This window comes from Butyrivibrio proteoclasticus (assembly GCF_900115735.1).
Lineage (GTDB): Bacteria > Bacillota > Clostridia > Lachnospirales > Lachnospiraceae > Butyrivibrio > Butyrivibrio proteoclasticus_B.
Genome location: NZ_FOXO01000007.1, coordinates 115,343 through 171,216, shown reverse-complemented (window position 1 = coordinate 171,216; position 55,874 = coordinate 115,343). Strand labels below are relative to the sequence as shown.

Genomic DNA, 55,874 nt, shown 5'->3' with positions numbered 1-55,874 from the left:
TGACGCGGTGAGGCCTGACTCTTTCTGATTCTGTCATAAGTCTCATAAAGATCAGAAAGATTCATCTCCTCCACAAATGCACTAACCAGGCGTACCGGATCATCAGATGGAATAGATATTTCTATGTCTAGCGGAAGTTTGATTTGATGATACAAGGAAGATACTGTATAATCTCCTTGTAAGATTTGGTTTAGTCGCATAAACATATTTTACAGCAAAAACCAGGCTTTTCGAAGCCTGGTTTTTGTGTTTTGGGCATAAAAAGGGAGCTGAGCACTAATTACTTAGTGCGACAGCCCCGCCTCGATTTTTGAAAAATCAAGAATATCATTTACAATTCCCAAAAGAGAGTTGCCTGCACTTTTTACATTCTGGGCGTACTCCTCTATCTGTGGATCATTGGTCTCTCTGATTATCATCTCATTCATTCCGAGAACAGCGTTTATAGGTGTCCTTATTTCGTGAGACATATTTGACAGGAAACTGCTTTTTGCTTCACTTGACTGTTTGGCAACCTCAAGCTCAGTCTTTAATTTTTGCTCTTCCTCAATCCTTCCGATATAGTCTTCAATGGAATGAACCATAGTCCGCGACGACTCAAAAACCACACCTATTTCATCCCTTGTGCCGGCTTTAATCTTATCGATCTTTTTCCCTACTTTAAGCTTTTCATCATCATCTGCATTGGCAAATTCGTACATAAAATCAGAGAGTACACCAAGGGGCGCACCTATAGACATCTTCGTATAAAAATTTGCAAAGCCTCCAAGTGGAACGCCTACACAAAGCATCAAAAGAACCATTTTTATATCATAATTGACGACAGATGTATCAAAGTTAAACTCAAGCATTTCAATTCCTTTGGCAAAGTCATCGCTCGTTATGTCAGTATCCTTACCAAGATTTTCTTCAATGGCAACATCCATTGCGTCCTTATTGTTCTTAAGGCTATTGATCATAACGTCTTTCATGTCAGGAAAAAGAGCTATCATAAACGCCGCAGCAGATATTCCCAAAAATACTTCAATCCCGATTATTATTGTTGTTATTTTTACGCTTACCCTTGTTTTTCTAAGGCTCCTCTTAATATCTTTATTCTTCTGATAGGCATCTGTATAGCCTGTGGCAATCGGAAAAGGCAACTTGCAAATATCAGGAGATTTTGTAAAAAAGAAATGGAGAATAAAGCCGACTGCAAATATAAGCGCTGCATCCCTTGATACATATACTGTAAGATTCTTTAGAGCCGAAATATCATATTCTTCATTTTGAATCACAGTCAAACAGATCACTTCGGTAAATGAGGTTGCTAAAAGCGTATATAAGCACGCCAAAAGAGTCTTTTTCCCTGTCTTAAACCAAAAATACTGTCCGAACAAAGCAAAACACGTGGTGGCTACCAGGTAAATTGCCATGAAATAGACAGTATCCATGCTGATAAAAAATGTTGTTAAAAAAGACAGAAAAAAAGCTGCATATGCAATGAGATACCCGTAAAGTCCTCCAAGAAGCAGATATGGCAGCAGAAAAAAAGTAGCAAAAACGATCCCCCATCTGTGAAATATCATATTATCTGCATGCAGTGAACAGTATATGCACAGCCTTGTCAAAAAAAGCCATACCACAACAGAAATAAATCTCACCAAAAACCTTAACCACTTTTTATCAATATCTTTGATTTTCTGAATCTGTTTCATAAGCATTTCCTATCTCATAAATACTTTATTGCCTTGTTGCCTTCATCGCTTTTTTATCCTTCAAAGCAAAACAGACACTACAAGAATAACGAAGAAAATGATTAACTTTTCAACAAGGCCATGTCGTCTAATCATGACACAATTGTACTATATAGCGTTAATTATTTCTTCGTTTTTTATTGATTTTTTATAATTCCAATTTCCTATGATATAAAAAAGAAGATTCCTGCGCAACCAATCAGGTTGACAGGAATCCCCGCTTTAATTATTTAATTATTTACTTATGCCATCAGCATGCGGAACATTTCGATAACCTGCTCCTTAGTAGCTTCTCTTGGATTTCCAGGATAACATGCATCGTTAAGTGCATCTGTAGCAAGCTGATCAAGGTCTTCTTCTTTGATCTTATCAAGTGTCTTTGGAATACCAACGTCCTCAGAAAGCTTCTTAACAGCTGCGATAGCTGCATCACGGTACTCTTCCTGACTCATATTGTCTACGCCTTCTACGCCCATAGCTCTTGCAACTTCACGAAGTCTCTCGCCTGTGTACTCACGGTTGAATTCCATTGAAATTGGAAGGAACATAGCACAAGCAACACCGTGTGGTGTGTCATAATGTGCAGAAAGTGTATGAGCCATAGCGTGGTCGATGCCAAGTCCAACGTTAGAGAAGCCCATTCCTGCAATGTACTGGCCAAGAGCCATTCCTTCACGACCTTCTTTTGTATTCTCAACAGCTCCACGAAGATTCTTGGAAATAAGTCTGATAGCTTCAAGGTGGAACATATCTGTCATTTCCCATGCAGCTCTTGTTGTGTAACCTTCGATAGCGTGAGTAAGAGCGTCCATACCTGTAGCAGCTGTAAGTCCCTTAGGCATTGAAGACATCATCTCAGGATCAACGATTGCTACGATTGGCATGTCATGTGTATCTACACAAACGAATTTTCTTTCTTTTTCTACATCTGTGATAACGTAATTGATTGTAACCTCTGCTGCTGTTCCAGCTGTAGTAGGAATAGCGATGATAGGTACACAAGGATTCTTTGTAGGAGCTACGCCCTCAAGTGAACGTACATCAGCAAACTCAGGATTTGTGATGATGATACCGATAGCCTTTGATGTATCCATAGATGAGCCACCGCCAACAGCCACGATACAGTCAGCACCTGACTTTTTGAAAGCTTCTACACCATTTTTAACATTTTCGATTGTAGGATTAGGCTTAATATCTGAATAAATCTCAAATGGAATTCCAGCTTTATCCAAAAGGTCTGTTACCTTTCCGGTAACTCCGAATTTGATAAGGTCAGGATCAGATGCTACAAAAGCTTTTTTAAAGCCATGAGCATTGATCTCATTTACAACCTCGCTGATTGCTCCAGCCCCATGATAAGATGTTCCGTTAAGTGATATTCTGTTTGCCATTTTCTACCTTCCTCCATTTACATATTTTATGCGTTTTTTGCATGTAACCCAATTAAAATTTTACCATAAACAGCCTTTCAAACATGAGCTAATTTGCCCATTTTCTTTGCATTTTCAATCATTTCTTACTCCCGATATATCAGGTGAATCAAAAAGATGTACACCAATATTTTTCAGCCATTATAATCCAATGGCACCTTTGAAAAATCCATGTCAGATGCATAATAATAGCTCGTGTAGCCCGTCTGGTTATAGCAGTTATTCTGCCAGGCTATACTTACTCTGTACATTGCATCATCCATAGGTGTATAGAGCTTATGCCTTGTAATATCTGTATTTGTATAAATTCTGAGTGCACTGCTATCCTCAAGCCTTAGTACAATCTCTTCTCTGAAATCCCCGAAAAGGTCTGCTATAAGACATGGATTGCCCTTGGTTCCGTTATTGGTTAGTGTCCCCTTTGGATCAAGCATTACTCCGTGGGTGATGTCATTTATCACTCCACTGTGGCTGCCTTTTAAATAATCCGCACCGTCAATGACCTGAGTTGAAAGATCTGCCGCCCATCGGATGGCCTGATTGGTGGAAGGAGCTTTAAGTGGAAGCTCTTGTCCCTTGCAGTCATATACATCATTTACCCAGCACTGAAGTCCTCTGACATTAGGGGCTATATCCCCGATCATACATCTTCCAAGGTCTTTGGTTGCAAAAACGCCAAACTTTCCTGTATCATTGCCATCTTTATCCGTGCCATGTATCACTTCACCTGTAGCAGCATCTCTAAGCGCATAGCCATAAGGAGCAGCCTCAGCACCTTCAAATACATTAAATATCTGAAAGCCCTCTCTGTCAGGATCAATATGAGCAACGTGCATGGAATCTCCATGACCCATCTTGGCATAAGTTCCATCAGGCAAATAATCATAGCTTGAATATAGAACACTTCCGTCATGATCTATGCAGGCAGCACCATAAATGATTTCCTGCTTGCCATCCCCGTCCACATCAGCTACAGACAGGCTGTGATTTCCCTGTCCGGCCAGGATTCCATAAACAGGGTCAGTTCCCTTACCGGCATGAGGATTGTCATTAAAAGGATTGCTCATAGGTACATGGCCACTGTCCACTTTCCAGATTTCCACAAAATCCTTGCCATCAAAATTGTAGGCAGCAAGAGTTGTTCTGGTATAATATCCCCTGCACATGATAAGGCTTGGTCTCTTACCATCAAGAAAGGCCACACCTGCCAGGAATCTGTCCACTCTGTTGCAGGGTTCAATCCTCTTCATTGAATAATCCCCCCACATAAGTCCGTCATCGCCACGCACGAAAGGATAGTCTATAGTAGAAAGTTCACGACCGTCACCTGCAAACATGGTCAGGTATTCGGGACCTTCATATATAAATCCCTCAAATTTCCTGAGCTCATTTTTAGGACTTCTCGATGGAGCATACACATCAAGAAAATAGTCAGTAAGCTCATCTGCATCCTCATCGCTCAAAGGATAGTCATATCTTTTCTCGATTCCAAAGCACTCCTCCAAAGTATCAGGCCAGTTTCCCGCCTTAACTTCAGGATGCTCTTTCCAGGATAAAAAGACATTCTTCATGTGCTCTTTGTAATCATCAGCAGAGCACACATAGTTATCTTCATTGGAATATCCCTTCAAAAGGTCTTTTTCAGGAATCGTAATATAGTTCTCTGAAATCACTTCTCCACCTTCGCCAAAGCATATCATCTTTGTTCCCGGCGCAGTCTTTACCGCCATTTCAGCCCTGCTATCGCCATCAAAATCATATACCATGAACTGAGTGTAGTGGGCACCTGCTCTGATATTGGGCCCCATATCAAGTCTCCAGAAAAGATGCCCCGACAGACTATAACAATCGATGATACATCTTCCTGTATAGCCCTTTATTGAAACGTCCTGAGAATTGGTCGGATCCCACTTTACAATGTACTCGTACTCTCCATCACCGTTGACATCACCGATGCTCATATCATTTAAAGTGTACTCAAATGTTTCTCCAGCTGGCGTTACTCCGCCTTCAGGCTTTTTAACCGGAATATCAAGGTAGTTTTCTCCGCTTCCCCAAACTGAAACTTCAGGACTCCTGCCTGCAGCAAAAAAGTTCTTGTCAAAAGCCTTATTCCCGGATATCATGCTGCTTTCATCGACCTCGACGGCATATTTTGATTTATCATTTCCCTCTTTATCCAGGTAATTTGTGGAATCCGTAACTGTAGCTATCTTCTTTCCATCCCTGTATATCTTAAAGTCAACTCCAACAAGCCCAGTTAAATTACTTCCAAATGCTTCTCTTTTAAAAAGTCTCCAGGATAAAAAAATACCGGTGCTTGTCTTTACTGCAATCAAACCTCTTCCTAAATTTTCTCTCTGTCCCATATGTTCATTCCTTCAGGATAATATTTTCTTTAGTTCTTTTGCCACAAATCCTGCATAGATAAAGGCTCCCTCAAATTTAAGATGCGCATTGTCTTCTTTTCCTTCAATCGCACTCTCAAACATACACTTATCCAAATTCATATATATCCCCTTGCAGGCCTCTTCACCAATCCTGCTGTTGTACTCTGCAGTCATTTTCCCAAGGTCTATGCAAAAGAGATTCTTCTTAGTTGCAACTTCCAGCATCTTTTCTCTATACTTTGGAAAAGAAATCCTGCAATTTCCATCCTCATCAAAGTCCTTCATTGCAATGGCAGTCACAAGGACCGGCACTGCTTTTTTGGCAAGAAGTGGAGCAATATAATCATTTATAAGCTTCTCTTCATATTCATCAGGAGTCAGGAAACGCTCTTCCTTCTCCTTATATGCATCATTATGTGCTGATTGTATAAGGCAATAGTCCCCTTGGCATATGTCTTTTATAACTTCATCAAAGCGACCTTCATCATAAAAGCTCTTAAGGCTCCTTCCAGCCATAGCTCTATTATCTATCACGAAATCCTCAACATCATAGGTAACAGCATTCTCAAATTTTGAACCCTTCGAGTGATACACACTCACATAGTTATCACAAAAATATCTATAGAGCATAGCTCCCCATCCGCACTGAGGAGCAGCCTCCAATTTGTATGTCTGTACAGTCGAATCCCCCACAAGATATATTCTTGTTTTTCTATCCATAGTTAATTAACCATCCCCAATATCTTTTTCATTAATACCTCTTATATTTCCTTAGGCATCCACTTTCTTGCAAACTCCATAGCCACAATAGTATTGAGGCACCACTGAGCAGCAACATTAGTAGATATTCCGGTTATCTCCCTGAGCTTTTCCTGATTACCGGCATTCTCAACCACGATTTCCTTATAAGTATCATCGCCTGTTTCAGAGGAAATAGCATCCTTTAAGATTTGCCAAACCTTTTTACCAAGCTTTTCATCGTCATAATAGCTTGCAGCATAGGCAACAACACCAGCCGCCATAAATGGATAAGCAAACTGTCTCTGCCCTATTTTTCCATCTGTTAAGCGGTTCTGCTCAGCGTTATCAATGGTATAAAACCATCCATAATCAGCAAGCATCTTGTCCCACTCAGGGTCATCGAGTAGCTGAGTCATCTCAAGCCAGGTCTGCTCTGACCCCTGACAGATTGAAAGGTGGCTTCCTCCTGTTGCCCTGTCGCCAATATATCTCATATGTGAGGTTTCAGGATCATACTCAAAATCAGTGCCTGACATAAGCTTAAGCGGCGTCTGCTTAAGATCAGCAATTCCTGTCTTTATCTTTTCAAGATACTTTTCATCCTCATTCTGCTCCCACCAGGTCAGCCAGTCTGAACAAAAGCTGCTCCAATCAGGGCCTGTGCGGGCGTGAGTTGGATAAACCATATCTTTTTTGTCAAAAAAGAATCTAAGCGGGTCCGTTTCGCCTACGGCCACATCCGCGTCTTTTACCTCTTCAAAATAGTCCATTAGCCTGTAGTCACCTGTGAGGTAGTAATACATTCTATGGTGTCCTGCCATAGCTATTCTGGCTTCCTTGCATGGGCATCCCCAGTGGCGGACATTATGTCTTGAGCCAAGCCCCTTGTACTTTCCAAAGTGATAAACGTCAACCTCTGAACAATGCCTTGTCATGGCCTCGCAGATCTTAAACACATCACTTCGCCCTGTTCGAAGAAAATAGAACCACAGCCAAAAAGTCGGAACAAGCTCCGTATTCTGCCATGCATAGCCTCCCATGTCATAGCGCCATACATGCCTGTATGGATCGTAAGTGTGCATGAAATCGCCATAATCAAAGATTCCGTACCACTTGCGCTGCTCGATTTCGTTTTTGTAAAAATCAAACACCTTATCTATCTGCTGTTCAAAAAACTCTTCCGCCTTTGTTTTCCTCTCTTCAAGACTCCAGAATCCAAAAGCCCTAAGGGAATGAAGATATTCAGCCCCAGCATAGTAAAATGCCCTGTTTTGAACCCTGTCACAGAATTCATCAATCTCTTTATCTGCCGGAATCAGTTCATCAAAAAACCTTATACTGTATTCCGATGTATTGGCAATTCCATAAGCGCTGGCTCCATAAACATCAAATCCCTCATAATATGTCTGTGAATAGCCGGTATCCTCATAATGCCTAAAGTCATAGGCATCAGCCTGAGGAGGTATAAGCCAGATTGTAGCCCTTGCCATATCTTTCAAAACATCTTTAAATTCAATAGTTGATGGATACTTTTGCCAAAAATCCTTAAGTCCCACCATTATTCCGCCACATTCAGAACCAAAAGCAGCTACTCCCTTTGCTCTGTTTCCGTTAAGACAGTCTATATAGCACACATTTTCTTTATTTGTTCTTTTCCTTATGACAAAATGCTCTGAACTATCCTGAAAAAGATAATAATCATTCCATATAGGTATCTCTTTAGAAGCTTTAACGGCATCAATGTCTTCATCTTTGTTCTCTGTAAAGGACAATCTTTCTCCTGCAACCTGGGCCTTATAAATATCAGGATTAACCCTTGGATGCCAGCAAAGAAGCATTGCATTTTCTTCATTGAAACAGCCATTATCAGTAGCGAACTTTACATGCCTGTTGTACTGCTCCCCTTTTGCAGGTACATCAAAAGATATACCGACACCTTTAAGAAAATCTTTTGCTTCATCCCCATCATAGAAAAATGTATGGGTAAATCTAAATTCCGGACTATCCTTATAGATTTCCATAAATATAGAAAAAGGGATCCTACTGTCACATGGTGTTTTGTGAATTCCGCTAAACTTAACGACGCACCTTGTTATCCCGCATTCTTTTATCTCAGCTTTTTCAACAACTCCCTCGAAAGGAACTGTCTTTTTTGTATACTCATCCTCACGATTCTCAATTAAAACCTGCAGATATGCGCATTTTGCCAACATTTTCCCATCATAGCAAAGGTCACTAAAAAGGATGCTCCCTTCTTTGTTTACTGATAGCGATAACTTACCTGCTGTTATGTCAAAAGAGCTCTCGCTCTCTTTTACATTGCAAGTGTCCATAGCACCTTCTGCATCATCTTGATTCAAAACCGGAAGAACCTCAGCCACATCTCCAATTTTTCCTGTATCAACTACGTGAGCAGCCCACTTAACACTTCCATCAGGCCAAAAAGCTGTCACTCTCGACTGAAGTATTTCTTCTTTATCCCCGTATTTTATAGAAAAAGAAGCATTTCTTTTAACGCTTCCTCTCTCCCACATACTTCCAAATGTTGTATAACCCTTTGCAGCAGTCTCTGCCAATCTATGAACCTTCATACCCCATCCTCTTAAAATGAGCATGGGGACTTATGCCCCATGCTCTTTATTATTTTAGCAATAAAAATCTGTTTTACTGAATCTGTGCATTTACTTCGTCAATGATTGTTGCATAACCACGGCTTAAAACATCATCCCAAGCTGCCTTAAGGCCTGCCTCATCAATCTCACCACAGATGTACTGTGTACGTGCCTGTGAAATCTTGTCATCAAGATCCTTACCCATTGAAGCGTATGTTGTTGAGTTGATAAGGTATGGAAGTGCAGGATTGATAACTGCATACTTCTCAGCATCTGCCTTTACCTGATTTTCAAGATTCTGACGCTCTGTCTTTTCTTCGCCAAGTGTAGAATCGATGTTTGGAATATAAGCAACGAGCTGGTTAAGTCCTGCGTAATTTGCCTTAAGTGCATCATCACTTGAATCGAGACGAACAATGTTGCCGTTCTCATTGATCTCATAGTTTACTCCCTCAAGACCATAGCCTGTAAGGATAAGCATTTCCTCATCACACATTCTGTCAAGGAATGTAAGAGCAGCCTCTACCTTTTCAGGTGTATCGCAAGTTGAAGCTGAAAGTGTGAAATATCCGTTGTAACCTGATGTAGCCATTGTCTTGCCTTCAATGTTGCTAAGAAGGTTCATTGAAGCAAACTCTGAAGGATCAACAACTGATGGAATCTCGTTGTTTACAAAATAATCCCAAACTCTTCTTCCACCATCAAGAACGTCGATGTAAACACCATTTTCACCGTTCTTACATCCATCTGACCATGTATCTGTTGTACGTGATGCCCAGTCTGAAGGCATAAGTCCCTCTGAATAGAGCTTCTTGAACCAGTTAAGGGCTGTCATGTACTCTTCCTGCTGCCATACAGGAACAAGCTTACCATCAACTTCTGCCCATCCGTTGCCGCATCCAAACCATGTCTGCATGATATCGAAAGGACCTGTATAAGATGTCATTTCCATACCGATTGTATCGTTCTGACCATTTCCATCTGGATCTTCATATGTAAACTTGTAGAGCATGTTGTAAACATCATCAATTGTCTTAGGTTCTGAAAGGCCAAGCTTATCAGCCCAGTCCTTACGATATGACATACCATATCTTCCAAGTACACGAGCTCTGTAGATACCGATCTGCTTGCCGTCAACTGTAAGAGACTTAGCAACGTCTGCATTCTGCTTTGAAAGGTTTGGATACTTCTCTGTATCCTTAAGGTACTCTGTAAGATCAACAAAAGCCCCCTGCTTAGCTGCTGTAACAACTGTACCTGTAACTGCTCCGTTCCATGTCATTATCATTGGCATTGACTTAGGATCCTGCATAGCAAGTGTTGCCTTCTCTTCAAGTACATCATTCTGTACCCACTGAATATCAACATCAACACCTGTATGAGCCTCAAGCTCCTGCATGATCTGCTCTGCATAATCACCTGTGTTTGAAGCACCTGAGTTGAAATCAATTGTCATAAATGTAACTGTTGGATATTCAACCGGTGTCTCTGCTGCTGCCTCAGTAGTAGCTGTAGATGTTGTAGCATCTGCAGTCTGTGTGCTCTCAGTTGTTGTCTGAGAATCTGTTGTCTGTGTTGTAGCCTGTGAACCACAAGCTGCAATCCCCATTACCATGCTTACACTAAGTAATGTTGCAAGTAACTTCTTTTTCATTGTAATCCTCCTTAAGAAAGAAAATGTGTATCTGAATCTCACCATTTGAGAATTCATTCATTAACAGAAGTGCTAAGTTAACTGGCGACAAATAATATTTATGCATAAGCAATTTTGCCAGCATATAAAAACAAGGAACTTAAGCTCTCGCATGCTATGCATGCTCGCCTTAAGACGTTCGCACTAAACTCGGCAAAACCTCGTTAAGTGCTCTCAGCCCTTCACCGCACCCACCATTACACCTTTAGTAAAGAACTTTTGAACAAAGGGGTAAACGATCAAAATAGGGACTGTCGCAATAAGTGTTGTTGCCATTTTTACCGCCTTATCAGGTGGCGCACCATTTTGATCGTAGTAATCCATCATTACATCACTGATGGCACTGGCTTTTAATACAATATTACGAAGCATTATCTGAACCGTGTATTTTGTCGGTGTCTGAAGATAGATCATCGCATTGAAATAGTCATTCCAATAGCCTACTGCATAGAAAAGAGATATCGAAGCAAGTACAGGCTTAGAAAGAGGAAGTACAATCTTTAAAAATGTGAAGAACTCTCCTGCTCCGTCCATGTATGCTGCTTCCTCAAGTTCAAGTGGAAGCTCCTGGAAGAAATTCTTTATGATGATCATATTAAATGGGCTGATAGCTCCTATAAGGATAAGAGCCCAATATGAATCATACAGTCCGTAAGTTCTAAGTACCATGAAGGTAGGGATCATACCACCTGAGAAAAGCATTGTTACGATAACCATGTTAAGGAAGAAGTTTCTTCCTCTGAAATGCTTTTTGGAAAGTGGATATGCAAATGTGGTAGAAAGAGCCATATTTACAATTGTTCCCATAAATGTAAGGATCAATGAGTTTTTCAAGCCCATCAGGATATTTCCGTTATTAATTGAATATTTATATGCGTTTAGTGACCATACATGAGGGATGATAAAGAATGCTCTCTCTGTAAGTTCCCTGTCAGTCGCAAAAGAGCCGGCTGCAATATACAGGAATGGAAGAAGTGTTATAACGCCAACACAGCCCATAAGTGTATAGATGATCACATCTGTGATCCTATAGCCAAGGCTCATCTTTACTCCGCGCTTGTCACGCTTAATAGCCTTTGTATCTGAAGCCATTTTCTTCCTCCCTTAATATATTCCTGATTCACCAGCTTTTTTAGCTGTGTAGTTAGCACCAAGTACCATGATCATTCCGACAATAGACTTAAACATACCTGCTGCCGTTGAGAATGAATACTGTGCATTCTGGATACCTCTTGTATAAATGAAGGTATCAAACACTTCCGCAAATGCTACGTTAAGGTCGTTTCTCATAAGGAATATCTGCTCATAACCTGTATTCAAAATAGAACCAACTCTTAAGATAAGCATGATGATTACTGTACTCTTGATAGCAGGAAGTGTTATATTCCACATCATCTGCCATCTTCCGGCGCCGTCAACTCTGGCTGCCTCATACATTTCCTGATCAACCCCCGCAAGAGCTGCCAGATAAATGATCGTGCCATAACCTGTTTCTTTCCAGATATCCTGGCCAACTATCAGTCCCCAGAAGTATTTTCCACTTGTAAGAATAGGAATTGTCTCACCTGTCGTTGCCTTAACAAACATATTGATAAGACCATCGTTTGTGTTAAAGAGCTGATATGACAAGCTGGCTACAATAACCCATGAAACAAAGTGTGGAATGTAAATAAATGTCTGCACTGTTCTTTTATACCAGCTATGTCTTATCTCATTTAATAAAAGAGACAAGATGATTGGTGCCGGAAAATAAAGAACCAACTGCAATAACGAAATTCCAAGTGTATTTCTAAGAAGGATCAAAAAGTCCTCATTAGAAAAGAACTGCTTGAAATTATCGAAGCCTACCCAAGGGCTTCCCCAGATTCCCTGAAACGGCGAGTAATTCTTAAATGCAATTACCAAACCTCCCATGGGTACGTAACGGAACATTATAAAATATAATAGTCCCGGCAGCAGCATCAGATATAAAGCCTTATGATGCCACATGTAAGCGGGGAGACCACAGTCTTTACTATAGAAGACTTTTCCTTCAGTAGTAACGATCTTGCGGTAGCCCTTGCGCTTTTCACCGCTGTTACCCATAATTACCTCCTGATTTACTTTAGTAATAATGTCATCATTTCTTTATTGGCAGATGCGAACCATGTACAAATTATACGGACGTTTTTCAAATAACGTCTATAATCATTTTCTTGCATTGTAAAAAGCATCCAATTAAGGATGCTTTTTACAATGCTCTTTTGTGCATTTTGCATTATCAATAAATTGATTATTGTTGTTAAAGTGCCTATTTAAGCCTCTTTTAACGCCTGTCTGTATTTTCCGGGAGTAATTCCCTCCATTTTGTTAAAAAATCTGATGAAATTCTGAGAATTTGTATAGTTAAGCTTTTCCGCTATAGCCCCTACTGTCATATCTGTTTCAGATAAAAGCTTTTTAGCATATTTAATCTTATATTTATCAACATACTCAGTAAAGGTAAGATTCTTTTCCTCTTTAAGTATTCTCCAGATATAGCTTGTGTGATAACCAAGGCTCTCAGCACATTCATTCAAGGAGATATTACCCTCTTTATCCTCGACAAGCTTTTCAATTGCAGTCATTATATTGGCTGACTGACTGTCGAGCACGTTGTTCTGATGATAAATGACAGGATCTATCATATTGAACTTTATGTACTTTCTCACACGGTTGAGATCATTGTAATCAAGTATAACAGGATATATCTGCCTGAGCTCTTCTCTAAACACATTTGTACCAATTCCAGCAGTCTGAACTTCAAGAACAATCCCATTTACAAGCTGCAGCAAAACAGGTACACAGTTATCCCTGGAAACATCCATAGTAATGAGCTTCTCGAAAAGACCGTCAACTACTGAATATGCTTCCTCCTTGTCGCCTCTTCTGAGGGCCCTTCTAAGCTTTTCCTCTATATCACTGTCAAAAGATATCCGGTCCATGCCGGCACCCATGCGGTAATAACTAAGATAGCTTCCCATATCTATCTTTCCATAGTGAAGTGCCTGAACACTTTCCAGATATGCCTTATTTATTGAATATATATCCGAGTAATCACTACTGATTCCTATGCCTATATTTAACCCAAAAGTATTGTAGACATACTGTGTCATGAAATTGTAGTTTTTCTCAATCAGTTCTTTTTCAGTCCCTCTTCCGTCACAGCTGATAAAAACAACGATCGACCTCGCGTAATACACAGGAGGCAAAAACTCCTTCATGCCGCAATCTTCTGTTATTTTGTCAATGATCTGATTGCAGATACTCTTGTCCCTATCAGAGAACACCGGACTGTCATCATCCATTGATCTAAGCACAAAGGTAAGTATCCTGTAAAAAGAAGGAACTCTATTTGATAACGATAGTCTATACAAATACTGATCTATTTCAGTATTTGTTAGTTCATTTCTGTAAATCCTTGTAGCAAAAAGAGCTGTGGTATGGCTTATAAGTGAAGTGTTTTTACTATCAAGTTTTTTAACACTGTCAGTTAAGTACTGAAGTTCATCTTCCCCCGGGCGGAGCTTATAGTCACTTGACTTTTCTATTTCTCCAATAGCTGTCTGGATAGGCTTATAAATACTGTTAAACAGGATCGTTGCTCCAAAGAACAATAAAAGAACAATCAATACAAATGCGATCAGGTAATAAACATTTACAAACAGCTCAATTCTGTCAGAATAATTTGCCACATAAAGAGTAAGTCCTGCAATACTTGATGTTTTGGCACTAATAAATACTTTTTTACCATCATCATTTTTTGTGGAATAAATGGCATTTATATCTGTCTTTTCCATTTCTATCTGATTGGGAAACTCTTTATCAGTAGAAAAAATAAGCTTGCCATCCGCAGTATAAAGAGCTGCCTGCTGGTTTTCACCAAGCTGCTTTCTGATATCGCTTATGATCTGCGACATATCAATGTTTATCACTTCAAGGGCATATGGTGTAACTTCAGAAAATGGAACAAAGAGCACCAGGTCAAGCCCATATAAAGGTACGGTAGTTCTGTACTCCTTGCTGTATTTATCCGGCTCTGCCCCATCAATGTAGACCCACAGATTCTTTGTATAAGTCTCCTTATATGCATCGTAGAGTTCAGTCAGCTCATCTAGATTTTTAACTTCATTGATGTCATACTTTCCTTTTGTGCCAAGGACAGTATCAGTCTTGAAATTCACAAGAGAATAATTTGCCACATAGTCTGTTACAATGTTGCCGCCATCCAGAATATCCCCTGCATCAGTTATGGAGCTGACTTTAGAGTAATCAACATCATTCTCAACTACATAGCGGAGTTTTGTATTATTCTCAGATGCAAGATAATACTTATGGACTGTGATAAGGCTGTTTTCAATACTGTTTAGCATATTCTCTGCATCTTTTACCAGCTCTGCTTTTCTAAGATCCCTGTTTCTGTCTATGTAGCTCTTAATAAAAATAGTGCCGAAAGAAACCACTGCCACTATCAAAAACAGCGTAATTCCAATCAGCACTTTGTATTTATAAGCAATCCTTCTAAGCGGAAGCTCAGAAAACTTCTTAAATTTAAACATATAATACCCCAATCCCCAAATAAGCGTCATGCAGTATTATAACATGGTTATAGTTAACAAAAAATGGTAAAAACAACACAAATACTTTACATACTTTTTCAGCACATAAATCTATTTTATCCTGTTAATCATCCACATCAAAATTCTCAAGTATACTTTCTTTTTTAGCCGGCTTCACATCTCCATGTTTTACCATAATCATGGTACAAAATGCCAGACAAGAAAAGACAACTGCATAAGGAAAAAGTGTTCTGTAAGAAACATATTCCAAGAGCATTCCTGAAAGAATAGGTGTAAACACCTGCGCTGCCATGGAAAATGTATAATATGTTCCGGTATATTTACCTATATCTCCTGACTTGCTCATCTCTACAACCATAGGATAAGAGTTTACATTTATGGCTGCCCAGCCGATTCCTATAAGTGCAAAAAAGATATTTATGGAGTTTGTATAGTGAGGCAAAAAAGCTGCAACCAGGTAGCAGATCGTCATAATAACGACACCTCCCAGAATTGTCTTTTTTCTGCCTATCTTACTGGATATTATTCCAATAGGAATGTAGCTAAGTACAGCCGCAACTGTTGCAATGAGAAGTGTTGTAGCATAGCTTCCGTCTTTAAGATTCCAAACTTCCTCAACATATCTGGTATAAGCTGTTGTCACTGCATTGTAAGCCATATACCAGAAAGCCACTGATAAAAGGAGGAAGCTAAGGCTCCTGAACACTTCCTTTGGAAGCTTATCTGTAGCCTCATTTTCTTTTATTTCTTTTTCAATCTTTTCGCCAAGAGAGCCAAGACCGCCCTCTTTTTCTATCTGCTTTTTTATTGATCTTTCTTTTATGGTAAGCACCAGAATCATGATGGATACCGCCATGAGGACCACTATGCTCACCATCAGTGGAGTGTAATTGGTATCTGCCGCATTATTTGCGGCTTTTACCAAAAGTATTGTCATAACAAGAGTAAATACTCCGCCCAAAGCACCCATGAGATTGATTATGGCATTTCCTGCACTTCTGACAGGGGCCGGAGTAAGGTCAGGCATAAGCGAAACTGCCGGCGATCTGTAAATTCCCATCGATATAAGCAGCAGAAGCAGTATCACGATAAAGAAAACCAGATTACCGCTTGGTCTTGCAACCTGAATAAGAATTGTCAAAAAAGTGATTGCCATGACAGTTCCTATAAAAATGTAGGGAATTCTTTTTCCAAATCTTGTATCTGTCTTATCAGACAAAGCTCCAAAAAAAGGAAGCATAAAAAGTGCAAATACATTATCAAGCGCCATGATCGCGCCTGTTGCTGTCTCACCAAGATTAAAATTGTATTTTAATATCTTGGGTATCTCATTATCATAAAACTGCCAAAATGCACATATTGATAAAAAAGCAAAACCAATAAGTATAGTTCTTTTATAATTAAGTTTCATCCCCAATTCCCCCGGAAAATACATTACTTCATGACTTTTTTCTGAATCCTATCTTTCCATCATTAAAATACATATTATTAGGTCTGTATGTATTCTCTTCTTTTCCTATATTGGTTGCCGGAGTTGTAAAATAAACATTTCCGACTGCCGTATCAGGAACCTTCGTAAAGACATCGTTCCAGAGAGGAAGCCTTGAATTGTGCACAATAGAACTCTTTTCCGTGTGAAAAGTAACTCTTCCTTCAAGCTTTTCCCAGAGATCTGTACATTCATGAAGCCAATAGCCACCTCTGGTAAGTGAGCCGGTAACTGTATAGCTTCCGCCTTCTGTAAGTTGAAGTTTAAGAGCCTTTAGAATTCCTGCGCAAAGAATCATTCCGGGGATATAGTCAAGAGGAACCCCGTTTAAATTAACAGGCTTTTTAAGTGAACCGTTTCTGACACTAAGTCCTGTTATATCTTCAGCACACGGTGCCCATCCCGGCCTTTCATTCCAAACTGTATCTGAGAAACAGCGTAGGCTTCCATAAATCACATTTGGATTTAGCTTATGAATATCCTCTTCTGACAAACCAAATTTATCAAGTGCGCCTACCTGGTATGAGCACACAACTACATCAGCCTCTTTCACAAGTTTTTTTGCCTTTTCAAGCTGCTTTGGATTATTGAAGTCAAGCTGAATACTTCGCTTTCCGGCCCATCCGTCAAGTTCCAGCATTGCCTGTTCCTGTTCTACATATTTACCTCTTCTTACCATAAGAACGTCTGCCCCTGCTTCTGCAAGAAGCCTTGTGCATGCAGGTCCTGCAATAATATGAGTAAGGTCCAGAACTTTAATTCCTGAAAGCGGTCCTATATTTTTATCAAACTTTCCAAATTTCTTTTTAGGTTCATCGTTTACTTTTTTAAGTCTGAAAAGAGGCATCTCACATACAGCCTTGCCCACTTCGCTCTCTTCCCACTCCTGTCTTGTACGAAGCATGCATCCGCAAGCGCCATTTTCAAAGGTCTTCTCTTCCAAATCCTGCGCATTCCACTGTCTAACAGCTTTTGCAGTTGTTATTTTATCGAACGGAAGGGAACTTAATACAAACTTTTCCGGTTCTTTGGTTATTCCCAAAGTCTCCATCATTATCTTTTTCTGAGACTCATAGTAGACATGAGCAGAGAATTTCCTTCCGTCCTTTGTTTTATACTTATAAAAAGAGCCATTCAGAGCATTGTCCACACGGACAGCCGAATCACATCTTGCTTTTATAAAATCATTATTTCCATCGTATGCGCTCATGTAAAGACGCACTACCTGAAGACCTGCCATGTCTACATCACACATAACAGGCTGATTTTCTTTTATATTATTTCTGATATTTCCTATTTCCTGAACAAGCACCGAATCCAGTGCAAGAATAGCTGCCGCAGGACCTGTCTGTAAGACCTTTTCGTCTTCATACAGGCGCTTTACAGCCTTTTTTCTGAGTGATAAAAGAACAAGCTTAAGAAGGCCAGGAAATGGGTTGTGCCCATATACTGACTTTTCTATCTGCTTCTTCCTTCCATCGGATAGATTAAAAATAACCGGAGTATCTACCTTTAAATCAAGCTTCTCCAGAAGATCGTCATAACATGCGACCGCCTGAAGAGCTTTTTTACCCATTACATCCCCCATAGCATTCTCCTCGTAGTTTTAATTTCTTTATTCAGTTTTTAGCTTAACTTTTTTAGAATATCCGCAGCATTTTCGCTCCCATGTTTTGCTGCGTATGAAGCCCATTTTTTAGCTTTCACAAGATTCTTTTTTCCTTCAAGACTTCCTGTAAAATAAGCCATAGCTATCTCCTCAGCCGCTTCGATACTGCCCTTCCCTGCCTTATCGATGAGATCAAGGAGTTTTTGTTTCTTTTGAATATCCATCTAAAACCTCAATATCAAAATTATATTTCAGATATGAGTATACCACGATATCCCAAAACATGCATTTACCAGCAGGCTATACCTGGGCAAATGCTACATTTTTTAGTGAACCGGATGAATATCCAGTCCTGAAGGCAAATCACTCTCTATACCACCTGCTATATCCATAAAATGGGACAGCACGGTATAAACTTCTGCTCTTGAAATGTTAGCCCCCTTTGCTACTTCATACCTTTCTTTTTCTGACATACACTTTACCGTACCAAAGCTTTGTTTATATTCTTTATCTCCTATCAACTTAATTTCTTCAGCTTTTTTCAGACATTCCGCCAATGACAGTTTCTTTCTTTTTTCTATATCTTTTTCTAAAAATCTCACAAGAAAACTGATAAATTCATCATACTTAAGGGGATCATCCGGTCTAAACATAAGCTTACCTGTATCTTTATTTTCTCCTATTGTTACATCATCTATAAGTTCTTCATCAATAAGTGCCTGAACATATCCGGCATCCCAGTCATATTCATTTATATCTGCAAACCTATTTTCATAGGGACGTTTTCCTGCCATTCTGAACGCCTTGAACATAACCATGAGAAGCTGCGCTCTCGGCATAACGGCATGGGGATGAAGATACATTACGCAAGGGTCTAATAGTCCGTAATTATATGCTTTTTTAACTCCATCACTATCTGGAATATCTGTTATATCAACATATGGAGGTTCAATACTGAAAATATCAAGTCCGGGTAGCTCTTTAGGCAGATTTTTTTCGATATTTTCTATTTTATATTCTTTATAAGAAGCCTCTTCCAAAGTTTTCCAGTCAAAAAGGTCTGTTAAGCTTTCAGAATAGTCACTTGAAATAGAATTTGAAGATATTTTCCGATAGATTTCCATGACAAAAAAGTCTGCGACAAGCATCGCACCGTACTCATTGGTATGTGTAATATCACCGGGAATAAAATAATCTTTTGCATTTTCTCCAAATTCCTGCCATTTTTCAAATGTGAAATCATGAAGATCAATAAATGGAATATTCAGCTCCTTGGCTGCTTCAAGGCATGCATCTCTATATGGTTTTAAAAGAGAAAAATCAGAATTGCGGCTTATGGGTGAACAGATTACAGGCTTTGCACCAAGTTCTCTTACTTCACATGCATACCTTTTCAGATTTTCTTTATAGCCTTCAAAAGCCTTTAGATTTCTTCTCTTCTGGTCATTGTGTCCAAACTGTATGATAAAAAAATCTCCCTTTTTTATCATCTCTTTTGCTATATCAAAATGTCCATCATCCCTAAAACAATTGGTTGTCATTCCTGAATGAGCCAGATTGCAGACGGTAGCTTTATCCATATATCTTAAAAGAGTCTGCGCCCATCCGGCGCAGCTTCCATATGGATAATAAGGTATCCCGGCATTCTGATCAGTAAGCGTAGAGTCACCGGCTACCCAGATAACAGGCACTTCCTCTTTAACCACCTTTATATCGCAAAGCTCAACAATATCAGCATGAGTAAAGCTTACATATATAGTCTTGTCATCATACCTTTTTGCTGATAACGCCGGAATATATGGAGTAACGGCAATGTAAAAGCTCTTTTTATACTTTTCGCCCTTGGCAAGGTTTATTCCCCGGGAAACCATATTCCTTCTGCCTGCAAAAAGTGACATATCCCTGATATTATCTTTTGCCATAAATTCTAAGTCTACTCTGTAAGTTCCAAACTCAGAAACAGTAACTTTTTTTATGGCAATGGCTCTCTTACAGTTGTCGCACTTATAGCCTTCTTTCAATCTCCTATTTGTCCATCCACCGTTATTAAGGGCTTTCCAGGTGTCAGTATCCTTAATATTCATATCCAATACATTTTCAGTTTCTCTACTCATAATCTGCAGCTATCTTATCCTTTCAAAAGGTAAAGAACTATAGCAAAATACCTTTAATTCCGCTATTGTTCCTGATATATGTGTTAATGCCACACAAATATACTACTTTTTCTCTGACAGAATATAAACTAAATTAACTAACATTGTTGTGCATTTTCGCCCATTTTTAGAAGTTTACTCTCCAAACTCATCTATGGATGCTGCTATCTCGTCCAGACTGATTTTCAATTTTCCGTCATATATAGCCACCGGTGCCTCACCCTTTAAAGGCATCATAACAGGCATAAAGTCCTCTTCCATAAAGTTATAGATGATCAGCATACGTTTGTGAGGATCAACTATCCAATACTCCCTTACCCCGGCTTCACTATATTTTGTAAGTTTAATTGTCATATCTTTTTTTCTGGTGGACTTAGAAAGTATTTCAACCAAAAAATCAGGGGCACCATATATTCCAAATCCTTTTATCTTTTCCCTGTCACATATTACCAAAACATCCGGCTGTACCATGGTCTTTTCGTCACAATCAATCTGAACATCCACAGGAGCAGAAAAAGCTTTGCATTTGCCTTTATTCTTTTTAATATAGTCTGCAATTGCTGAATGTATCACATATGATATATCCTGATGAACAACCCTGGGAGCAGACATATCGTAAAAAACGCCGTCGATGAGTTCAACCCTCTGTTCATCAGGAAGAGCATAATAATCATCAAGCGTAAATTCGCCCTGTCTTTTACTAGGATTACCATATTTAATTCCATCGGGATTTCCAAACACAGGCTCCTCTTCCCTTAAAATATTGCCATGATCATCACCGGTAGAATAACCGCTTTTCCCATATTCAAAGGCCTTGCCCTGAAACTGCTCTTCAGCTCCTCCAAGAACCTTTTCTATAGCATTAAGAGTTGCAATTCTTGGTGACTTGGTTTTTCCCGAAAAAATTTTCTGAAGAGTTATTGCCGGAACTCCCGTATACTCTGAAAGTTGTGCATAACTATATCCTCTTTTTTCCTTAATTTCTCTCATCTGCTTTATTGTCATGTAAGTGCCCTCCATTAGTCTCATACGTGTATCATGAATACAAAAAGAAATTATTACGCTGCGTTTTTGTATACTTTAATATACTTTTATATATAATTATATCTTTTAATATCCTTGTAGTCAATATAGAATCTGCTATGCTTTTTTCGCAATATTGTCACCAAGCGGATGCTTGATGTTCATTCATTATTTTTCGATTGCATTTTATAGTAGATTCTCATATAATACGAACTGTTGCAAAGGTATATTTTTGTTTTTTTAGAAAGGCTATTTTGTAAATGATAAGTGCAAATAACGTAACACTCAGAGTAGGTAAAAAAGCTCTTTTTGAAGATGTTAATATTAAATTCACACCGGGCAACTGCTACGGAATCATCGGAGCAAATGGTGCAGGTAAGTCAACATTTCTCAAGATCTTGTCAGGTCAGATAGAAACAACAAACGGTGACGTTGTTATTTCTGATGGCGAGCGTCTCTCATTCCTTGAACAGGACCACTTCAAGTACGATGAAAATGTTGTTCTTGATACAGTAATTGCAGGAAATGCTCGTCTTTTCGAGATCAAGAATGAAAAAGATGCAATCTATGCCAAGGAAGACTTCACAGATGAAGATGGTATCAGAGCAAGTGAGCTTGAGGCTGAGTTCGCAGAACTCAACGGATGGGAAGCTGAATCTGATGCAGAAAGCCTTCTTAACGGACTTGGAATTGAGTCAGAATTCCACTACAAGCTTATGAAAGAGCTTGATGGTGCCCAGAAGGTCAAGGTTCTTCTTGCAAGAGCGCTTTTTGGTAATCCTGATATTCTACTTCTGGACGAGCCTACCAACCACTTGGATCTTGATGCTATTGCATGGCTTGAAGAGTTCCTTATCAATTTTGAGAATACTGTCATTGTTGTATCCCATGACCGTTACTTCCTCAATAAGGTTTGTACTTACATCGCTGATATAGATTATGGCAAGATTCAGCTTTATGCCGGTAACTACGATTTCTGGTATGAGTCATCACAGCTCATGATCCGCCAGATGAAAGAAGCTAACAAAAAGAAGGAAGAACAAATCAAGGAACTTAAAGAGTTCATCGCCCGCTTCTCTGCTAATGCAAGTAAGAGTAAACAGGCTACATCGAGAAAGAAGGCTCTTGAAAAGATTGAACTTGATACTATCAAGCCTTCAAGCAGAAAATATCCTTACATTGATTTCAGACCAAACAGAGAGATTGGTAACGAAGTTCTTACTGTAGATGGCCTCTCCAAGACAATCAACGGAGAAAAAGTTCTCGACAATATTTCTTTTGTGATCCAGAGAGACGATAAGGTTGCTTTTGTAGGTGGTAACGAGCTTGCAAAGACTACTCTCTTCCAGATTCTTACAGGAGAACTTGAACCTGATGCAGGAACTTATAAATGGGGTGTAACAACATCTCAGGCTTACTTCCCTAAGGACAATACGAAAGAATTTGACAACGACTACACCATTACAGAATGGCTTACAGGTTATTCAGAGATAAAAGATGCTACTTACGTAAGAGGCTTCCTTGGAAGAATGCTCTTTGCCGGTGAAGACGGAGTTAAAAAAGTTAAAGTCCTTTCCGGAGGAGAAAAAGTAAGATGTCTCCTCTCCAAAATGATGATAAGCGGTGCCAACTGTCTTATCTTTGATGAACCAACCAACCACCTTGATATGGAATCGATTTCCGCTCTTAATGACGGAATGATCAAGTTCCCGGGTGTTGAGCTTTTTGCCTGCCGTGACCACCAGGTTGTACAGACAACAGCTAACAGAATCATGGAGATTCTTCCTGATGGATCTCTTATTGATAAACGTTCTACTTATGACGAGTACCTTGAAAATGATGAAATGGCAAGAAAGCGTACAGTATATAATACTGCCGCTGACGAAGATGAGGATGACTGATTACCATCCCAAAAGCTGTAGCTAAATTAACTAAGCTTTTACTACAGTTCCTAAACCATTCAATATATAACCACGTAATTATCAGGATCAAAGATCCTGATATAAATACACTTAAGTGTTTTAAGGAGGAGCTTTATTATGCAGCAGTTTACCCCAGTAAAAGAAGGAAAAGTACGTGAAATCTACGACATAGGTGAAAACCTTATAATGGTAGCAACAGACAGAATTTCCGCATTTGACGTAATCTTAAAAAACAAAGTCGAGAAAAAAGGTACTGTTCTCACCCAGATGTCACGTTTTTGGTTTGATTACACCAAGGATATTGTAAGAAACCACATGATCAGCGTAGATAACAATGATATGCCTGAATTCTTCAATGCTCCAGGATTTAAAGGAAACAGCATGCTTTGCAAAAAGCTCACTATGATCCCTGTTGAATGTATTGTACGTGGTTATATCACAGGTAGTGGCTGGGTATCATACAAGGAAAACGGAACTGTTTGCGGAATCAAACTTCCGGAAGGATTAAAGGAATGCGGCAAGCTTCCTGAACCAATCTACACACCAAGCACAAAGGCTGAAATTGGTGATCACGATGAAAATATCGATTTTGAAAGAAGCATCGAAGTACTTGAAAAAGAATTCCCTGGACACGGCAGAGAATATGCTACCAAGATCAGAGATTACACAATAGCTCTTTACAAAAAATGCGCTGACTACGCTCTCACTCGCGGCATCATAATTGCCGATACAAAGTTTGAGTTTGGTATCGATGAAAATGGTGAAGTTGTTCTCGCCGATGAAATGCTCACTCCTGACAGCTCAAGATTCTGGCCAGTTGAAGGTTATGAAGAAGGTCATGATCAGCCTTCATTTGATAAGCAGTTCGTTCGTAACTACTTAAAGGCTAATCCTGATTGCGATTACAATCTTCCTTCTGACGTAATCGACAAGACAATTGCAAAGTATCTTGAAGCTTACAAACTCCTTACAGGCAAAGACCTCGAGGCATAAAAAATATTTGCAGATAGTAGAAATCCCACAGGCTCTAACGAACCTGTGGGATTTTTCATTGTTAATCTTCAACCATCACAAACTGTCCAAATACTGAAACATAATCTCTGTCTCTGATATCTGTAAATGATATGATACCCGGATAATAATAATGATCCGTTGTAAGTCTTTGACATTTCCTTGAGATTTCTTCCTGCTCTCCTTCTTTTGAAATTGCAATTAGTATGTTTTTATCATGTTGTATATAAACCTTTTGGGTGTCACTGTCCCAATACATTTTATTTATATATCTTTCCTCATCCGTGTCTGAGATTATAGCTGTCTCTCCATTCTCATCAATGCTGCAAAGAACGGGCTTTCCTGCCTGAATATAAAAGCACCAGATAATTGATGCATCATCATTTATTTCAACTTTATCTATGTTTACATCACCTAGTATTTTTTTGCTTTCAAGTTTTCCCAAAGTATCACGTTCATATCTTATAAGCTCTTTATCATTTTCAACAATATAGACATCTTTATCTGAATGCCTTGCATGAAATGCGATACTATGATAGTTATTCCCAAGCTTCGTAAGGGTATAGTCAGCCTCTATCAGATATACATCATTCTCGCTGTCTTGTATCACACCGCCTTCAAAAGTATCGGTATCATATATAACAACATCATTTTCTCCTGAAGTGCCGCATCCTTTATCAACATCCATAGCAATCTTGTAAAATTCAGCACAGTCCAATGCCTTAGGCTCATCCATTCCCGCCTTATAGTAATAATTTACGTCAGAATCTTTGTATATCGCTTCTGTACAATCTCTGTTAAACAGAAAGTATCCCATATGTTTAGGAGTTAAAAGTGTTTCCTTTCCGTCATGCCAGACATACTCCATAGTATGATATTCTTCATCATAAACCTCATAATAAACAGTAGTACCATCATCAGATATTGCCATTACATCATCCACATCTGAGCATATAAGTTTAGCCTCCATATCTGTTCCTGCTATATAAAGCTCCTTAGAATAGTCTTCTGTATACTTTAAATAGGCAATCTTAGTTCCATCCGGCGACAAAGCAAGGCTGTAATATACATCATCATCTATTAAATATTCTTTATTAGACCTGATATTTATGAGGCTAAGTCCATAGTTGTAATCAATCCTGAAAACAACAAACATGTACTCTCCATTAAAGGAAATTCCTGTCCAAAGTGCATTCGTTTTCATCGGAATAGTCTGAAGATCTTTATTAACGTATAAGGCATTGCCCCTTCCATCTACAAGTGCGCCAGCCGAGTGATCTTTGTTATATGAAAAGGTACTGTAAATATAATCATCGTCCTCGCCATACAGCCCATCTATACTGCTGCCAGCATCGTTGTATATGACGCCCTCAACCTCTAAGATCTTGGTTGGATCAGCTTTATAAACAGCATTACCTGTTGATGCTACAGATGATGGTTCACCTTCTGTATTTTCTGATGTATTTTCGCCTATGATACCTAGTACGACCATGATCGCCGTAAGAATTCCCATTCCCACAAAAAGCGCTTTTCCTGTTAACTGTCCCTGCTTCTTAGTACTATTATTTTTCTTCTTGCCTGATCTTGCATTCTTATCAGTATATGCAGATTTTTTTGGCTCCGATCCATTTTTAGCTAGTTCTTTTACCGGTTCATCTATATGAACATCTACATTTTCATAATCAATCTCTTCTAAAACAGGAGCCCCGCAAACACTGCAGTGCCCATCGATAGGCATGATCTCGCTCCCACAACAACTACATTTCATAAAAAATGCTCCATCCTCTCGTATAAAAAAATACAACTAATTATACAAGGCTTTGGAGCATTTTTACACCCTTTATTCAACACCCTTTAAGGCTTCGACCATATTTATATCTTTTACCTTTGAAGAAATAAGCCCATTTACAATAAGCGATAGCAAAAATGTAACGACAAATGCAACTATAGCAGGTATAGGACTTAGCTTAATGATAAAATCAGAATCCGCATCAAGCTGGCCCATCAAAAATCCCAGAGTTCGGTAGCCAATGACTATTCCTAAAATCGTGCCAATTCCTGTTACTGTAATGTTCTGTTGTTGCAAAATCCAACGTATTTTATTTGTTGAAAATCCAAGAACTTTAAGTGTTGCAATTTCTCTTGCCTTTTCTATAAAGGACATAACTCCCAGATTATACATAACTACTACGCCGATTATCACGGCAACCACCATCATATATATAACTTCAACATCCACTCGGGCTGAATTTGCTCTAAGAGACTCTATATAAGCATCTTTTGAAAAAACGCTGACAACTTCTTCTCTGGTATTTACATATGACTCAGGAACAGTAACATTAGTATAAATAGTATTTGGCAAAAACTTTAGATTAAGGCTCTCATAGTACCCTCTTGTCATTGATATTCCTTGAGATCCAGGCGTCTTGTAAAGAGTTACAACACGCCCCTCATAGTCGTTTTTCTGTCCCGGCACCTTGAATCTGACAAAATCTCCAACTTTAACCTCAAGCCTTTCTGCGGCTTTTGCACTTATGGCAATACCATTCCCTGGCAAACTAATGTATTCTCCTTGCTCATTCTGAAATCTAAATAAATTCCCTTCATCAAGAACAGTGATGTCTAAAAGCTGGAATCCATCACCATTTCCATATATTTCTGTCTGCATGCTCATGGCCATTTGGCCGTTGTACCTGTGCGCATAGTCAGTAACCGTCTCGTAATCTGTGTCTGACGAAAATCCAATGGTATATAGCGCCGGTGTAAGCTCGTTGTACTCCCAGCTTTCAGTTCTTTTCCAAAGTTCATTAGCACCAAATGCAGTAAGCGTCAGCTGTGAACATAAAGTTATTCCTATTATTGCTGCAAGTGTCCTGAGACGATTTCTGTTAATATCTCTTATATTCCATCTGGTAGCAAAGCTAAGCTTTTTCCATATTCTGCTTTTTTCCAAAAGACCTGCTCCTGTGGCAGAGGGAGCTTCAGATCTAAGTATCGTCGATGCCTGCTGGGAAAGAAGCTTCTTGCAGGAAAAGTAATCAGTAACAGCCGCCATTACTGAAATGATCACTATCATCAGCACTATTCTGTAAGAGACATCCATATCAAACTTGGGAAGCGAATAATAATCAAGCATTGAAACATGGATATACTTCCCAAGAGTCCACCAGCCTGCTGCCGCTCCAAGAATTGACCCCATAACGGAAATTAGAACAGGATATGACATATAGTGAACATAGATGGCCATCTGACCAAATCCAATGGCTTTTAATGTACCAATAACAGTTCTTTGTTTGGTAACAAGTCGTGTCATTGTAGTCATGATTCCCAAAAGAGCTATCAAAATAAAAAGGGCCGGAAAAATCGTCTCCAATGTATTATTTGACTCCAGGTCCCCCTTTATAGCGTCAAATCCCGATTGATTCTGCTTATACACAAACTCAACACCGGAAATACTTAAATTATCCCTGATAGATTCCCTTAGCCCTGAAAGCAGAGCCTTATCTGTGTCGTCTAAATCAAACTGATTGTTGACATCTTTTGCATCAATAACTATTCTGTCATATAAAAGATTCTCGCCCGGATATTCATTATCAGCTAAATATGCATATCCATAGGCTCCTATATCCGGCTCCGTATAAGTCTCATCAATCAAAAAATACATATATTCAGGATTTAATATAATTCCTTTTACAGTCTCATAAAACTCAACTCCGTCCAAATTCAGATCAAGTACATCTCCAACTGCTATCCCCTGTCTTTTGGCAAAATCATTATCAATCCAGATTCCTGTGCTTCCTCTTTCAAAAGGAGTGCCATCACAAAGTACCATTTTAGAGATTTCATTTTCTTCAATGAAGTTAAATTCAAGCTTTTTTTCGGTTCCAAAGAGCCTTATCTTTCCAATCTTCGTACTTCTAAGTTCAGCATTTTTTACCCCATCTATCTTTTTTATTCTGATAAGATCTTCTGATGTAAAACCACTTAAGGAAGTGATATACATATCAAGAAAGTTAGTGTCTTTGTAGTATCTATCGACATATTTTTCTATTGCTGACGTGTCAGAGTCAAAAGCTTGCATCACAAACATGCTCAGAAAGCACATTATAAAAATCGCTGCAAACTGAACAAAATTCTGTCTTATGTCCCTTAATAGCTTTTTTCTAAGATTTTTACTCATATATAAGGATAGTTTTACCAGTCAAGTTCAAATGCATCTTTCGGATTATCATTATGCACAACATCTACAACAGTTCCATTTTTTACATAAACCACTTTATCTGCTATATCCGCAAAAAGATTGTTATGGGTTACCATTACAACAGTCTTTTTATGTACTCTGCTCTGGTCTTGCAAAAGCTTTAAAACTTCCCGGCTGGTACCTGTATCAAGCGCGCCTGTAGGTTCATCACATAATAAAAGTCTCGGTCTTTTTACTATAGCTCTTGCTATGGATATTCTTTGCTGCTGACCTCCTGATAACTGCGCCGGGAAATTGTCTTTCCTGTCAGCAAGCCCCACCAACTCAAGGGCCTTCAAGGGATCCATTATTTCAACACCAAGCTCTCTTATAATATCCACGTTTTCTATAGCAGTAAGTGTGGGGACTAAGTTATAAAACTGAAATATAATTCCAACATCTTTTGCCCTGAATTGTCCAAGGCGCTTGTCATCAAATTCTGCAATATTTTCTCCTGCAAAAAATATGTTTCCGCTACTGGCACCATCAAGTCCGCCCAAAAGATTAAGCAGGGTGCTTTTTCCAGCTCCACTGGGGCCAAGAAGTACCACAAGCTCCCCCTCGTAAACTTCCAGATTTACATTTTTTAGTGCCTCGTAAGTGATCTGGCCAGTTTGGTATATCTTTCCAACGTTTTCAAATTTAATCAGCAAATTATCATTAGTTCTCGACAAATCTTGTTCCAATGTCTTCCTCCGTTAATGGCGATTCGATTACTTTTACGCCTTCCGATAGTCCGCTTAAAACCTGATAGTATCCATTACCTTTAAGCCCCGTCTCCACATTTGCCCTCTTGGCCTTTCCCTTTTCAAGCACATAGACAAAAGAACCCTCATCATCTGTGTAAACTGATTTTTCAGGAATACTAAGCGCATCTTTTGCATCCCCTGTATTTATCCTGACCTCTGCTTCAAGACCAATTGTTGGCTTAACATCTTCATCAAACAAAAGTTCAACTTTTACTCTTGGTTTTCCTGCTGAATCATTTGTTGCAATTGGTGCTATAGTCTCAACTGTTGCCGTATATGTCTCTCCGCTTACTGCCACGTCTGCACTTTGTCCTATTTCCACACTTCCAATATCGTATTTCGAAACCATTACAGCAACCTTATATCCACTGTCAGGTTGAATAGTAAAAAGAGCTTCTCCTTCAGATACTGTAGCTCCTTCATCTACCAGCTTAGAAATAACTGTTCCGTTAACAGTGGTCTTAACCCCCTCCTTAGACTTTGACAAGTTATTTAAAGCCTTATCCACATCAATCTGTGCTAATTCCATGGAGTCCTCATACTGTTTCAACTGATATTCATTTACTATTTTTTCTTCAGAAGTCTGCTTTTCTGTAAGTTGTTTGTTCCACTCTTTTTCAATAACATCAAGCTGCCTTGTGAGCTCTAAATAAAGCGCATATTGCTCCGTGGTAAGATTATCAACAGGAAGAGATGAAAGCGCATCCCTGCTTGACGTTATATCATTTTTTAAAGAATTGACAGAATTAACTGCGTTTTCTTTCGAATCAGCCGCGCTATTTACTGCTTCCTTGAGCTTTGCGTATTGAGCATTTGAAGCTGATACACTGTTTTGAAGCTCAATAAGCGTCTTGCCTAGTTCCTGGTTGGTCTCCAGGAGTTTTTCCGCCTCTTCTGACTTGGATGCGTCATCTTTAATGGCATCATATGCATCTGCATTTGTTTTTATCTGACTATTTAAGCTCTCAATCTGTGCATTTTTTCCGGCAATTTCAGCCTGCGCTTCCAACATTTTTCCATTTAATTCGCTATACGCACCGGATGCCGCTTCAAGTTTTGCTGCCTCCACCTCCATGTTGGTCTTCATGTTATCAAGAGCGCCTTCTATTCCTTTCATAGTAGACTGAATATAATTGCTCTTCTTATTTTGGGCAATACTAATATCATCTCTGTTTTCTTCAACAGAAATATATTGGCTTTTTAGAGCATCTGCAGATGAAGATGCCTTTGCCGCCTTCGCCTTGTTTTTATCATTTTCAGTAACTGCAGCTTTATATCCATCTGCATAATATTCTGAATTAAGTGAAGCTTTTTGATAGTCCTCCTCGAATGAGGTCAGATCATAGGAAGCAAGAACACTTCCGCTTTTTACTAATTCATTTACCCTTACAGGTATAGCACTTACTTTTCCCGAAACAGGTGCATATATGGTAACAATGTCATCTGCTTCTATAGTCCCTACAGTGTCTATACTGGAATTTATATCCATTTTAGAAACTTCCCACACATCCACACCATCCGGGTATGCAGCATAAACAACACCACCAATAAGAACAGCAAGTCCTGCTCCACCTGCAATGATTCTTTTTACTAAAATATTCATAGTCCTCCTTATTGTTGTCAATCCGTCAATCTGTAGATGTAAATACAATTATATTATAACATGAAAAATCCCCCAAAGGCATAAAGCCTCTGAGGGAATCATGTATACTTATTCAGATTATCATTTAAAGAATTCCATGTCAGCACTGAGCTTATCCGCAATATCTTTAAGAGATCCTGCTGAAGCAGACAAAGTTGTAACTGTAGCTGAAAGCTCCTGCATTGATGCCCCGGTTTCTTCTGATGAAGCCGCGTTTTCTTCAGAAATTGCTGACAAAGAGCTCATTGCATCTGATACAACATTTTTGGCACTTACACAGGTTCCTGCATCTTTTTCAATACTCTTTACACTTACTACCGTAGAAGAAATATCGTCTATCATTGCATTTACACTCTGAACTGTTGCTCCAAGAACAGACTGCTGCTCATCATTACCTTTTTGAACTTCCGAGGCCATTCCAACAGCTGCCTGAGACTCTGCCAAAAGAACATCCATCTCTTTTCTGATATCATCAGCCATCTGTCTGGAATCGTCGGCAAGTTTACCAATTTCTTCTGCAACAACCGCAAAACCTTTTCCTGCTTCTCCTGCTCTTGCAGCCTCTATAGAAGCATTAAGAGAAAGAAGATTCGTCTGAGTTGCGATTGAAGCTATACCTTCAACTTTTTCGTTGATATTCTCAACAGCTTTACTTGTAGCACCAATCTTCTCGGAAATCTGAATGATATTGTCGCTCATATTTCTGCTGCTCTCCTGAAGATCAGCAAGAGACTGTGCAGATTCTGTACTGACTTCCTGCATTCTCGCAGCAAGACCGGACAGATCATCAGTACTTGTCTGAACATTTCCTGTAGCAACGTCAATATCACCGACACTCTCAGTAACACTTTGGATCTCATCAGCCTGCTGCGTAGCGCCTGATGCAATTTCCTGAACTGCATTAGAAACGTCATCTGCAGTCTGTGAGATCTGGCTTGCTGCGTCAGCAAGTTCAACAGAAGACTCATGTACAGAAAGCGCAGACTCTTTGATATTCTTTACAATTCCACTAAGAACATCCAAAACAGAATTGGTATTGGTGATCATATCTCCAAATTCATCTTTTCTTCCGTTGAACTGCTCAATCGGAACAAACTCACCTTCTGAAAGATGATGAAGAGCCTTATTAACTTCATTAAGAGGTCCTGTAAAGGACTTAGCCATTCTAAAGGAAGCAAGGATGGCTACTATTACCATGATAATTCCCATGAGAACTATCAGAGTTGCGCTTCTCTGGGCAGAGGCAAGTGTAGCTTTATAATTTGACGAAACAACAACTATCCATCCTGTAGTTGGTTCCTGCTGAAAAGATACTATCTGTTTATCATTTCCTGAGCCCGTCACATAGGTACCTGACGTGCTGCTTTGAGCCATCTTGAAAAAGTCCCTGTCACTTCTGTTATCTTCTGCGTCTTCCGCAGATATCTCATATTCTGAGTGTGCAATCACTATTCCTTTTCTATCAGTGATAAATGCACGCTGACTGGAAGAAATGTTTTCCTTTAAAAGATCATGCAGATTAGAAAGGTCATAGCTTCTTTGTACAACTCCTATAGGTGTTGAATATCCATGATCATAAACTGGAGTTGCCGGGATAATGATCCTGGAACCGGTAGCTTTCGAGATCAACACATCTGAAACATAAGTCTTACCGGAAATGGCATTTTTAAAATAGTCTCTGTCAGCAATATTCGAAAGGTTATTCCCGTCATCTCGCGCAAGCTGCTGTCCTGTAGCATCCGAAACAACAATCGCATTGCCATCCGCATATGCCTTATTGACCTGTTTTAAAAATGAGATCATATACTCATCGTTTCTTGTGGTCTCATTCTTAACATAATCAATAGTAAACGGATTGGCCGCAACCCCCTCAAGAGTCCTTATCTGCTGCTGAAGTTCTGTTGTAAAAGCATCCTCCACTATCTGAGCCTGTTTGGAATTAATATACTCAGCATCCTCAAGTCCCTTTGATATAGAGCTTTTGTAACTGACACCAATGGCAATAATAAGAGGAATTGCCACAAGCAAAGACATAGTTAAAATAAGCCTTGTCTTAACACTGTCTTTCCAGTTCTTTTTTGGAACGCCGGAATTATCTTCTTTCTTAGACATAATAACCTCCATAAAAATATGACCTTTATGATTTAAAGAACTGCATTTCTTCATTAAGCTTATCAGCAATTTCTTTCAGATTATTTGCTGATCCGGCAAGAGTTGTAACTGTAGCAGAAAGTTCCTGCATGGAAGCTCCTGTCTCCTCTGATGAAGCTGCATTCTCTTCTGAAATAGCTGAAAGAGCACTCATTGTGTCTACAACCGCATTCTTGGAGCTGTCGCAGGTCTCTGCTCCCTCGGAAATAAGCTGTACGCCGCCAACTGTGCTGCCGATGTCTTCAAGCATTCCGTTAACTGCATCAAGAGTCTCGCCAAGAGCAATCTGCTGATCATTGTTGCCCTGCCTTACATCCTCTGCTGCACCAACAGCCGCCTGTGCCTGTTCAAGAAGAATATCCATTTCCTTCCTGATATCATCGGCCATAGCCTTGGAGTCTTCCGCAAGTTTTCCGATTTCTTCTGCAACAACTGCAAATCCTTTTCCTGCTTCTCCTGCTCTTGCAGCTTCAATAGAAGCATTAAGAGAAAGAAGGTTTGTCTGGGTTGCAATTGATGTGATACCTTCTACTTTTTCGCTAATATTATTAACAGCCTGCTGTGTAGCCTGAATTGTCTGTGATATTTCATCAATCTTCTCTGTCATCTCATTGGAAGAATTCTGAAGGTCTGCCAAAGACTTACTTGAAATCTCAGATGCTTCTTTCATCTTTTCTGTAATTCCGGACAAATCCTCAGTTGATCTTTGAACATCACCAACTGCTTCGCCAATCCTTCCAACATTTTCAGAGGCACTCTGAATCTCGTCAGCCTGCTGCGTAGCACCTGATGCAATTTCCTGTACTGCATTAGATACATCTTCTGCAGTCTGGGAAATCTGATTAGCCATGTCTGACAGTTCTGTAGAAGATGCTCCTACATCCTCAGCAGATGCCTTGATATCAGACACTATTTCATCAAGCTTTGTGATAACAGCATTGGTTGCTTTTGAAATAGCGCCAAACTCGTCTTTTCTCTCATCAAACTTTTCAACTTTTACAAAACGCCCATCTGACAATGCTTCCAAAGATTTATCTACTGCCTGAACCGGATCAGTAAAGCTCTTTGCCATCATGAAGGATATAGCAATTGAAACAGCTAAAAGAATAATACCTACAACAATTACGATAATAGCAGCTTGTCTTGCAGAAGACATGATCTCTGCAGCACTCTTTGCTGTAACAACTACAAAACCTGAAAGAGGCTCTTTATAATAGGACATGTAATTGGTTCCAAAAGCTGAAGCTGACTTATAATATCCTGAATCAGCGCCTGAGGTATAGAACTCAGAGGTTGAAACATCAACTTCATCGTGAACTCCCTCGGCAATCTCATACTGCGAATGAGCTGCAACCATACCATTTCTATCTACTATAAAAGCATTTTCAGCCTGTGCAGCGAGAATATCGTGCAAATTGGAAAGATCATAGTTTCTGTGAACTATACCAATGACCGTATTGCCATCCATAACAGGAACTGCAAATGTAATCATTCTTCCACCTGTTGTTTTGCTGACCAGAATATTGGAAATATAAACCTGTCCGGCAATTGCTGCCTTATAATAATCACGATCGGCTACACTTATAAAATCACCTGTTCCTCTGGCAACCTGCATTCCTGTTACATCTGTAACGGCAGTATTTTGTCCATCATTAAGAACCGCATCACAGTCCTGGAGATAAAGCTGAACTGCATCATATGGAATGCCTGCCCCACCTTTGACATACTCTATAACAGTGGGATTACCTGCTACAGACTTGATCATGTTTAAATTCGCGTTAATTGCTTCTATAAGTTTGCTTTCAATATACCTGGCCTGCCATTGCTGAGAAGTCTGTGCATCTAACAGCGCCTTATTTGTAGAAGTAATATAACTTACAATGATTGCAACAATCAGCGGAACAGCAGTGATAAGCATCATTACAGCAATAAGCTTTGTCTTTATGCTGTCCTTAAAGCTTACACCTTCAGAACTTTTCTTATTTTTTGCCATGATTATTCCTCCATATACAAGCACTGTATTGCGTATACATATATACGCAATACAATTATATAGCATTAAAAAGACAAATCCAGCAATTTAGTGCATTCTTAATAATCTTTTAAGCATTAGATAATTATTCAGAGCCAGACTCTAAACTTTTTCGAATTGAGTCCGATATATAAATCAAAGGAGGAAGTAAAGGCATGAAGAAACTTCCAGAAAACAAATAAAGCACCTTCACTGCGGCAGGATCCCGGTGGAGGTGCTTTTTTTGCATGTAAAGAGGTTTAAATATGTTAGTTTAGGGCGCTTTTGATAGCGGCCAGGAGGTCGTCGTACTCTTCGAAGGCTGGGAGGTTTGGATAGTCGGCTTTGATCTTTTCGGTTGAACGGAAAAGGAAGCCTGCTTTGCTGGCCTGTATCATGGCAAGGTCGTTGTAGCTGTCTCCACTTGCGATCGTCTCGTAGCCTATGGACTGAAGGGCTTTTACTGTGGTGAGCTTTGAGTTTTCTATTCGCATTTTAAAGCCTGTGATCTCACCATTTTCTGCTACTTCGAGAGAGTTGCAGAATATTGTTGGCCATCCAAGTTTCTCCATAAGTGGTGTTGCAAACTGTGTGAAGGTATCGCTTATGATGATCACCTGAGTGATACTTCTAAGCTCATCCAAAAACTTTTTTGCTCCAGGAAGTGGATCGATCTCTTTTATTACGTCCTGGATTTCCTTAAGACCAAGTCCGTGTTCCTTGAGAATTCCGATTCTCCATCTCATGAGCTTATCATAATCAGGTTCATCCCTTGTTGTGCGCTTAAGCTCAGGAATTCCTGATTTTTCAGCAAAGGCGATCCATATTTCTGGTACAAGTACTCCTTCAAGATCCAAACATACAATATTCATATCTAGTGTCCTCATTTTTATAAGTTAATTTTTGGAAGTGTATCAAAACTCTTCTGAAGCTCAGCATCTGTAGGAATGTAATCCATCATAACGCCGTCATTGAACTTCTGATAAGCAACCATATCAAAATAGCCTGTACCTGTAAGGCCAAAGAGAATAGTCTTTTCCTCCCCTGTTTCCTTGCACTTCAATGCCTCATCAATGGCAACTCTGATAGCATGGCTGCTCTCCGGTGCAGGAAGGATTCCTTCTACTCTTGCAAACTGCTGTGCAGCCTGGAATACTGAAGTCTGCTCAACAGATACAGCCTCCATATAGCCATCATGATAGAGCTGTGAAAGAATTGGGCTCATGCCGTGATAGCGAAGTCCTCCTGCATGGTTTGCAGATGGGATAAAGTTTGATCCAAGTGTATACATCTTGGCAAGTGGACATACCATTCCCGTATCACAGAAATCGTAAGCAAATTTACCTCTTGTAAAGCTTGGACAGCTTGCAGGTTCTACTGCAATGATCCTGTAATCCTTTTCACCGCGGAGCTTCTCTCCCATAAATGGAGAAATAAGTCCTCCAAGGTTTGATCCGCCACCGGCGCAACCAATGATAATATCTGGAGTCACGCCATATTTTTCAAGGGCAAGTTTAGCCTCAAGTCCTATAACTGTCTGATGAAGAAGTACCTGGTTAAGCACACTTCCCAAAACATATCTGTAGCCTTCAGTCTTTGTTGCAACTTCTACTGCTTCGGAAATAGCGCAGCCAAGACTTCCTGTTGTTCCGGGATGCTCAGCGTTGATCTTGCGTCCTACCTCTGTGTCCATGGATGGAGAAGGAGTTACAGAAGCTCCGTAAGTGCGCATGACTTCACGTCTGAATGGTTTCTGCTCATAAGAAACCTTAACCATATACACTTTACAATCAATTCCAAAGTAAGCTGAAGCCATTGAAAGAGCTGTTCCCCACTGGCCCGCACCTGTCTCTGTGGTCACACCTTTAAGGCCCTGCTTCTTTGCATAATAAGCCTGCACAATTGCGGAATTAAGCTTATGGCTTCCACTTGTGTTGTTACCCTCAAATTTATAATAGATCTTTGCAGGTGTACCAAGTGCTTTTTCAAGGAAATATGCTCTTACAAGCGGAGCAGGTCTGTACATCTTATAAAAATCAAGTACTTCCTCAGGAATATCAATGTAAGGTGTTGTGTCATCCAGCTCCTGCTTAATAAGCTCATCACAGAAAACCGGCCTTAAGTCTTCAAATCCCATAGGCTTTAAAGTTGCGGGATTAAGAAGTGGAGCCGGTTTGTTTTTCATATCTGCTCTGACGTTATACCACTGTCTCGGGATTTCATCCTCTGACAGATAAATCTTGTAAGGAATTCTTTTCTCTTCGCTCATAGTAATACTCCCCTCTGTAACTTTGACAATTTAAATTATTAAAGCACATTTTTGCTTTACGTGTCAATAATCCAAAAGACACCCTACTATAATAGTAAGGTGCCTTATATAAGCCTTATTCATCTTTTCCGATTTTCATTCTCTCATGACCGCCAAGCTTATTGGCTGCGTCCTGATTGCCGCTAAGAATAGCCTTTACAAGATGCATTCTAAATCCGGCGTCAATAAAGTCGCAGTGCTTACAGAATGGATAATTCTGTCTTCCTTCTGCAATATCTCTTCTGACTTTCTGAAGAGCTTCACTTCCCCAGGCATCTTTAAGGCTGATCTCATTAAGGTCTCCAAAGTTTGTAGTCTCAAAGTTATCGCAGCAGCAAAGGCCCAGTCTGCCGTTTGGCATGATCCACATATCCGTAAATGGTAAAAGACATGTCTCTTTAATGATCTTTTTGGTTTCCTTTTTATTAGGCGCACTTCCGGCCCTGTTAGTAAGGACTTCCTGAAGATATCTCATCTGTATCTGAATATCTAGGTCTTTGAACTCATCAGGGTGAGCTGTTACATAGTCATAAACTTCCTGAATGCTCTTGTGAAGCTTCATCTCCATAGAATAATTGTTGATGATAAGCTGATTTATATATGGAGCTACAGCTTTCACTTTATCAACAGTTAAGATAAGTCCGTTTGTTGACATGAAGATAAAAGAATCCGGAAGCTTTTCTCTTGCATACTTATGTCTTTCTACAATCTTGGTATCAAGCCATGGCTCATTGTTGCCGTAGAGTGTAAGGTGCCCCTTATAGCCCCAATCTGCAAGCTGGTCTATGATACTTTTATAAAGTTCATCTGAAATATGTGCCAGTGGTCTGCACTCAGCATTAACATTCGCAGTACAGAATGCACAGGTTGAGTTACATCTGTTTATTGTCTCAATATTTACCACGTTTGGCATCGGTATTTCTTTTGAATTAAGGAAGTAATCACAGTATTCCTTTTGTGATCTGCTTCTTGTAAAAAACTGCATCTTAAGATATGCATTGCTGGCAAGCATAGGAAACTTCTTCCTTGCTATCCAACCGAATTTTCCCATAAAACTATTAATTCTGATTGGCATAATAAAACTTCCCTTATATATTTTTTCATTTTTAAAGTCCGTGTATGATAATAGCATTATTTAAGGCAATATGCTATAATTATTTAGTTAATTTAACAAAAATAGGATTAGTTAGGGGAAAACATGAAAAAGTACATTAAAATTGCACGACCTGATCATTGGATCAAACAGTTTTTTATAATGCCGGGTATCGCTGTTGCTCTGCTTCTTACGGATATTAAGATCACAGAACTCAGCATTTTAAAACTTCTTCTTGGATTCTTTGGTACCTGCTTTATTGCCAGCGCCAACTACGTTATCAACGAATGGCTTGACGCTCCATATGACAAGTATCATCCGGTAAAAAAGAACAGACCTGTAGTAACAGAGAACATGGAACTTAAATGGGTTTTGGTTGAATATGCCATTTTAGCAGTTCTTGGTCTTTTATTATCATTCCTTGTAAACAAGTATTTCCTTATCACTGCTGCAGTTCTTTTGGTAATGGGAATCATATATAACGTAGAGCCTGTCAGAAGTAAGGACATCGTTTATTTCGATGTTATTTCAGAGTCAATAAACAATATGCTTCGTCTCCTAATGGGATGGTTTATTGTTACCTCTGATTCCATTCCACCTTCAAGTATCCTTATCGGATATTGGATGGCAGGTGCATATCTTATGGCCACAAAGAGATTCTCCGAGTACAGAATGATCGGTGATCCTAAGGTAGCAGGCTTGTATCGTAAATCTTTTGTAAAGTACACAGAGAAAAAACTCCTTGCATCATCTATCTTTTATGCACTTTCATCTACATTTTGCCTTGGAGTTTTTCTTATAAAATACAGAATTGAATACCTTCTTTGTATTCCATTCATTTTCCTTCTGTTTGCTTATTACTCAGCAATGTCGCTTGATAACGACTCTGCTGCACAAAAACCTGAAAAGCTTTACAAAGAGAAAAAACTTATGCTTTTAGTTCTGCTTATAATCATTTTATTTATTGTATGCACTTTCTGCACATTTGACTTCTTAAAGCCACTTACATCAAGTGCCCTTATTAAGCTTGAGGTATAATCAGTACATGAATCTTAAAGAGTTATCAAAAAAACATTTTGAAACACTCTGGTGTTTTATCACAAGTTTATTTGTATTAACCTTTACCACCAGATCATCTTTTCTTTTCCCATATAATAACTGGGACGATGCGAACAGTTACTTCACAATGGGAAAAGGACTGATGAATGGAATGGTTATTTATAGGGACCTTTACGATCAGAAAGGTCCTTTTCTTTATTTACTTTACGGAATTGGGTATCTTATCAGCCACAAGAGTTTTTTCGGAATCTATATATTTGAGATAATTGCCGGTACAATATTCCTTGCATTTGCTTTTAAACTCATCAAAAGACATTCTTCAACCTCAGTTGCACTCGTCTTAATACCACTTGTTGCTGCCGGTGTATACTCATCAAGGAGTTTCTACTGGGGCGGAGCTGCCGAGGAATTTTGTCTTCCAATGTTAGCCTATACCATTTATATTATTGATATTTTCATGCATCCAAAAGATGCCAAAGAATACGACCGCATTTCTGATTCAAAGACATACCTTATTGTAGGTATACTTACCGGAATCACTGCTCTCGTAAAATATACAATGATGGGCTTCTTTTTTGGATTTGCCGTAATTTCAATATGCTTCATAATATATAGAAAGGGATTTGTAGAGGTATTAAGAAAGGCTCTTATCTACATCCTTGGAATCGTACTACCATTCATACCATGGTTAATGTATTTTGCCATAACCGGTGGACTTGATGACTGGTACAGATGCTATATCTACAACAATTTGTTTTTCTACAGCAATATAACAGCAGATTCCATTTCTTTATATGAGAAAATCTACAAGCTGGCAAAGCTTCAGTATTGGCTTATATTAGATAATTTTGAGTACTTTGTATGGATAATTGTCTGCTTTATACTTGCTCTCATCTTTGAAATAAAAGCAGCAAAAAAAATAGCATACCTTTTCATGTATGCTTCAACCTTTTTTGTGATCTTTTATGGCGGAGGTACGCTTCCGTATTATTCAATACCACTTACGGTATTTGCACTTCCGGGAGCTGCTTATGTTGCAGATATTTTTCAAAAAGCTTATATCAAGTATAACAAAAGAGCATTATGGTGTAATACTGCTGGCCTTGTCATAGCTTTATCAGCAGTTTTTGCCAAATACAACTGTTTAAGCGCAGATTATTTATTACAGAGCAGACAGGACCACTGGCTTACAAGAATGGCAAGTCATATAGAAAAAGCCCCTGACACAACTCTTTTAAATGTAGGTTGCCTTGATGTTGGCTTATATACCATAACAGGAATTGTTCCGACCTGCGAATACTTCCAGACCAACGGAATTGCCCTTCCTACAATGTTCGAAGAGCAAAGTCGCTACATAAAAGAAGGCCTCACAGAATATGTTATTGCCGGAGAAAGGGAGCCCGATGGCATTTATGAGAAATATGAGCTTATAGATTCTGTATCCTTCTACGACAACTCCTATGACCAGGTCTATTACCTGTATAAACTAAAGTAAAAATATGTAAAAGTAGGTGCTATGAATATAATTATTCATAACACCTACTTTTTTGTTGTAGATTAGGGAGAACTTTCACGGCCCTTTTTTTTAATATAGTCATATCAGATCGCATTCAGAATAAACTCAGCAAGACCATCATGATCATTGTCAAAGTGTGTGATCACGTCGGCACTTTTTTTAACAAGATCCGTTCCATTGATCATTGCTATTCCACAGCCTGCTGCCTCTATCATCGAAATATCATTCTGCTCATCTCCTGCCGCAAAAGTATTCTCGACAGGAATTCCCAGATAGTCAGCTAGTCTTTTTACTACGCTTCCCTTTCCTGCCTCAGAAGGAAAAATCTCCATGTAATAAGGATTTGAATAAAGAAGAGTAAGCTTATCTCCTACCATTTCCTGAAGCGCCATCCTGAACTTTTCCTGTTTATCGTGATCATGAAGCTCTATGGCAATCATCTTGGACGGAGGGGCTGATAGTTCTTTCATGACATCATCAGTAACAATGAGTGGAGTTTTTATGACTCGCCTGTAATACTCCATACACTCACCATTTCTTTTGCTGACAATATGAGTTTCATTGTAAGTGTGACAATGAACATCATACTTTTCAGATAGCTCCATAATCTTTGGAACCAGTTCAAGCGGAACGCCTGTTTTATAGACATATTTTTCATCATCCACACTATATATCTCAGTTCCGTTAGAACCACATAAAAAACTGCCCTTAAAGTCAAGATGCAAACCACTATAGACAGCCTTAGCACTGTCTATAGCTCTTCCTGTATTAATACAGAAATGATTTCCTGCATCAGTAAACTTCTTAAGGGCATTTAAAGTCTTCGGAGATATTTTCTTTTCACTTGTAAGAAGTGTCCCATCAAGATCAAAGAAAAAAATCTTGGAACAATTATTTGCCATTATTATCACGCCTCAACAATCAAGTATCTTCCATCGCCAATATCAAAGACTTCATCAGCTTCAAGTACATTTCCGCCTTCGGTATCAACTCCAGCCTCCTCAAAGTATTCTTCTACTTCGTCCGTGCCGTCAACTACAACCGCCATGCAGTCCTCCAGAAAAGCCTCAGCCTCCTCTGTTGTTTCTGCAACATCTTCAGGAAAAAGCTGTCCCTGGTTCTCTAAAAAGCATCTTAGAACTGCATCATCATACTCGTGCATAAAAAATCCTCCATATTACAATAAACTTTTATTCTTTAATTCTTTATAGAGCCTTGCGATCGGAAGTCCTACGACATTGTAATAGTCACCGCTTATCCCTTTGATGTGGATTGCAAATAACCCCTGAATCCCATAGGCACCGGCTTTATCATCCGGCTCACCACTGTTTACATATTCATCAATCTCTTCTGAAGTCATCTCATCAACGTGGACAACTGTCTTTTCATGAAATGTAAAGTGCTCTGTCTTATCACCAATTCTGTAATAAACAGTTACACCTGTATATACCTCATGAGTCTTCCCCGAAAGAGTTTCAAGCATTCTCCTTGCATCCTGCCTGTCTGTGGGTTTTCCAAGTACTCTATGGTTATATGATACGACTGTGTCTGCACCTATTACAACTATCCTGTCTGTACTATCCGTTAAAATTTTGTGAAAAATCTCTGAAGCTTTCTGAAAAGACAGCTCCTCGGCAATTTCTCCCGGCAGCTGCGCAGAGGTCTTTTCTTCAGACACTGCAGGTATTATTTCAAATTCAGGAACAACCTTTCCTAGCAGTTCTTTTCTTCTAGGTGAACCTGATGCTAAAACATAACGCATAAAACTAAAATTCCTTATCTTTAAATTTTCATTTCCGGAATAAACACCCTGGAATTCTGCGGATTGATATTTTTAACCGCCTCTGCAGCCTCATCTCCAAATATCTTCTGAGAATTTATTTTTTCGTCAGACGCAGGGTCTTTTTTAACTTTTTCAAAAGAACCTTTTTCATTCATTATATGTGCTTTTTCCGTATCTCTTAACTCCATATCAAGAATGTGCCATACCTTTTTCCTAAGCTTTTCATTCTCTATAGGAAAAAGAATCTCCACTCTTCTTTCAAGATTTCTTGGCATCCAGTCTGCACTACTTGCATAAAATTCCGGACTTCCTCCGTTTTCAAAGTAAAATATCCTACTGTGCTCAAGGAAATTGCCAACTATTGATCTGACAGTAATATTATCAGATATCCCGGGAATTCCTGTTCTTAGACAACATATTCCCCTTACAATAAGGTCTATTTTAACTCCCAGACTACTGGCCTTATAAAGCTCTGCAATGACATCCTTATGGCATATTGAGTTCATCTTGGCAATAATTCTTGCAGGCTCGCCATTTGCAGCATGTTCTTCCTCGCGTCTTATAAGATCTAAAATTCTGTCCTTAAGCCACAATGGAGCCAAAGAAAGCTTGTTCCAGCCAAGAGGCTCTGAATAGCCTGAAAGCATATTAAATACAGCTGTCGCATCCTCACCAAATGCAGGTGCGCAGGTAAATAATCCAACATCAGTATATTGTTTGGCAGTAGAGTCATTATAGTTACCTGTTGCAAGATGGACATATCTCTTAATGCCATCATCCTCTCTTCTTACAACCAAAGTTATCTTACAGTGCGTCTTAAGTCCTACAAGTCCGTAAATTACGTGGCAACCGGCTTTTTCAAGCATCTTGGCCCATACAATGTTGTTCTCTTCATCGAATCTGGCTTTTAGTTCTACCAGAACTGTAACCTGTTTGCCATTGTCCGCAGCTTTGGCAAGGGCCGCAATGATTGGCGAATTACCACTTACTCTGTAGAGAGTCTGCTTAATAGCAAGAACATTTGGGTCAACCGCAGCATTCTCGACAAATTTTACCACGTTCTCGAAAGTCTCATAAGGATGATGCATTAAAACATCGCCTTCCCTGATAACCTCAAAAATATCCTTATCCTTCACAAACTCAGGTACAGGCTGTGGCTTTTTATATCCATGTTCCTTAAGTGAATCAAAACCTTCCAGCTTATACATTTTCATAAGGAATGTAAGATCAAGCGGACCATTTATCTTGTAGATTTCATTTTTATCAACTCCCAGATCTTCAACCAAAAGATCCAAAAGCTTTTTATCCATGCTGTCATCAACCTCAAGCCTTATAGCCTGTCCCCACTGACGAAGCTTTAACTGTTTCTCAATTTCTTTTAAAAGGTCTTCCGCCTCATCCTCATCAATTGAAAGATCGGCATTTCTCCCAACTCTATATGGAGCGCTGGTAACTATATCATAGTTGAGAAACAGCTTGTCCACCTTATCAAGGATCAACTGCTCCAAAAGTACAACCTTTTTATAATTGTTCTCTCCCTCTGTATATGGAATCTCAATTATTCTTGGAAGTACGTCAGGAACCTGCACTGTAGCGAAATCAATCTCCCCTTTAGAGTCTTTCTTTTTCAAAAGAGCTGCAATATTAAGGGTCTTATTCCTTATAAGCGGAAAAGGCCTTGAAGAATCAACAGCCATAGGCGTCAAAACCGGAAATATATACTCATCAAAATATCTGTCGATATAAGCCCTGTCTGCCCCCTTCAATTCTGAAGGAACACATACCTTTAGTCCCTCTTCCAAAAGCTGTGGCAATAGCTTAACATTGTATATCTCATACTGCTTAGCAACAAATCTATGTACTTCCTCCAGCACCTTATCAAGCTGCTCCGATGCTGTCATTCCTGCAATGTCACACTTTTGATACCCCGCATTTATCATATCTTTTAGCGAAGCAACCCTAACCATAAAGAACTCATCAAGATTGCTGGCAGAAATGCTAAGAAACTTAAGCCTTTCAAAAAGAGGATTGCTTTTATCTTCAGCTTCTGAAAGCACTCTCTCATTAAAGCCAATCCAGCTAAGTTCCCTGTTTATATAGTATTTTGGATTTTCAAAATCCAATGGTTCTTTTACCTTCATCTTTTTTGACATAATATCCCCTCACTATCATCACAACATTATTTTCTGACGGATAACAGGCTTTACACCAAATACCTCCTCAAAAAAACTGGCTCTGTTGCCAAACATTCCCTTTTCAAGAGTTGTATCTGCCATAGTATCCACGTTTATAATGAGCTTTTTGTCCTTAAGCTTAACAGTTACATCTTTAAACTTCTGCTTATGAGTTCTGTCAAGGCCGTTAGCTACCCTCATTATTGCAGTAAGTTTGGTCATTCTAAGGTAATCCTCTCTTGAAAATCCCATATAATGACCATTTCCACCATTATAATACTCAAATTCCTCATGATTGAATCTTACAACGTTGGCCACTATAGCCCTTTCTATATGTGAAAGACCTATGATTTCTGTAGACATTATGATGTTATAACAGCAGTCACCCAGATACACAAGGCTTATATATTTACCGCAGTCATGAAGAATAGTTGCGATATTAAGAAGGAGCCTGTCCCTCTTTGAAAGACCATGAAGTTCCATCGTACTGTCAAAAATGGTAAGTGCAATTTTCTGAAGAGTCTCTCTTCTTGACTTACTTCCAAGAAATCTTTTAGATATATTCTGAGAACATGCGATGATATCCTGCTCAAAATCATGGGGCGATTTTATATAATTCTTTTTATCTGCATATTCATAGGCAATTCCGTCACAAAGAGTTATTCCCGGCGCCCAAATGTTCTCTGCCTTTGTAATATCTAGAATACACTTTATCAGAGCACTGGAAACAAACAATAACGGAACATTATCTTCAGGTATGGTGAGCATCTTTGCAACCTGCTGATCACTCACAGATGCTCCTTTTTCTATAAATTTCTTAAACTCCTTCCCTGTAACACTTCCGCAATCTTTTTTTGCCCGGTCAATCTTCTGAATAAGAGGTGAAACATAGTCATCAATTAGTATAATATTCTCTATCTTCTTATCCTTCATATGCATTTTTGCAAAAACCTGAAGCTGTGAATTAACAAGTTCAGGAATTAGTTCCATGGACCTTGCTCTTGTGGCCTGAACCTGCTTCATTGCCGTGTGAAGACGAAGAACACCCATTTTCAGATTCTGCGTAGCAAAAAGCGCATCCTTTTCAAATAATGATATCTGAATGCTGCCGCCACCTATATCGACAATCGCTGTTGGTCTGGAAATAACTTCCTCAAACTGATCATATTTTAAAGCGATTGATTTATAATCCAAAAACCTCTGCTCGGAGTTACTTAAGATATCGATATGAATACCGGTTCTCTGCTCGATAAGGTCCCTTACAATAAGAATGTCGGATGTTTCTCTTAAGGCACTCGTCCCATAGGCCTGATAATGAGTAACATCATAGCTTCTCATTATCTTTTTATACTCAGAAAGTATCCTTATCATCTCATCAACATGAGCTGAAGATATATGACCGGAAGCATAAGTCTCACTTCCAATATCCATTCTATGTCTGATATAGTCTATTTCATGAACCCCCCTGTCCATAGACAGTTCAAATATCTTAAGTGCAATCTCATACGAACCAACATCAACTGCTGCAAAAACTTCACCCATCATAAAGAAAATACCTTCCTTTATCAATAATTTCCAAGGATCCTGAGCATTTTTGCTTCTTCCCTAAGGCCTCTTAAAGCATTCTTCACTGCGCTGTCAGACAGATTTCCCTCAAAATCGATAAAAAATCTGTACTCCCAGTTTCTGTCCTCAATAGGCCGAGACTCAATCTTGCTCATATTAAGATCATTATATATAAAATGTGACATCAGATGATAAAGAGCTCCAGTCTCGTGAGGTATCTCCATGATTAGACTGACCTTTTTAGCATCTTTGCAAAAAATTTTCTGATTGGTTACTACTATGAATCTGGTGGAGTTGGAATCTGCCTGATTCACACCTTTTAAAAGGACATCAAGTCCATAAACTTCTGCAGCCTTCTCACTTGCAATAGCCGCCTTTGTAATGTCCTTATCCTCTGCAACTTTTCTGGCTGCAAAAGCGTTGTTTTTCATACTTATCTGCTGAATATCGCTATGCTCTGACAAAAACCTTGCACTCTGCATAAGAGACTGAGGATGAGAATAAACTGTTTTTATATCCTCAAGCTTTGCCCCCGGAACACCTAAAAGACAATGCTTTATCTCTATTATCTGCTCTCCGACAATATAATGCTCATACTCAGCCAAAAGATCATATATCTCACTCACTATTCCCGCAGTGGAATTTTCAATGGGAAGTACTGCAAAATCGCAGCTTCCATCCTCCAGAACAGACATGGCATCTCTGAAGGTCTCTACAGAGATTGCATTTACCTTATCCCCAAAAAATGCGTTCATAGCCATTTCTGAATAAGATCCTGCCGCTCCCTGATAACAAACCCTGGAAGTTTCTTTGTCTATTCCGTCAACCTGCATGAAAGGAAGTTTTCCTGATGCTCCAGCCTCAGAAAGTTTTTGGTACTGAAGCTTTCTACTCATGGACATAAGCTGTGAAAAAAGCTCTTCTACGCCCACTTTATTAAAATCAGAATGTGCAAGCTCTTTTACAGCCCTAAGCTTTATATCTTCACGCTCTTTATCAAATACTTTTTTTCCGTTTGCTATCTTGTAATCAGCAACTCGGGAAGCAATATCCATTCTTTTTTCAAAAAGCTCAACTATCTGCCTGTCTACAACATCAATCTCATTTCGCAGTTCATTTAAGTCCATGATTAACACTCCAAGTAATTTTTTTTACAATCTCATAACATAAAGTTTAGCTTAATTATCCCTTGATAGCAAGAAATAACACGCATATAATGATTGTAGGGTTATTTCTGATGAGGGGTGAAGCACATGAGTAAAAGAGCAATTATTGTTGTTTCTATCATTGCGCTGTTAACTGTAGGAACGTTGGCTTTGTATATCCACGGACACCAAATTCCTATGTCTTCTTCTGATTCCGGCAATTCAGCCGGTAATCTCCACAATAATGGATATTTTTTTGAAATGGACGGCAATGTCTATTTTTCCAATCCATATGATAGCAACTGTCTGTATTCAATGAACCTTGATGAGACAAAGCCAAAGCGTCTTACAAGTATGGGCGTAAAATATATCAATGGTGCAAACGGATTATTATATTTTTATATGGACTCAACTTCAGTAGGAAAAGGTGTAGGCGGACTTGGTAATGCCACCAATCAGTACGGAATCTACAGATGCAAGATAAACGGTGGAGATCAGACATGTCTTTTACGTGATTTCTGTGGTGAACTGTCTCTTTGCGGAGAATATGTATATTATCAGGTAAAAACAGATGGCGGATCTCTCAATAAGATAAGAGTGGATAAAAAGAATAAAACCCTTGTATCATCTGAAATGATCTCACCTGTATGCTATGACAGTGGAATCATTTATTACACAGGTGTTGATAATGACCATGCTATTCATTCTATGGACACTCAAAATGGTGATGCCATAAAAGATGTACTTTCCGGTCACTGCTTCTTTCCAATTGTTCACTATGGATATATTTATTATTTAAATGGTGACTCAAATTACAGTCTTTGGAGAACTAATCTGTATTCAGGCGAGACTGAACTTATTACTTCAGACAGAGTTGACTGCTTCAATTTAAATGACCAGTATATATACTACTCATATTCAAATACAGACTCTCCCGCCCTTCGAAGATGTGGTTTGGATGGTTCAGGAAAGGTCGATCTTTATGAAGGGGTCGTTAACAGCATAAATTTAACATCACGTTTTATATATTTTAAGGTTTACGGACAGGACGATGTGATGTATCATATGCCTTTGGATGGATCTGCACCTGCTTCATTATTTGTTCTAAATTAGACAGGTGCGATTAACAATATATTCAAATGAGGAGACGGTATGAATAATTTGCGACACATGATGAATCCTCTAGATTTCTCGGTTGACGAGCTAGAGGCTCTGTTCGATGTTGCTGGTGACATCGAAAGAAACATGGATAAATACGCACATATGTGCGATGGTAAGATATTGGCCACCTGTTTCTACGAACCAAGTACCAGAACGAGACTTAGTTTTGAAACTGCAATGTTACGACTTGGAGGTAAGTGTCTGGGCTTTGCAGATGCCAGTAATTCTTCAGCCGCCAAGGGCGAAAGTGTTTCCGACACTATAAGAGTTATTTCCTGTTTCGCAGATATATGTGCGATGCGTCATCCAAAGGAAGGTGCTCCAATGGTTGCAGCTTCTAAATCTCTTATTCCTGTTATCAATGCAGGTGACGGTGGTCACCAACATCCCACTCAGACACTTACAGATTTATTAACTATCAGATCTTTATATGGCGGACTTAATAATTTCACCATCGGACTTTGTGGAGACCTTAAATTTGGTCGTACTGTCCATTCTTTAATAAATGCCCTTACAAGATATAGCGGCATTCATTTCATTTTCATTTCACCAAAAGAACTTAAAGTACCCGATTATATAACAGAAATGCTTGATTCCAAGGGGATAACCTACGAAGAAGTAATAAAGCTTGAAGAGGTAATGCCTCGCCTTGATTTCCTGTACATGACAAGAGTTCAGAAGGAAAGATTCTTCAATGAAGAGGATTATATCAGATTGAAGAACTTCTATATACTCGATAAAGCTAAGATGGCTCTGGCAAAAGAAAAAATGTATATTCTCCATCCTCTTCCACGTGTAAATGAAATTTCAGTTGAAATCGATTCCGATCCTAGAGCAGCATATTTCAAGCAGGTTCAATACGGACTCTATGTAAGAATGGCTCTAATCCTTACTTTGCTTGATATGACAGACGCTCATATGAACCATGACTTACTTAGAAAATTCTAATATACCACTCATATAGATACATCACACCTACAGAAAGAGGAAATTATGTTAAATATTGGAAAACTTGAAGAAGGCTTTGTTCTGGATCATATTCAGGCAGGAAAAAGCATGCAGATATACAAGCATCTGGGCCTTGATAAACTTGATTCAACAGTAGCCATAATTAAAAATGCAAAAAGTAAACTAATGGGCAAAAAAGACATTCTTAAAATCGAATGCGATATCGATTCACTTGACCTTGATGTTCTTGCCTTTATTGATCACAATATTACTGTAAATGTAATAAAGGACGGTCAGATAATAGAGAAAAGATCTCTCGTTCTTCCAAAGCAGATTGAAGGTGTAATCAAATGCCATAATCCAAGGTGTATTTCTTCAATTGAACAGGAACTTCCACAGATTTTTTACCTTGCAGATGAAAAGAATGAGATTTATCGCTGCAAATACTGTGATGAGAAATATTCAGAAGGCGATGTAGTATCACACTAAAGAGAGTAAAAAATGAAGGGCGGCTGCCTGGATGAACATCATCCTCGCAGCGCCCTTTTTCTTTGTAATAAGTTATTTTATGTATCCGTTTTGTCTGTAGTAAATATCATCCCCATGTTTTACACGACGCTTTTCTTCATTTCTAAGCATCTCCTGCATGTAAGGATTGTCGTTGGCTCCTGATACTGAAATCGGAGTTGTCTCTTTGTTTACATAGATGTCTTTTGATGATTTTCCAAACATAATAGTGTACCTCCCTCATGAGATAATTGTATCACATTTACGTCTTTCAATATACGGATATTAAGTACGGATTACTTCGCTTTCGTAATCCTAAACACCATTCGGAATCCGCACTACCGTGCTACTTCCTAATGGCATTCACTCCGCCATGCCTCCCGCTCGGAACTTTAGTTCCTCGCTGGAGCGGCTTCGCCGTATATAACTATAAAAATATAGAGTTGTATGTGAGCAAGCTCCCAACAACTCTAATTTTTCTAGTTATGCATGGCTCATTAATAGCCAAATTCTTGTGCCCAGTACCAGCTGCCGTCGCCTGTCTGGCAAATGGCAATACCGACTGTTTTGTATCCGCTGTCCATAATGTTTGCGGCATGGGTTGGTGAATTCATCCATGCTGCGTAAACACTATCTGCTGACTGATAGAGCTTTGCAAGATTCTCACCATACTGAACGTTACTGTTAACTGTCCAGAATGCTGAACCATCAGGTCTTGTATGTGAAAAAGAAGTTGTAATCTCATTGGCACGAACCTGAGCTGCATCTGTAAGAGCATCGCTCCAAACAAGTGCTGCAAGTCCCTGTGCTGCTCTCTGCTGATTCATGAGATTAAATACTGCAGTACAGGCATCCAATGCCGCCTGACTTGATGCAGCAGATCCTGCAAGAGCAATTGCTTCATCATCAATATAAATTTCACCTTCACCTTCGTGGATTCCTCTGGTTGCAGCCTGATCATCGATTGCCCCTTCTTTAACAGCTCCGCAGGCAACAAACGTACAGGCCAAAACACCAGCCACCACCAAAGCAATATATTTTTTTATTTTTCTCATAAACACACTCCTGTGAATTTAATACTTATTCCTAATACCATGGTACCTTAACGCCATAGTTCATTCAATGAATAACAGATAACATTTTTCTAAATCAATAATAAATATTCAAAGTTTTTATTAAGAAATGAAATTATTTTTCCCATGCATTCACTTTTAATGAGTGAACCACAAACCTCTGACTGCCTCCTGCCCTTCCACTGCAGGTAGAAAGTGTGAGAATACTGTTCCCGCTTTCAAGGTCAAGGTCTGAAGGAATCTTATATGCTGAATGAGTCTGGATAAAAGAAATAAAATCTTTATACTCATCAAGATTTGAAACTACTGAATAAGCACCGCTTCCAACTTTAGTGATGTAATAAGCAAATACTCTGTACTGATATACGTGGTCCTTAGTATATATGTAAATATATGGATTATCCTCAAGAAGGGATTCATTTCCCTTTTGATAAAGGTCTTTTAACCTGCCAAACATGGATTTATCTTTCATATTATGACCAAATACAATGTCATGATACCCGTTAAATCCCGCATCACTCATAACGTCCTCAAAAATACATCCTGCCTTATTTTTTTCAAGTTCAAAGGTCTTATAAAGATATTCATCAACCTCAGACTCTTTTACCACAGGATAACTTATTTCAAGACATGGAAAATAAATCCAGGCAGTGACGTCAGGATTTATCTCTTCAAGCTTACCAAAGTTGATATTAAGCACAGGATAATCGACTATCTCCGCTTCATCTTCCGGAATATAATCGACAGCCACACTTCTTATCTCGTCGTATTCATCAGAAGCAACCTGATACTCCTTCTGATCAACATAGATCATCACTCCTTCATAGACAATTATGACCAGACAGATAATTAGTGCAACAATTCTTATTACTTTCTTTACCATATTTTCTCCCCTTCACAAATATTATAAATCATTTGCTAATGCATAACAAATATACGATAATTTTAAGTAGTAACATTTTTTATGAGGAGAAAATTTATATGGAGAAAAAAGAAAACAAACTTATTAGTTTTATCAAAAGCTATCACACAGACAACTTCAAATTGAATGATTTCATTCTTATTCCTTTCATTCTTGCATATTTTCTTATAGTTTTAGGCAATATAGTAGGAAGTCTTATTATCAATTATCCTGCATCAATGATAATCAATGATACCAATTATGATTATGTCGCTTTTCTTGCTATGTACGCCAGTTTTATTGGCATTTGGATAGTTATTTTTCTGTGGTGTCTTATTCCTTCAAACAGACCAATATTCGGAGCAGTCTGGAAAAAATGTAAGGGAAATACATTAAAACACCTCGGAATTGGCCTTTTGATCGGTTTTGTCATGAATGGTTTCTGCATTCTTCTTGCTGTCTTACACAAAGATATTTATCTCTATTTCTCAGGAGCCAATTTCTTTGCACTTTTGGGCATTTTCATAGCAGTATTTATACAGTCATCAGCAGAAGAACTTTTATGCAGAGGATTTCTCTATCAGAGAATACGAAGAGGTTACCGCCACCCAGCTGTAGCAATTATCGTAAACGCTATGTTTTTTGGCTTTTTGCACATTGCTAATCCAGGCGTCAGCACTTTAGCTATTGTTTCCATAGTTACTGTAGGTATATGTTATTCAGTAATGGTCTATTATTGTGACAGCTTATGGATGCCAATGGCAGCCCATGCAGCATGGAACTATACGCAGAGTATTGTTTTTGGACTTCCAAACAGTGGCCTTGTATCCAGGTTTTCATTATTCAAACTAGATGCATCAACAGCAACAGACAGTTTTTTCTACAGTGTTGAGTTTGGTGTTGAAGAAACAATAGTTGCAGTATCCGTAAACGTCATATGCGCAATACTTGTTGTTGTGTGGGGCGTAAAAAGCAAAAAGAAGCCCACAAATATCTGGGAATGATGACTAATAAAAACATACAAAAGAATCATTGCGTCGAACTTTTGTTCGGCGTATTATATTGTTATGAATGAGTTTAATCAATCCGAAAATGAAAAAATAATATTTCACATAGACGTCAACTCTGCTTTTCTTTCATGGTCAGCTTTAAAAAAGCTTGAGGAAGAACCAGGAAGCATCGATCTTAGGACAATTCCCTCTGCTGTTGGAGGCGATGTCAATTCAAGGCATGGCATCATTACTGCCAAATCAATCCCTGCCAAAAAGTATGGAATTGTCACAGGTGAGCCAGTAATAAAAGCGCTTCAGAAATGTCCTAAACTCGTCATGGTTCCTTCAGACTTTGCCACCTATAGGCGCTACTCTCACGCTTTCATCGACATTTTGAAAAAGTATTCTCCGCTTGTGGAACAGGTTTCTGTAGACGAGGCATATGTTGATTTTTCAGGTACAAGGAATCTTTACAGGCATTTAGAGACTAGTGAGCATCCCTTTCCACTGTCAATTGCCTATGCCATAAAGGACGAAGTAAAAACCAGCCTTGGATTTACTGTCAACGTCGGTATTTCCAATAATAAACTTCTCGCCAAAATGGCCAGTGATTTTCAAAAGCCTGACAGAGTACACACTCTTTTTCCTGATGAAGTCCCATCCAAAATGTGGCCGCTTCCTATAAGAGACCTCTTTGGCTGTGGCAAGGCCACTGCAGAAAGGCTTGAGAGCATAGGCATCAGAACTATTGGAGATGCTGCAAACAGCGAACTGACTTTTTTGTGCAGTATCCTTGGTGAAAACGGCGGTAAATACATTTACGCAAGTGCCAACGGAATCGGAAGCAGCAATGTTTCTGACGAATATGACGATGCCAAGAGCTATTCCAATGAGACCACTCTGTCCTATGACCTAAATGCCGATAACTATGACAAAGATATAGGAGGCATCCTTAAATGGCTCTCCGAAAGCGTTTCAAGGAGACTGAAAAGAGATAATGTTTACGGGAAAACTGTCACAGTGAGCGTAAAAACAGGGAATTTTAAAAGACATTCCTGCCAGATGGGACTTGAAAGCTCCATAAATGATGCTGATAAGATCCTTAAACATGCAAAAGAACTTGCTGATAAACTTCTTCTTGGTGATAACGGCCTTTTCATAAAAGGTGAGGTAATAAGACTTGTAGGAGTTGGTGTCAGCAAAATGGATGATGGAAGTTTCCATCAGCTCAATCTCTTCGAGGACATCATGCCACTGACTTCTGAATCGGTAAAAGAGTCTTCCATATCAGAAGAAAAACGAAAAAAACTTGATGCCATGACACAGAAGCTCACTTCTGCATATGGCAAAGACATAATCAAAAAAGGATTAAAATAAAAAAATGAAGAATGATCATAAAGGTCACTCTTCATTTTTTATTACCATTTTCATATCATCAGGCATCGGTGCCAAAAAACGCAGCTCCTGTCCTGAAATCGGCTGTAAGAATAAAAGTTCACATGCATGAAGAGCCGCTCTCTCCATTCCATGATTATCAGCTATTTCTTTTCCGTAGAGGCTGTCTCCCAGTAATGGATGTCCAATATAAGACATGTGTACTCTTATCTGATGTGTTCTTCCCGTATCGAGTTTAAGTCTCACAAGAGCAAAATCGTCAAACTGTTTTTCAACCTTGTAATGAGTGACAGCTCTTTTCCCGTCATCTCTTACTTCCCTGACCATTTTCTCCTTGGGATTTTCCCATATTGGAGCGTCTATGGTTCCTTGCTTTTCAGAAAAAACTCCATCGCAAAGAGCAAGGTACTCTTTTCTCCTGGACATATCAAGGCACTGTTCAGAAAGAAGCGCTGCGCTGTATCTGTTCTTGGCAAAAATAATAAGTCCCGATGTTTCCCTGTCAAGTCGGCCAATCACTCTTATAACGTGATTCTGACCGGTTCTGTTGTAATACCCCATTAGTGCATTGCTCAGTGAATCCGTAAAGTGGCAGTATGAGGGATGAACAACCACATTCCCCTGCTTATTGACTACAACAATATCTTCATCTTCATAGACTATATCTATTGGATCATCACTTGGAACAATTTCTGAAGCATTGTCTGTATCTTCATAGATCCTGACTACAAGCTCCTGTCCCGGCTTTATTTCATCAATGATCCTTACAGCCTTTCCTTCACACATAACGCCGTCTTCAAAGAGTTTGCACCTCGTTACTTCCCTGCTTGAGAGCTTTAATCTTTCACGCATTATATCGCCCGCTCTCATAACTCCATCTTCTATTTTTAATTTAAATCTGATTTCTCTATAGCTGTTATTCATACGTAGCATTATAACCAAAAAAAGAATAACAGGCAAAATACCTGTTATCCTCTGTTTTCATTATTGATCTCGATCATATCGATCCTGTTTATCACTCCAATATCTTCAAGTACCCGGATCATTCTGTAG

The 55,874-nt window shown here is 39.1% G+C and carries 43 protein-coding genes and 1 pseudogene (1 of these 44 cut by a window edge); 9 read left to right on the top strand and 35 right to left on the bottom strand.

From position 1 onward, the window contains the following. The 15 genes and pseudogenes from BM146_RS06430 to BM146_RS06360 form a co-directional block, all read right to left on the bottom strand. Nucleotides 1–200: pseudogene (locus BM146_RS06430) on the bottom strand (IS5/IS1182 family transposase); the annotation flags it as partial. 84 nt (nucleotides 201–284) lie between these two features. Next, nucleotides 285–1,697, bottom strand: coding sequence for a histidine kinase dimerization/phospho-acceptor domain-containing protein (locus BM146_RS19835; protein ID WP_242949353.1), 1,413 nt, complete (start codon nucleotides 1,695–1,697; stop codon nucleotides 285–287). A gap of 281 nt (nucleotides 1,698–1,978) precedes the next feature. Next, a complete protein-coding gene (gene fucO, locus BM146_RS06420) occupies nucleotides 1,979–3,127 on the bottom strand; it encodes a lactaldehyde reductase (RefSeq protein ID WP_074886045.1) in 1,149 nt (382 codons plus the stop codon). 173 nt (nucleotides 3,128–3,300) lie between these two features. Beyond that, entirely contained in the window at nucleotides 3,301–5,535 is a 2,235-nt protein-coding gene (locus BM146_RS06415; RefSeq protein ID WP_074886042.1) for a rhamnogalacturonan lyase family protein, read from the bottom strand. Between the two features lie 12 nt (nucleotides 5,536–5,547). Next, nucleotides 5,548–6,276, bottom strand: coding sequence for an SGNH/GDSL hydrolase family protein (locus BM146_RS06410; RefSeq protein ID WP_074886039.1), 729 nt, complete (start codon nucleotides 6,274–6,276; stop codon nucleotides 5,548–5,550). 41 nt (nucleotides 6,277–6,317) lie between these two features. Continuing rightward, nucleotides 6,318–8,888 carry an exo-rhamnogalacturonan lyase family protein gene (locus tag BM146_RS06405; protein WP_074886036.1) on the bottom strand — a complete coding sequence of 857 codons (2,571 nt, stop codon included), beginning with the start codon at nucleotides 8,886–8,888 and terminating at the stop codon, nucleotides 6,318–6,320. A 73-nt stretch (nucleotides 8,889–8,961) separates the two neighbouring features. Continuing rightward, nucleotides 8,962–10,563: an extracellular solute-binding protein gene (locus tag BM146_RS06400; protein WP_074886033.1), complete on the bottom strand. Its 1,602-nt coding sequence runs from the start codon at nucleotides 10,561–10,563 to the stop codon at nucleotides 8,962–8,964. A 213-nt stretch (nucleotides 10,564–10,776) separates the two neighbouring features. Further along, complete coding sequence (locus BM146_RS06395; RefSeq protein WP_083413429.1) at nucleotides 10,777–11,694, bottom strand: carbohydrate ABC transporter permease; 918 nt, start codon at nucleotides 11,692–11,694, stop codon at nucleotides 10,777–10,779. Nucleotides 11,695–11,706: 12 nt separating this feature from the next. Beyond that, nucleotides 11,707–12,687, bottom strand: coding sequence for an ABC transporter permease (locus BM146_RS06390; RefSeq protein ID WP_083413428.1), 981 nt, complete (start codon nucleotides 12,685–12,687; stop codon nucleotides 11,707–11,709). 209 nt (nucleotides 12,688–12,896) lie between these two features. Next, complete coding sequence (locus tag BM146_RS06385) at nucleotides 12,897–15,179, bottom strand: helix-turn-helix transcriptional regulator (protein ID WP_074886030.1); 2,283 nt, start codon at nucleotides 15,177–15,179, stop codon at nucleotides 12,897–12,899. Nucleotides 15,180–15,303: 124 nt separating this feature from the next. Further along, complete coding sequence (locus BM146_RS06380) at nucleotides 15,304–16,611, bottom strand: MFS transporter (RefSeq protein WP_074886027.1); 1,308 nt, start codon at nucleotides 16,609–16,611, stop codon at nucleotides 15,304–15,306. A 28-nt stretch (nucleotides 16,612–16,639) separates the two neighbouring features. Beyond that, entirely contained in the window at nucleotides 16,640–18,277 is a 1,638-nt protein-coding gene (locus BM146_RS06375; RefSeq protein WP_074886025.1) for a CoA transferase, read from the bottom strand. A gap of 38 nt (nucleotides 18,278–18,315) precedes the next feature. Next, nucleotides 18,316–18,522 (bottom strand): hypothetical protein, encoded by a 207-nt coding sequence (locus BM146_RS06370; protein WP_074886021.1) that lies wholly within the window; start codon nucleotides 18,520–18,522, stop codon nucleotides 18,316–18,318. Nucleotides 18,523–18,624: 102 nt separating this feature from the next. After that, a complete protein-coding gene (locus tag BM146_RS06365) occupies nucleotides 18,625–20,412 on the bottom strand; it encodes a GDSL-type esterase/lipase family protein (protein WP_074886018.1) in 1,788 nt (595 codons plus the stop codon). Between the two features lie 174 nt (nucleotides 20,413–20,586). After that, entirely contained in the window at nucleotides 20,587–21,456 is an 870-nt protein-coding gene (locus BM146_RS06360; RefSeq protein ID WP_074886016.1) for a Uma2 family endonuclease, read from the bottom strand. 278 nt (nucleotides 21,457–21,734) lie between these two features. On the opposite strand from BM146_RS06360, the gene BM146_RS06355 reads away from it, so the two are divergent. Together BM146_RS06355 and BM146_RS06350 are read left to right on the top strand one after the other, a co-directional pair. Continuing rightward, the gene (locus BM146_RS06355; protein WP_074886013.1) at nucleotides 21,735–23,375 is read left to right on the top strand and encodes an ABC-F family ATP-binding cassette domain-containing protein; all 1,641 of its coding nucleotides are present in this window, start codon (nucleotides 21,735–21,737) and stop codon (nucleotides 23,373–23,375) included. 138 nt (nucleotides 23,376–23,513) lie between these two features. Continuing rightward, nucleotides 23,514–24,389 carry a phosphoribosylaminoimidazolesuccinocarboxamide synthase gene (locus BM146_RS06350; protein WP_074886010.1) on the top strand — a complete coding sequence of 292 codons (876 nt, stop codon included), beginning with the start codon at nucleotides 23,514–23,516 and terminating at the stop codon, nucleotides 24,387–24,389. A 61-nt stretch (nucleotides 24,390–24,450) separates the two neighbouring features. Here BM146_RS06350 and BM146_RS06345 read toward each other — a convergent pair whose 3' ends face one another. From BM146_RS06345 to BM146_RS06305, 9 genes are all read right to left on the bottom strand, one after another. Then, on the bottom strand, nucleotides 24,451–26,175 hold the full coding sequence (locus BM146_RS06345; RefSeq protein WP_143087436.1) for a hypothetical protein: 1,725 nt from the start codon (nucleotides 26,173–26,175) through the stop codon (nucleotides 24,451–24,453). A 72-nt stretch (nucleotides 26,176–26,247) separates the two neighbouring features. Beyond that, the gene (locus BM146_RS06340) at nucleotides 26,248–28,587 is read right to left on the bottom strand and encodes an ABC transporter permease (protein ID WP_074886004.1); all 2,340 of its coding nucleotides are present in this window, start codon (nucleotides 28,585–28,587) and stop codon (nucleotides 26,248–26,250) included. Between the two features lie 14 nt (nucleotides 28,588–28,601). Further along, a complete protein-coding gene (locus tag BM146_RS06335) occupies nucleotides 28,602–29,333 on the bottom strand; it encodes an ABC transporter ATP-binding protein (protein WP_242949352.1) in 732 nt (243 codons plus the stop codon). Continuing rightward, complete coding sequence (locus tag BM146_RS06330) at nucleotides 29,308–30,999, bottom strand: HlyD family efflux transporter periplasmic adaptor subunit (RefSeq protein WP_074886002.1); 1,692 nt, start codon at nucleotides 30,997–30,999, stop codon at nucleotides 29,308–29,310. The genes BM146_RS06335 and BM146_RS06330 overlap by 26 nt, the downstream gene beginning before the upstream one ends. A gap of 120 nt (nucleotides 31,000–31,119) precedes the next feature. Further along, nucleotides 31,120–33,150 (bottom strand): methyl-accepting chemotaxis protein, encoded by a 2,031-nt coding sequence (locus tag BM146_RS06325; RefSeq protein ID WP_074885999.1) that lies wholly within the window; start codon nucleotides 33,148–33,150, stop codon nucleotides 31,120–31,122. Between the two features lie 25 nt (nucleotides 33,151–33,175). Beyond that, complete coding sequence (locus tag BM146_RS06320) at nucleotides 33,176–35,182, bottom strand: methyl-accepting chemotaxis protein (RefSeq protein ID WP_074885996.1); 2,007 nt, start codon at nucleotides 35,180–35,182, stop codon at nucleotides 33,176–33,178. Nucleotides 35,183–35,469: 287 nt separating this feature from the next. After that, complete coding sequence (gene thrH, locus BM146_RS06315; protein WP_074885992.1) at nucleotides 35,470–36,072, bottom strand: bifunctional phosphoserine phosphatase/homoserine phosphotransferase ThrH; 603 nt, start codon at nucleotides 36,070–36,072, stop codon at nucleotides 35,470–35,472. Between the two features lie 17 nt (nucleotides 36,073–36,089). After that, nucleotides 36,090–37,469, bottom strand: a complete 1,380-nt coding sequence (locus BM146_RS06310) for a TrpB-like pyridoxal phosphate-dependent enzyme (RefSeq protein WP_074885988.1) — start codon at nucleotides 37,467–37,469, stop codon at nucleotides 36,090–36,092. Between the two features lie 115 nt (nucleotides 37,470–37,584). Then, entirely contained in the window at nucleotides 37,585–38,583 is a 999-nt protein-coding gene (locus tag BM146_RS06305; RefSeq protein WP_074885984.1) for a radical SAM/SPASM domain-containing protein, read from the bottom strand. 123 nt (nucleotides 38,584–38,706) lie between these two features. Here BM146_RS06305 and BM146_RS06300 point away from each other — a divergent pair, with 123 nt between their 5' ends. Then, nucleotides 38,707–39,639, top strand: coding sequence for a UbiA prenyltransferase family protein (locus tag BM146_RS06300; RefSeq protein ID WP_074885981.1), 933 nt, complete (start codon nucleotides 38,707–38,709; stop codon nucleotides 39,637–39,639). A 7-nt stretch (nucleotides 39,640–39,646) separates the two neighbouring features. Continuing rightward, nucleotides 39,647–41,155: a glycosyltransferase family 39 protein gene (locus BM146_RS06295; RefSeq protein WP_074885979.1), complete on the top strand. Its 1,509-nt coding sequence runs from the start codon at nucleotides 39,647–39,649 to the stop codon at nucleotides 41,153–41,155. Between the two features lie 104 nt (nucleotides 41,156–41,259). Here the strand turns inward: BM146_RS06295 and BM146_RS06290 are convergent, their stop codons facing one another. The 6 genes from BM146_RS06290 to pheA are packed head-to-tail and all read right to left on the bottom strand — an operon-like array spanning nucleotide 41,260 to nucleotide 47,826. After that, nucleotides 41,260–42,078 carry a Cof-type HAD-IIB family hydrolase gene (locus BM146_RS06290; protein WP_074885975.1) on the bottom strand — a complete coding sequence of 273 codons (819 nt, stop codon included), beginning with the start codon at nucleotides 42,076–42,078 and terminating at the stop codon, nucleotides 41,260–41,262. A 5-nt stretch (nucleotides 42,079–42,083) separates the two neighbouring features. Continuing rightward, complete coding sequence (locus tag BM146_RS06285) at nucleotides 42,084–42,338, bottom strand: glyoxalase (RefSeq protein WP_074885971.1); 255 nt, start codon at nucleotides 42,336–42,338, stop codon at nucleotides 42,084–42,086. Nucleotides 42,339–42,353: 15 nt separating this feature from the next. Continuing rightward, nucleotides 42,354–42,938 carry a Maf family protein gene (locus BM146_RS06280; protein WP_074885968.1) on the bottom strand — a complete coding sequence of 195 codons (585 nt, stop codon included), beginning with the start codon at nucleotides 42,936–42,938 and terminating at the stop codon, nucleotides 42,354–42,356. 20 nt (nucleotides 42,939–42,958) lie between these two features. Next, the gene (locus tag BM146_RS06275) at nucleotides 42,959–45,112 is read right to left on the bottom strand and encodes an RNA degradosome polyphosphate kinase (protein WP_083413426.1); all 2,154 of its coding nucleotides are present in this window, start codon (nucleotides 45,110–45,112) and stop codon (nucleotides 42,959–42,961) included. A gap of 18 nt (nucleotides 45,113–45,130) precedes the next feature. Next, a complete protein-coding gene (locus tag BM146_RS06270) occupies nucleotides 45,131–46,678 on the bottom strand; it encodes a Ppx/GppA phosphatase family protein (protein ID WP_074885965.1) in 1,548 nt (515 codons plus the stop codon). Between the two features lie 20 nt (nucleotides 46,679–46,698). Continuing rightward, nucleotides 46,699–47,826, bottom strand: coding sequence for a prephenate dehydratase (gene pheA, locus BM146_RS06265; RefSeq protein WP_074885962.1), 1,128 nt, complete (start codon nucleotides 47,824–47,826; stop codon nucleotides 46,699–46,701). A gap of 126 nt (nucleotides 47,827–47,952) precedes the next feature. Between pheA and BM146_RS06260 the strand changes: the two genes are divergently transcribed. From BM146_RS06260 to BM146_RS06250, 3 genes are read left to right on the top strand one after another with little or no spacing between them, the layout of a single operon-like run. Then, nucleotides 47,953–48,957, top strand: a complete 1,005-nt coding sequence (locus tag BM146_RS06260; RefSeq protein WP_074885959.1) for a DUF5050 domain-containing protein — start codon at nucleotides 47,953–47,955, stop codon at nucleotides 48,955–48,957. A 48-nt stretch (nucleotides 48,958–49,005) separates the two neighbouring features. Further along, complete coding sequence (gene pyrB, locus BM146_RS06255; RefSeq protein ID WP_074886077.1) at nucleotides 49,006–49,953, top strand: aspartate carbamoyltransferase; 948 nt, start codon at nucleotides 49,006–49,008, stop codon at nucleotides 49,951–49,953. A gap of 45 nt (nucleotides 49,954–49,998) precedes the next feature. Then, complete coding sequence (locus BM146_RS06250) at nucleotides 49,999–50,442, top strand: aspartate carbamoyltransferase regulatory subunit (RefSeq protein WP_074885956.1); 444 nt, start codon at nucleotides 49,999–50,001, stop codon at nucleotides 50,440–50,442. A 72-nt stretch (nucleotides 50,443–50,514) separates the two neighbouring features. Here the strand turns inward: BM146_RS06250 and BM146_RS19405 are convergent, their stop codons facing one another. The 3 genes from BM146_RS19405 to BM146_RS06240 all read right to left on the bottom strand — a co-directional run bounded on the left by BM146_RS19405 (nucleotide 50,515) and on the right by BM146_RS06240 (nucleotide 52,416). Continuing rightward, nucleotides 50,515–50,685, bottom strand: a complete 171-nt coding sequence (locus tag BM146_RS19405) for a hypothetical protein (RefSeq protein WP_177201607.1) — start codon at nucleotides 50,683–50,685, stop codon at nucleotides 50,515–50,517. A 272-nt stretch (nucleotides 50,686–50,957) separates the two neighbouring features. Next, nucleotides 50,958–51,515 carry a CAP domain-containing protein gene (locus BM146_RS06245; protein ID WP_083413425.1) on the bottom strand — a complete coding sequence of 186 codons (558 nt, stop codon included), beginning with the start codon at nucleotides 51,513–51,515 and terminating at the stop codon, nucleotides 50,958–50,960. A 133-nt stretch (nucleotides 51,516–51,648) separates the two neighbouring features. Continuing rightward, a complete protein-coding gene (locus BM146_RS06240) occupies nucleotides 51,649–52,416 on the bottom strand; it encodes a class B sortase (RefSeq protein WP_074885954.1) in 768 nt (255 codons plus the stop codon). A 98-nt stretch (nucleotides 52,417–52,514) separates the two neighbouring features. Here BM146_RS06240 and BM146_RS06235 point away from each other — a divergent pair, with 98 nt between their 5' ends. Both BM146_RS06235 and BM146_RS06230 read left to right on the top strand, forming a co-directional pair. Then, nucleotides 52,515–53,438: a CPBP family intramembrane glutamic endopeptidase gene (locus BM146_RS06235; RefSeq protein ID WP_177201606.1), complete on the top strand. Its 924-nt coding sequence runs from the start codon at nucleotides 52,515–52,517 to the stop codon at nucleotides 53,436–53,438. Nucleotides 53,439–53,501: 63 nt separating this feature from the next. After that, the gene (locus BM146_RS06230) at nucleotides 53,502–54,803 is read left to right on the top strand and encodes a DNA polymerase Y family protein (protein ID WP_074885951.1); all 1,302 of its coding nucleotides are present in this window, start codon (nucleotides 53,502–53,504) and stop codon (nucleotides 54,801–54,803) included. Between the two features lie 24 nt (nucleotides 54,804–54,827). On the opposite strand, the gene BM146_RS06225 is transcribed toward BM146_RS06230, so the two are convergent. Together BM146_RS06225 and BM146_RS06220 are read right to left on the bottom strand one after the other, a co-directional pair. Then, nucleotides 54,828–55,745: an RluA family pseudouridine synthase gene (locus BM146_RS06225; protein ID WP_074886070.1), complete on the bottom strand. Its 918-nt coding sequence runs from the start codon at nucleotides 55,743–55,745 to the stop codon at nucleotides 54,828–54,830. 44 nt (nucleotides 55,746–55,789) lie between these two features. Next, nucleotides 55,790–55,874, bottom strand: partial view of a Fur family transcriptional regulator gene (locus BM146_RS06220; RefSeq protein ID WP_022775057.1) — the end only. Its footprint extends 164 nt past the window's final position; 85 of the gene's 249 nt are visible here — the last part of the coding sequence; the start codon falls outside the window, past its right edge; it ends in the stop codon at nucleotides 55,790–55,792.

What these genes read in the sequence shown, in the direction of transcription:
- BM146_RS06240 (WP_074885954.1), bottom strand. Translation starts at nt 52,416, where the DNA reads ATGGTAAAGAAAGTAATAAGAATTGTTGCACTAATTATCTGTCTGGTC.
- BM146_RS06295 (WP_074885979.1), top strand. Translation starts at nt 39,647, where the DNA reads ATGAATCTTAAAGAGTTATCAAAAAAACATTTTGAAACACTCTGGTGT.
- BM146_RS06355 (WP_074886013.1), top strand. Translation starts at nt 21,735, where the DNA reads ATGATAAGTGCAAATAACGTAACACTCAGAGTAGGTAAAAAAGCTCTT.
- BM146_RS06350 (WP_074886010.1), top strand. Translation starts at nt 23,514, where the DNA reads ATGCAGCAGTTTACCCCAGTAAAAGAAGGAAAAGTACGTGAAATCTAC.
- BM146_RS06405 (WP_074886036.1), bottom strand. Translation starts at nt 8,888, where the DNA reads ATGAAGGTTCATAGATTGGCAGAGACTGCTGCAAAGGGTTATACAACA.
- BM146_RS19835 (WP_242949353.1), bottom strand. Translation starts at nt 1,697, where the DNA reads ATGAAACAGATTCAGAAAATCAAAGATATTGATAAAAAGTGGTTAAGG.
- BM146_RS06415 (WP_074886042.1), bottom strand. Translation starts at nt 5,535, where the DNA reads ATGGGACAGAGAGAAAATTTAGGAAGAGGTTTGATTGCAGTAAAGACA.
- BM146_RS06325 (WP_074885999.1), bottom strand. Translation starts at nt 33,150, where the DNA reads ATGTCTAAGAAAGAAGATAATTCCGGCGTTCCAAAAAAGAACTGGAAA.
- BM146_RS06365 (WP_074886018.1), bottom strand. Translation starts at nt 20,412, where the DNA reads ATGAGTAGAGAAACTGAAAATGTATTGGATATGAATATTAAGGATACT.
- fucO (WP_074886045.1), bottom strand. Translation starts at nt 3,127, where the DNA reads ATGGCAAACAGAATATCACTTAACGGAACATCTTATCATGGGGCTGGA.
- BM146_RS06250 (WP_074885956.1), top strand. Translation starts at nt 49,999, where the DNA reads ATGTTAAATATTGGAAAACTTGAAGAAGGCTTTGTTCTGGATCATATT.
- BM146_RS06225 (WP_074886070.1), bottom strand. Translation starts at nt 55,745, where the DNA reads ATGAATAACAGCTATAGAGAAATCAGATTTAAATTAAAAATAGAAGAT.
- BM146_RS06380 (WP_074886027.1), bottom strand. Translation starts at nt 16,611, where the DNA reads ATGAAACTTAATTATAAAAGAACTATACTTATTGGTTTTGCTTTTTTA.
- BM146_RS06360 (WP_074886016.1), bottom strand. Translation starts at nt 21,456, where the DNA reads ATGACAATAAAGCAGATGAGAGAAATTAAGGAAAAAAGAGGATATAGT.
- BM146_RS06375 (WP_074886025.1), bottom strand. Translation starts at nt 18,277, where the DNA reads ATGGGGGATGTAATGGGTAAAAAAGCTCTTCAGGCGGTCGCATGTTAT.
- pheA (WP_074885962.1), bottom strand. Translation starts at nt 47,826, where the DNA reads ATGGACTTAAATGAACTGCGAAATGAGATTGATGTTGTAGACAGGCAG.
- BM146_RS06330 (WP_074886002.1), bottom strand. Translation starts at nt 30,999, where the DNA reads ATGAATATTTTAGTAAAAAGAATCATTGCAGGTGGAGCAGGACTTGCT.
- BM146_RS19405 (WP_177201607.1), bottom strand. Translation starts at nt 50,685, where the DNA reads ATGTTTGGAAAATCATCAAAAGACATCTATGTAAACAAAGAGACAACT.
- BM146_RS06290 (WP_074885975.1), bottom strand. Translation starts at nt 42,078, where the DNA reads ATGGCAAATAATTGTTCCAAGATTTTTTTCTTTGATCTTGATGGGACA.
- BM146_RS06285 (WP_074885971.1), bottom strand. Translation starts at nt 42,338, where the DNA reads ATGCACGAGTATGATGATGCAGTTCTAAGATGCTTTTTAGAGAACCAG.
- BM146_RS06230 (WP_074885951.1), top strand. Translation starts at nt 53,502, where the DNA reads ATGAATGAGTTTAATCAATCCGAAAATGAAAAAATAATATTTCACATA.
- BM146_RS06385 (WP_074886030.1), bottom strand. Translation starts at nt 15,179, where the DNA reads ATGTTTAAATTTAAGAAGTTTTCTGAGCTTCCGCTTAGAAGGATTGCT.
- BM146_RS06235 (WP_177201606.1), top strand. Translation starts at nt 52,515, where the DNA reads ATGGAGAAAAAAGAAAACAAACTTATTAGTTTTATCAAAAGCTATCAC.
- BM146_RS06395 (WP_083413429.1), bottom strand. Translation starts at nt 11,694, where the DNA reads ATGGCTTCAGATACAAAGGCTATTAAGCGTGACAAGCGCGGAGTAAAG.
- BM146_RS06305 (WP_074885984.1), bottom strand. Translation starts at nt 38,583, where the DNA reads ATGCCAATCAGAATTAATAGTTTTATGGGAAAATTCGGTTGGATAGCA.
- BM146_RS06300 (WP_074885981.1), top strand. Translation starts at nt 38,707, where the DNA reads ATGAAAAAGTACATTAAAATTGCACGACCTGATCATTGGATCAAACAG.
- BM146_RS06245 (WP_083413425.1), bottom strand. Translation starts at nt 51,515, where the DNA reads ATGAGAAAAATAAAAAAATATATTGCTTTGGTGGTGGCTGGTGTTTTG.
- BM146_RS06390 (WP_083413428.1), bottom strand. Translation starts at nt 12,687, where the DNA reads ATGGGTAACAGCGGTGAAAAGCGCAAGGGCTACCGCAAGATCGTTACT.
- BM146_RS06370 (WP_074886021.1), bottom strand. Translation starts at nt 18,522, where the DNA reads ATGGATATTCAAAAGAAACAAAAACTCCTTGATCTCATCGATAAGGCA.
- BM146_RS06345 (WP_143087436.1), bottom strand. Translation starts at nt 26,175, where the DNA reads ATGAAATGTAGTTGTTGTGGGAGCGAGATCATGCCTATCGATGGGCAC.
- thrH (WP_074885992.1), bottom strand. Translation starts at nt 36,072, where the DNA reads ATGAATATTGTATGTTTGGATCTTGAAGGAGTACTTGTACCAGAAATA.
- BM146_RS06310 (WP_074885988.1), bottom strand. Translation starts at nt 37,469, where the DNA reads ATGAGCGAAGAGAAAAGAATTCCTTACAAGATTTATCTGTCAGAGGAT.
- BM146_RS06400 (WP_074886033.1), bottom strand. Translation starts at nt 10,563, where the DNA reads ATGAAAAAGAAGTTACTTGCAACATTACTTAGTGTAAGCATGGTAATG.
- BM146_RS06270 (WP_074885965.1), bottom strand. Translation starts at nt 46,678, where the DNA reads ATGATGGGTGAAGTTTTTGCAGCAGTTGATGTTGGTTCGTATGAGATT.
- BM146_RS06275 (WP_083413426.1), bottom strand. Translation starts at nt 45,112, where the DNA reads ATGTCAAAAAAGATGAAGGTAAAAGAACCATTGGATTTTGAAAATCCA.
- BM146_RS06280 (WP_074885968.1), bottom strand. Translation starts at nt 42,938, where the DNA reads ATGCGTTATGTTTTAGCATCAGGTTCACCTAGAAGAAAAGAACTGCTA.
- BM146_RS06260 (WP_074885959.1), top strand. Translation starts at nt 47,953, where the DNA reads ATGAGTAAAAGAGCAATTATTGTTGTTTCTATCATTGCGCTGTTAACT.
- BM146_RS06410 (WP_074886039.1), bottom strand. Translation starts at nt 6,276, where the DNA reads ATGGATAGAAAAACAAGAATATATCTTGTGGGGGATTCGACTGTACAG.
- BM146_RS06320 (WP_074885996.1), bottom strand. Translation starts at nt 35,182, where the DNA reads ATGGCAAAAAATAAGAAAAGTTCTGAAGGTGTAAGCTTTAAGGACAGC.
- BM146_RS06340 (WP_074886004.1), bottom strand. Translation starts at nt 28,587, where the DNA reads ATGAGTAAAAATCTTAGAAAAAAGCTATTAAGGGACATAAGACAGAAT.